Below are 57,671 nucleotides of genomic sequence, written 5' to 3' on the forward strand. Positions count from 1 at the left end.
GGCCGCGCCCGACGTGAGGGATGGAAAACGGCGCGCGAGTGATGTTCCTTCTCCGCTCACGTCCTCTGGAGGGTTCCCGGGCGGCTCGTCCCGCCAGGCCGCCTCTCCGATCCCGTCCACTATTTCAGAGGCGCCCATGCGAGCGCGACCGCAACAACGCGACGCGTCATAACGGGACGCTCTTGCGCTCCTGCGACCTGATCCCACCCCGTGAGCATACGGAAAATTTCACGCGAAGCGCGACGATGCCACGACACGGTGCGCCAAGGATGAGCCCGCCGAGACCCCGTTCCTCGCCGTGACGCGTCGTGCTTTGCCCGACGCGTCAAGATCGAGCTGTCCCTTGACAGACAATCCGTTATAACGGATGATCAGCTCACCGGTTGGAGGTAAAGCGGATGCGCACCCAGAGTGCTCAAGTGATCGACCTAGAGGAGTACCGGCAGCGGCGGGTTGCTCGGAGCGAGCGCCCCCTGGGCGACGACAAGGAGAGGTCGTCGCTCCAGCCGGCAGGTGTTCCGGTCGCCCTCTGGTGGTATCCGATGTGGACGTGGATGCCCATGTGGCAGGTGCGATGAAAGCGGTCCGCCAGAGCACGCCGCGCAACGGGTCAGCGTCGGTCTCCGACGAGGAGCTCGGCCCCGCGTTGGCCGCAGCGGGCCTGGTGAACGGCGCGGCGGCGTCGGCCGAAGCGCCGGGGAGCTCTCCGCCGTCGACCGGACGGAGCTCGCAAGGCAAGCCGGAACGTTCTGGCGGCCCTGTGAGCGCCTACGCGAGCCGCGCGAAGGCGGAGCCGCCGCAGCGGGACGCCGGTGAGATCCCGGATGAAGCGCAGCTCCACGAGATCGCCTCGCAGGATGCCTCGTCGGCGCTCACCGGCATCGTCGGCGCCAACCTGCGCCGGCTCCGGACCAAGCGCGGGCTGTCCCTCGAGCGTCTGGCCAAGGCCTCGAGCGTGAGCCGGGCGATGCTCAGCCAGATCGAGCTCGGCCAGAGCACGCCGACGATCAACGTGCTCTGGAAGATCGCCCGGGCGCTCGGTGTGCCCTTCTCGGCGCTGATCAGCGATCAGTCGATCGGCGGGACGGCGATCATCCCGGCCGCGCGCGCCAAGGTGCTGACCTCCCACGACGGCTCCTTCTCGTCGCGCGCGCTGTTTCCCTTCGATGTGCCGCGGACCGTCGAGTTCTACGAGCTCAGGCTCGCCCCGCTCGCCACGGAGCAAGCGGATCCTCACCCGCCGGGCACCGTCGAGAACCTGGTGGTGACGTCCGGAACGCTGGAGATGATCGTCGGCGTCGAGCGCCATCTGCTCGCGACCGGAGACGCCATCTTGTTCGAGGCCGACGTGCCCCACCAGTACCGAAACCCGACCAAGTCGGAGGTCATCATGTACCTGGTGATGACCTACGTCGAGAAGACAGGCTAACCGCAGCGGGCCACGGCTCGAACCGCAGAGACGCCGAGGGCGCCGGAGGAGAGAACCTCTTGGCGCCCTTTTCGTCTCTGCGGTCTCCATCATCGAGGCGCAGAAGCGAAAGCGGCGCCCAAGGCTCGCGCGCTCACTTGTTCATGCTGGCGACGTTCGAGCCGGCGCCCATGTTGCTCATGCCGCCCGCGCTGGCGCCCATGCCCATCCCCATGCCGGTGCTCATGCCCATCATCATGGGCATGTTGCCGCACATGATCATCATGGGCATGCCCATGCTCATCATCTTCATCATGGCGTCACAGCGCTCGCGCAGCATGTCCATGCCCATGCCTTCCATGGGCATCATCTTGCAGACCATCCCCTCTTTGTCCATCTCACAGGTCATCCGCGCCATCATCGGCATCTGACCCATCTTCATCATCTGGGGCATCATCCCCATCATCTGGGGCATCATCCCCATCATCTGGGGCATCATCCCCATCATCTGGGGCATCATCCCCATCATCTGGGGCATCATCCCCATCGAGCCCATCATCGGATTCATCGAGCCCATCATCGGCATGCTCATCATTGGCATCATGGCGTTTTCCTCCGCAATTCCGTGGTTACGTCTGCGATCTAGGCTAGGCGTCGACGTAGGTACCGGCAAGCAACGCCACCGGGCCCCTCCACTTTTCCTCCGATGGAGCAGATGTACCGACGCCCTCGACGGATGATGCGCCAATCCAGCAGAGAGGCATCTGTCATAACGAGGCGCCCGTACGTCGGACCGCTATCTTTCGCGGACGTCGCGCGTTGCCCAGGAGCGAGCTCATCCGGGCGCGGTCAGCGCGGACCGACGGCCAGAGCGGGGCCGCGGACCGCAGCACACGCAGGGAAGAAGCAGCGGACAGCCATCGTGGCGGTGAAGCACGCCGAGGTGGATACGGACCGCGAGGACATGGCTCCGTCTTCTCCTGAGCATCGACCAGGAATATCCCTCTCCCGCTGTCCCGCTCGCGCCACCTCGGCGCCGGCGATGAGGTCATCGAAGCCGAGGCAGCTGGATTGACCACCTTCCTTCCCAGGGCGGGGCTGCCCTGGGGCAGGCGATTCGCGATGGGCGCATGGGCGCGCGGGTGCGCTCCAGGGGCCGTCGACGCCGCGGCGCCGCTCCGCCGGCCGCGCTATCATCGCGTCGCGTCACCCAGAGGAGCCCGGCCGCCCGCCGCATGTCTCAGCCTGCCCCCGCGCTCGCCGCGTCCGCCTTCGCCGAGATGACCGTCGGCGCCCACCGCCTCGCGCTCCTCAAGGACGGCGCCCAGGCCTACGCGGCCATGCTCGCGGCCATCGCGGGCGCCGAGCGCACCATCTGCCTCGAGACGTACATCCTCCGGGACGATCGCACCGGCCGGCGCTTCGCCGAGGCGCTCGCCGAGCGGGCGGCGGCCGGCGTCGAGGTGAGCCTGATGTTCGACGCCTGGGGCTCCTCCGTCTCGTCGTCCTTCCTCGACGGGCTCCGCCGCGCCGGGGTCAGGGCCCTCGCCTTCCGGCCGATCGAGCTCTTCGTCCCGCTCGGCAAGGTCGCGCGCCGCGACCACCGCAAGGCCCTCATCGTGGACGGCAGGATCGCGTTCACGGGCGGCCTCAACATCTCGGACGACTACGCGGCGCCCGAGGACGGCGGCGCCGGCTGGCGCGACACCCACCTCCGCCTCGAGGGCCCCGCCGCCGCCGAGCTCCAGTACTTCTTCCTGCGCACGTGGCAGCGCGCCGGGGGAGCCCCCGTCGAGGAGCAACGCTACAGCTACGCCGAGCGCAGGCCCGACCCCGCCGTCCAGATCATCAGCAACGACCTCCCCCGCCGGAGGCACCGCCACGGCATCCGCAACGCCTACCGCCACGCGATCGAGCGGGCCCGGCGCCGCATCCTGATCACGAACGCCTACTTCCTGCCGCCGCTCCGGATCATCCACGCGCTCTCCGCCGCGGCCCGCCGGGGCGTCGACGTCAGGATCATGGTCGCCGGCACCACCGACGTGCCCCCCGTGCTGCTCGCGTCCCGCACCATCTACGGCCACCTCCTCGACGCCGGCGTCCGCATGCTCGAGTGGCGCGGCCGCGTCCTGCACGCCAAGACCGCCGTCATCGACGGCCTCTGGTCCACCGTCGGCTCCAGCAACCTCGACAGCCAGTCGCTCCGCATGAACCTCGAGGTGAACGCCGTCGTCATGCACCGCGGGTTCGCCGGCGCGATGGAGCGGATGTTCGCCGACGACCTCGCCTACTGCCGCGAGATCACCGTCGCCCACTGGGCCCGACGCCCCTTCTGGGAGCGGGCCGCCTCATGGACGGCCTACCTCGCGCGCGACTGGCTCTGAGTCTTCAGCGCCCGCGCGCCCGCGCGCGCCCGCGGAGGCCGAGGCGAGGGCCGCCGCGCCCGCGCCGGGCGGCGAGGTGCTACCGTGGGTCATGTCCGATTTCCGCCGCTTCCGCGGCACCGAGCGTTATCTCACGAGCGAGGCGCTCGAGGCCGCCGTCAACTGCGCGCTGGTCCTGGAGCGGCCGCTCCTCGTCAAGGGAGAGCCCGGCACCGGCAAGACGCTGCTCGCCGAGGCCATCGCAGCGAGCCTGTCCGCCGAGCTCATCCCCTGGCACGTCAAGAGCACGACGCGGGCCCAGGACGGGCTCTATGTCTACGACACGGTCCAGCGGCTCTACGACTCGCGCTTCGGCGACGGCGACGTGCGCGACATCCGCCGTTACATCAAGCTCGGCCCCCTCGGACAGGCGTTCAGCGCCGAGAGGCGCGTCGTGCTCCTCATCGACGAGGTCGACAAGGCAGACCTCGAGTTCCCGAACGACCTCCTCCACGAGCTCGATCGGATGCGCTTCCGCATCGCCGAGACCGGGGACGAGATCGCCGCGCGGGAGCGGCCCGTCGTGATCATCACCAGCAACAACGAGAAAGAGCTGCCGGACGCCTTCCTGCGCCGCTGCGTGTTCCACTTCATCGACTTCCCGGATCCGGAGCTCATGCGGGAGATCGTCCGCGTCCACCACCCCGACCTCGATCGGACGCTCGCCGACCAGGCCATGCAGGTCTTCTACGAGATCCGCCAGAGCGCCCGGCTCCGGAAGCGGCCGTCGACGAGCGAGCTCATCGACTGGATCGCCGTGCTGCGGCGGGCGGGCGTGAAGGAGGTGAAGCTCGACAAGACGCTGCCCTTCCTCGGCGCGCTGCTCAAGAAGGAGCAGGACCTCGCGGCGCTCGCCGACCAGCTGGCCGGCGGCAAGCGGTACCGGTCGTAGCCCCATGTTCGTCGAGTTCCTCTACGAGCTCCGGGCCCGCAAGGTCCCGGTCGGCGCCCAGGAGGCCGTCGGCCTCGCGCGGGCGCTCGCCGCGGGGCTCCACGACAGCTCGCTCGACGGCTTCTACCACGTCGCGCGCGCCATGCTGGTCCACTCGGAGGCGCACCTCGACGACTTCGACCTCGCGTTCGCAAAGCACTTCCGCGGCGTGCACGTGGAGGCCAAGGCGATCGCGGAGGAGCTCCTCTCGTGGCTGCGCGACCCGATCAAGCGGCGCGCCCTCTCCGACGAGGAGAAGGCGGCGGTCGAGGCGCTCGATCTCGAGGAGGTGCTCCGGCGGTTCGAGGAGCGCCTGCGCGAGCAGCGGGAGCGCCACGACGGGGGGAGCCGGTGGATCGGGACCGGCGGCACCTCGCCGTTCGGCCGCGGCGGCTTCAATCCGAGCGGGATCCAGGTCGGCGGCCGCGCGGGCGGCAGGAGCGGCGCCGTGGAGAACGCCGACGCGCGCCGCTACCGGCCTTACCGCAGCGATCTCACGCTCGACGTGCGCCAGATCGAGGTGGCGCTGCGCAAGCTGCGCGCCTTCGCGCGCGAGGGCGGCGACCGCGAGCTCGACGTGGAGGAGACGATCGACGCCACCGCGAGGAACGCGGGCGAGATCGAGATCGTCACGAGGCCGCCGCGCCGCCCGAACACGCGCGTGATCCTGATGATGGACGTGGGCGGCTCGATGGACCCCTACGCCGCGCTCGTCTCGCAGCTCTTCAGCGCGGCGCGGCGCGCGACGCACTGGAAGGAGCTCAGGAGCTACTACTTCCACAACTGCGTCTACGGCAGGGTCTTCAAGACCGAGGGGCTCCAGGAGCCGGTCCCGGTGCGCGAGCTCCTCCACGAGTGCGGCAAGCACTACAAGCTCGTGATGGTCGGGGACGCCTCGATGGCGCCGTACGAGCTGCTCGGCTCGTCGAGCTTCGGCGGCGGCGGCGGCGGTGGATCACTCGAGAGCGACGCGCGGGTCCCAGGCGTCGCCTGGCTGATGGCGCTGCGCGAGCATTTCGACCGCGCCGTGTGGCTGAACCCGGACGGGGTCGGCCCCTATCCCCACCCGACCGTGGACGCGATCAAGGGCATCTTCCCGATGTTCGCGCTCACGCTCGAGGGCCTGGGAGAGGCCGTCTCGGAGCTCGTCCGCGGCCGCGGGCGGGCCTGAGCCGCAGGCGGCCGGGTCAGCGGCCCGCGCCGCGCTTGAACACCTCCGCCGCGGACTTCGCGACGAGGGCGCGGTCGAGCCAGCGATCGAGCTCGCGCTCGCTCCTGCACGACGCGATCTTGGCGGTGTCCGCCTTCGTGAGCCGCAGGCCACGCCGGTCGAGCACACGCTGCAGCGCGCCGCGCTTGCCCGCGAGGATGCCCTCCTCGCGCCCCTCCTCGCGCCCTTCCTCGCGCCCCTCCTCGCGCCCCTCCTCGCGCCCCTGCTCGCGCCCGGCCGCGAGCACGGCGTCGAGGTCCTCGTACCCACGCCGCTGCAGCAGGTTCGTCAGGGTGGCCTTCTCCGCCTCGCTGCGGTCGTAGAGCGCCTCGACGCTGATCGAGTTCTTGAGGATGCCGGGCGCGCTCAGCCGCTGTCCGGGAAGCACGACGCGCACCTGCTTGCGGGGCTCGTGCACCTCGACCCGCCGCGGGCCGTTGAGGCGCACCACCCACAGGAGCTTCGTGCCGGCCGCGAGCAGCTCGGCGATCTTGTCCTGGAGCTCCGCCTCGTCCTGCCCCACGTCGGCGTACTCGATGGCGAGCTCCGGCACGCCCTTCACCCAGCCGGGCTTGTCGGGCACGTTCCCCACGGCGACGTCCGGCGCGCGGAGGCAGCCCTCGCCCAGCGAGTACCCGGTGTCCACCCCCGCCTCCTTGACCGCCGGGTCCCACCCCACGACGGAGCTGCCCAGGTGGTTCGGCCCGGAGGCGCGCCCCCCCGTGGGGGCGCAGTAGACGGGGTGACCGTTCGACAGCTCGTACGGATCGCCCGAGCGGAGGTGCTCCACGCGGAACGGGCCACGCTCCGCGGGCCGATGCTTGGCCTTGGCCTGCATGAGAGAACCATAGCACGCAGTCGGCGCGCCCCGGCGGGCCGCCCGCGCCGCGCCGGGGGCGCCCGGGGCTAGGCGCTCGGCAGCCACATGCGGAACGCCGTGCCCCTCCCGCGGCCCGTGGTCGCGGTGATCTCGCCGCCGTGCGCCTCGACGATGACCCGGCTCAGCGCGAGGCCGAGGCCCGTCCCCTTCACCTTCGCGGTCACGAGCGGCTCGAAGAGGCGGTCGATCACGCACGGGTGGACGCCCGGGCCGTTGTCCTCGACCTCGAGGTACGTGCGCTCGTCGCCGCGCCACGCGCGCGTGACGATCGAGCCGCCGGGAGCGCCGTCGAGCGCCTCCACCGCGTTGAGGTAGAGGTTCGAGAAGACCCGCTCGAGCAGGATGGGATCGCAGAGCAGCGTGAGGTCCGCCGGCGCGATCGCGACCTCGAACCGGACCGCCGTGGGCAGGACCAGCGCGTGGCGCGCGCTCTCGATCAGCCGGCCGACGGGCGCCGGCTCGCGCCGCAGCGGCTCGCCGCGCGCGAGGCCGAGGACGCTGCCGATGACCTCGTGCGCCTTGCGGATCTCGGCCGTCACCCGGTCGAGGTGACGCAGCAGGCGGCACCGATCGTCGAGGTCGCGCTGCGCTAGGTAGAGCGACGACTCGGCGACCGCGAGGGCGTTGCGCAGCTCATGAGCGACGCTCGCGCCGACCGCTCCCGCCGCGGCGAGGCGCGCGGCGCAGCATTCGGTCTCAAAACCCTCTTTTCCCATAGTCGAAGCGCCAGCGTAGCCGAAGCCCCGAGCGATGGCCCGCGCGCTCACCCGCGCGCCGCGGCGGATTTTTACGGTGCGATCGCCCCCGCCCGGATCACTCGGCGCCGGCCGTCAGGGCGGCGGAGGGCGCGCGCTCGGGGGCTTGCTTGACGCGGCGCGCCCTGTCGAGATCGAAGAGGGCGAAGCGCTCGGAGGCCGCGGCGCCGATCGCCGCGGTGCGGCCGAACAGCTGGAGCCGCACGGCGCGGTGCGGCGGCGGCACGATCGCGCCCGGCGGCTCGCCGGGCTCGCCCGCGATGACGGCCGCGACCTCGGACGACTTCACCGCGCCCGAGCCGCGGATGTCCACCTCGACGTCGATCGCCACGAGATCGCCGGCGAGCCCGGCGCGCGCGAGCTCCGCGAGCACCTCGGGCCCGCCGACCTCGGCCCGCACGAGGTACTGGCGGACGTCGACCATCTTCGCGAGCCGGTCGATCTCCCGGCGGATCGGGAGCGACGCCGCGGCGAGGGCGGCGCTGCAGCGGGCCGCGAGGGTCGCCTCCGCGTCGCCGCCGATCGCGGAGCGCGCGAACGCGAGCGCGTAACGCGCCCCGGCGATCAGCTTGCTCAGCGCCGGATCGTCCGGGCCGAGCTTCACGGCGCCGCGGAACGCGAGGCCGCGCGGGCTCGCGGCCGTCATCGCCCGGACGAGCGCGTCGAGGCCGGCGGGATCGAGATCGCGCTCGAGGCGGAGGTCGACGTACTCGTCGAGGCTGATCACGCCGAGCGAGAGCGCCGGCGAGAACGTCATGTCGGGCTTCGGGTGGAAGCCCGCGGTGAAGGTCATCGGCGCGCCGACGCGCCGGAGCACGCGGGGCAGCTCGCGCACGACGTCGAGGTGGCCGAGCAGCGCCATCGGCCCGGTCTTCTCGAACTGGAAGCGGTACCGGATGCCGCCGCGCCCCTTGGGGGGCGCGATCCGCTGCGCGCGGGGCGCCCGCTCCTCGCCGGCGGCGCGCGGCGGCTTTTCGGCGGCCTCGCGCGGCGCCGCCTCGCTCGCCTCCCGCGGCGCCGCCTCGCCGGCCTCCCGCGGCGCCGCCGCGCTTGCCTCGCCGGCCTCCCGCGGCGCCGCCTCGCCGGCCTTCACCGGCTCGCCCGCCGCGCCGGAGAGGACCGGCAGCGAGCGCTTGTGGGCGCCGAGCCGGTCGAGGAAGGTCAGCCGCTCCTCGCGCATCTGCGTCATGTCGCAGGCGACGCCGCAGTCGTAACAGACGAGCCGCCGCGCGTCGGCCTTGGCGTCCTCGAGGTTGGTGTGGTGCACGAACATGCCGGCGACCTTGCCGCACGGCGGGCTGAGGCGGTTCTGCAGCGCCTTCCGGTACTCCCTCGCGAGGAAGCCCTCCTCGAGGCCGACGTCGATGTGGTCCCAGGGCAGCCGGGCCGTCACCGGGAGCGTGCCGAGGTACCTGGACCGGTCGACGCCCACGCTCGCGAACGCCTCCTCCCACACGGAGAGCTCGAGCTGGTCGTCCCACGAGTCGAAGCGGGCGCCGCCGCGCCAGGCCCGCTCGAGCACGTCGGCGAGGGGGCGGTCGCCGCGGGCGAAGACGCCCTCGAGCACGCTCGCGTGGGCCTCGTGGGTCTTCAGCGTCACGGCGCGGTACGGCCGCACCGTGTCCTTGAGCAGCTGCTGCTTGCGCGCGACCTCGGCGAGCGTGTCCATCGCCGCCCACTGGAAGGGGGTGTGGGGCTTCGGCACGTGCGTCGAGACGCTGACGGTCACGTCGACCGGCTTGCCCTTGCCCGCCGCCCTCCGCCCCGCGCCGGCCGCGCGGGCGCCCGTCTCGACGATGCCGCGCACGTCCTCGTCGGTCTCGGTCGGGAGGCCGATCATGAAGTAGAGCTTCATCTTGCCCCAGCCGCGGCGGAAGACGCGGTCGGCCGTCTCGAGGAGCTGCTCCTCCGTGACGTTCTTGTTCACGACGTCGCGCATCCGCTGCGTCCCCGCCTCGGGCGCGAAGGTGAGGCCGGTGGCGCGCACGCGCTTGAGCTCGTCGAGGAGCTCGGGCTCGAGCCCGTAGGCGCGCAGCGACGACACGCCGAGCGAGATGCGCTCGGCGGTGAGGCGATCGGTGACCTTCTTGATGAGCGGCGAGATGCAGGACACGTCGGCCGTCGACAGCGCCGTGAGCGAGACCTCGTCCTGGCCGGACTTCTGCACGGCGCGCATCACGGTGTCGACGATCTGCTCGGGATCGCGCTCGCGCACGGGGCGGTAGATCATGCCGGCCTGGCAGAAGCGGCACCCCTCGGTGCAGCCGCGGGCGATCTCGATCGACATGCGGTCGAAGATCGCCTCGGGGCCGCCCGTCGGGCTCTCGTCGGGGAACGGGTACTTGTTGAGGTCGACGAGGGCGCGCTCGATCGGGAACGGGATGCCCTCGGCGAGCGGGCGATCCACGACCTCGAGGCCGGTGTCGGGGTCGAGCCGGGTCGCGTAGAGCGAGGGCACGTAGATCGCGCCGAGGCGCGCGATCGCGACGAGCCGCTCGCGCCGCGGCACGCCCGCGCGCTTCAGGCGGACCCACGCGAGGGCGATCTCCGTCGCCTTCTCCTCGCCGTCGCCGATCACGAGGGCGTCGAGGAACGGGGCGATCGGCTCGGGGTGGGTCGCCGTCGGGCCGCCCGCGATGACGAGCGGGTCGTCCTCGCCGCGATCGGCCGCGCGCAGCGGGACGCGGCCGAGGTGGAGCATCGTGAGGATGTTGGTGTAGGTGAGCTCGAACTGCAGCGAGAAGCCCACGACGTCGAAGTCCCTGAGCGGGCGGGCCGACTCGAGGGAGACGAGCGGCAGGCCGCGCTTCACGAGCTCGGCCTCCATGTCGATCCACGGCGTGTAACAGCGCTCGGCCAGCGTGCGCGGGTCGTCGTTCAGGAGCTTGTAGAGGATCTTGAAGCCAAGGTGGCTCATCCCGATGTCGTAGACGTCCGGGAAGGCGAGGCAGACGCGCGCCTCGACGGCCGCCCAGTCCTTGACGACCGAGCCGACCTCGCCGCCCGCGTACCGCGCGGGCTTCTCGACCCGATCGAGAAAGGAGGCGTACGGGTGACCGGCGAGGAGGGGGACGTTGTCCATGGCGCCACGCGCGTAGCATGGCCGGCGCGTGGCGGCACCCGTGCGGCCCGGGTTCCTCCGGCGGGGGCGCCTGACAGGCTCGGCCATGCGTGGGGCTGCCACCCCCGACGCCCGCGAGGCGGGCCAGCAGGGGCGCAGCCCGGGGCCGCGCGCGGCTCGAGGCGCCGGCCGGCAGGCGGCGGTCTGTGCAGGTCTTTGCGCAACGGCGTTGTGCAACGGCGTTGTGCAACCGCGTTGTGCAACGGCACGGAGGCGCTTGCACCGATCGTGCAGCGCGCGCCCGCCACCCCGCGCGTCCCCGCGGTGACAGGGGCGCGTTTCCCCGCGGTGACAGGGCCTCTCGCCGGCGTCACCGGGCGTGGCACGCAGCCTGCCATGACACCGCCCGAGCCCGTCATCGCTCCTTCTTTCACGCTCCCAGGCTCACGGAGGTCCCTCGATGCTGCGTACATCCATCCGCTCTCTCTTCATCGCCCTCGCCTGTCTGGCTGCCTTCGCGCTCTCGCCGGCGTCCGCTCGGGCCACGTGCCGCATCGAGCCGTTCGGCGACTCGATCACCCGGGGTGTCGGCTCCGCCGTGGGAGGCTATCGCTACACCCTCGTCGAGTGGCCCCCGCTCGTCGGGGGCAGCCCGCTGTCGATCCAGATGGTCGGAGCGCAGATCGACACGACCTTTCCCGGGCTCGTCGCGGAGAACCAGCACTACCACTCCGCGATGTCAGGCTGGCGTAACGACCAGCTCGCCGCGGCGGCCGCGAGCCTGCCCCCCTATCCCGTCTTCCCGGAGTACCTGCCCCCGAACATCGTCCTCGTGCACGCCGGCACCAACGACATCCACCAGGGCGCCAGCGCCAGCAGCGCCGCTTACTGGCTCCAGCAGCTGCTCGTCGCCCTCTCCGTGAAGTACCCGACCGCGAAGATCGTCGTCGCCAAGATCATCCCCTTCGGGCCTCAGCTGGAGCACGTCATCAGGAACCAGGTCGTGCTGCAGTACAACGGCGCCATCCCCGGGATCGTGAATAACCTCAACGCCTTCTATCCGCAGAGCAACCCGAAGTTCTTCATCGCCGACATGCACGCTGGTTTCCCCACGAACCACCTCTGGTCCGACGGGATCCACCCGAACGACTACGGCTATTACGAGATGGGGGTGCGCTGGAGCATGTCGATCCAGGCCATCGCCGGCCTGGCGGGCTGCTGAGCGGGCGCCGCGCGGGGGCGCCCCCGTCGGGGCGCCCCGTCGCCGGACGCCCGGGAAGAGCCTCGCGGCCGTCGCGCCCGGCTCCTCGTTCGAAGGTATGCTCGCCCGGGTGAGCATCGCCCCTCGCTCCCCCCGCCCGAGCGCTCCTCCAGCGCCCCTGCCCAGGGCGGCCGTCCCCCCGCTCACGCTCGCCGTGTTCGCGGGGGACGAGCTCGTCGTCCACGCCCTGCCGCGCGAGGGCCACGTCTCCATCGGCCGCTCCAGCGAGAACGACATCTGGATCAACCACCCGTCCGTGTCGCGCCGCCACGCCGTGCTGCACCTCGATCCGCCGCTCCGGCTCGAAGACCTGGGCGGCGCCAACGGCACCTACGTCCGCAGCGCGCGGGCGACCATCGCCCCCGGGGAGGAGACGCACCCGCTCCAGCCGATCTCGCGGAAGACGGTCGAGGTCGCGGTGGGCGACAGCATCACCCTCGGCACCGCGATGCTCGCCATCCGCCGCGATCCGGGCGAGGCGGCCGCCGGCCAGCCGTCCCCGGCGCGCCGCGCGGGCGCGGAGATCGTCGTGCTCGCCCCCGTCATGCAGGCGCTCCATCAGCAGGTCGACCTGGTCAGCAAGAGCCTGATCAGCGTCCTTTTGCTCGGCGAGACGGGCGTGGGCAAGGAGGTCCTCGCCCGGGCGATCCACGACAGCTCGCCGCGCGCGTCGAGGCCGCTCTTGGCGCTCAACTGCGCGGCGCTCTCGGAGTCGCTGCTCGAGAGCGAGCTCTTCGGGCACGAGAAGGGCGCGTTCACCGGGGCCATCGAGGCCCGGCCGGGGCTGTTCGAGTCGGCCGCCGGCGGCACGGTGTTCCTCGACGAGGTGGGAGAGCTGCCCATGCCCACGCAGGTCAAGCTCCTGCGGGTGATCGAGGCGCGGCAGGTGCTGCGCGTGGGCGGGCGCGCGCCGCGCAGCATCGACGTGCGCTTCGTCTCGGCCACGAACCGGGACCTCGAGGCGGAGGTCGCTCGGGGCACTTTCCGGCAGGACCTGTTCTTCCGCTTGAACGGCGTCGCGCTGACGATCCCGCCGCTCCGCGAGCGCGTCGCGGAGATCGGCCCGCTCGCCGAGGCCTTCGCGGTCAGCGCCTGCCGGCTGATGGACCGCCCGCGGCCACCCCTGCTCTCCGCCGCCGTGCGCGCCGCGCTCGAGCGCTACCCGTGGCCGGGCAACGTCCGGGAGCTGCGCCACGTCATCGAGCGCGCCGTGGTGCTCTGCGCGGGGGAGACGCTGCTCCTCGAGCACCTGCCCGAGAAGCTGAGGGCCGGGGGAGAGCGGAGGCCAGCGCCCGGCGCGACGGGAGCCGGCGGCGCGGCCGTCGCCGGCGCGGCCGTCGCCAGCGCGGCCATCGCCAGCGCGGCCGTCGCCAGCGCGGCCATCGCCGGCGTGGCGCGCGACCGGGAGCGGCTCGACGCAGAGGCGCGCGAGCGCGAGCGGATCATCGCCGCCCTCGAGGCCTGCGGAGGCAACCAGACCCACGCCGCCGCGCAGCTCGGGATCTCGCGGCGCACGCTCATCAACCGGCTCGAGGCCTTCCACCTCCCGCGGCCGAGGAAGAGGAGCTGAGGCCTGTCCCTGAACGCTGACCGGGCACCAGGCAAGCGAGCAGCCGCCATCGGGCTCGGCCGACCTGTGCCGCGGTGGAGGTCGTCACGCCGATGATCGGGTCGGCCGGTGCGGCTCGGGGTCGGCCTGAACCGTCCCCGAGGTCCAGCGATCGCGCTTTCTGGCCGGGCGAACCGGATCGGCGCCTAGTTCCGAGCGCCACAAGTCTGGCCAGGGATCCCGAGAGATTTCAACGCAAAGGCGCAAAGACGCAAACCAGAATTTTCTCTGTATTTTTGCGCCTTTGCGTTGAAATCTCTCTTCTCTCGCCGTGATCCCTGCCAAGTCTTCTAACAGGCGGGACTAGCCGAGGGCGTCGTGGGCCACGCGCTCGGAAGATCGGGTCTGGAGACCGCGATCGGCGGTCTCGAGGTCGCGCGACGGGCTCAGGGCCCACCTCGCGACCCGCGAGGCGAGGTGCACTGGACCCCCTTTGCAGAGGGCCGCTCTCGTGCCACGGTGAGCCGTGGAGGACGAGAGCGCGATGAGCACGGCAGCCAAGCAGAAGATCATCGAGGCGCTTGAGGAGCTCCCTGGGGACAGCCTCGCAGCCGTCGCAGAGTTCGTCGATTTCCTTCGTGCCAAGGCGCTCACCCAGCCCGGCGCCTCAGGTACCGGGCGCCCCGTGACACTTGGGGGACTGTGGAAAGGCTACAGCTTCTCTGAAGAGGGCATTGACGCGGCGCGCACGGAGGCGTGGAGCGGGCTCGGGAAGGGGCTCGAGTGAGCGATTATGTTACCGACACGCACGCGTTCATCTGGCACCTCACCGGAGACGTGCGCTTGTCAGAGCCGTGCAGGCGCATCTTCGAGGCCGCAGATCGTGGTGAGCTAAAGGTCTGGATCCCCGGAATCGTATTGGTCGAGACGGTCTATCTCGTCGAGAAGGCGCGGTTTCCCATGGACCTCCTCCGACGGATGCTTTCACTCCTGGATCCGCCGAGCCTGGGTTATCAGATTGCCCCGCTCGACGCTGGCCTTGGTCGTGAAGGTCGACCGAGCGCTCGTCCCCGATCTTCCGGATCGCATTGTAGCGGCCACGGCGCTTCAGCGCGAAGCGCCCCTGCTCTCGAAGGATTCAAAAATAATCACTGTCCCCGGGCTGACGGTGGTCTGGTAGGAGCGCTGTCACGCCCGTCTCAGGACGCTGGGAGACGATGTAGCCTAAGCCAGGCCCGAGATGAAGCGCAGGTGACGGGCGAACAGCCCGACCTGGAGCCGGTAGGCCCTCGTGGTGAGCCGGCGATCGACGACGAGCGGGGCGGCTAGTCCTCGAAGGCGCCGGCCCGAGCGCGATCGCGGGGGTCAGCAGAGAGTGCGTCAATCGATGGCTCTGAAGGGACAAGCTTCTCGGCCTGGTCACGGCGCCCTGCGACGAGCGCACGCGCCACGCGCGCCAAGGCCTCCCGCGCAACGCGGCGGAGGCGGAGGGACGCCCCGGTGATGAGGCGCGTGCCGCCCTCCGCCGGGTTCTGTTACCTTCGCCCGCGTGCTCCCCCACAAGGGCGTCCTCGCGCAAGCCCTCGCCGCCGCCCTCGTCGCCGCGGCCACAGAAGAGGTCGCGCTCGCCGCGCCGCCCGCGGAGGCGCCCGGCGCCGACGAGGCGCCCGGCGCCGGCGCGGAGGCGGAGAGGGCGCGCGCCCATTTCGAGCGGGGTGTGGCGCTGCTCCAGGCGAACGACTGGGCCGCCGCCCTCGACGAGTTCCTCCTCTCGCGGCGGCTCTATCCGACGCCCAAGGCGACCAACAACGCCGCTGTCTGTCTGCGCGAGCTCGGGCGCTTCGACGAGGCCCTCGAGATGGTCGAGTCGCTGCTCGCCGGCTTCCCGGCGCTCTCGCCCGAGATGCGGAGCGCCGCAGAGAGCGAGGCCGAACGCCTGCGCGACCTGGTCGGAGCCGTCGCCATCGAGGGCGCCGAGCCCGGCGCGGCGCTCCTCGTCGATGGGCGCCGCCGCGGCGAGCTGCCGCTCCGCGCCCCGCTGCGCCTCAACGCGGGCAGCCACCAGATCCGCGTCCTCAAGCAGGGGTTCGAGCCGTTCGAGGCGACGCTCGAGGTGGCGCCGCGGCAGACGGCGCGCCTCGCGCTGCGCCTGCGCCGGGCGGCCCCCCGCGAGGGCGCGCCCGCGGTGGAATGGCGCAGAGGGGCGCCCGCGCCGGAGCGAGAGGCCCACGCGCCGGCCAGGAGCACGTTCCCCCGCCTCGCGCTCGAGCTCGCAGGCGCGGCGCTCGTCGCCCCGACGTTCGGCGGCGCCGTCGCAGGCGGCTGCGGCGAGGGCTGCTCCCGGCCCCCTGGCCTGGGAGGCTACGGCGTCGTCCGCGGCGGCCTGAAGCTCTCCCCGTCGCTCGGCGTCGGCCTCGCGCTCGGCTACCTCGCGGCCCATCAGACGGTGCGCGGGCGCGCCGCCACGATCCAGCCGGTCGGCCTGGCCCCGATGCCCGGCACGGCGAGCGACACGCTCAAGCTCCGCGGCGCGCTCGCGGGCGCCTGGGCGGGCGTCGCGCTCGGCGAGCGGCCCTCGCTTCACCTGCGCCTCGGGGCCGGCGCCCTGGCCGGCTCGATCGGCGATCGCCGGACGGGCACGTTCTCTTCGCGCACCGGGTCGAGCTACGGCGTCGGGCCGGTGGGTGACGCGCCCGCCGCCACGTTCGTCTACGTCGCCCCGGAGGTCAGGATCGGCCTGTGGTCGGGCGAGCATGCCCAGCTCACGGCGGGGCTCGAGGGGCTCCTCCTCGTGGCGCTGTCACGGCCGAGGTGGAAGGCGACGCGCCTGGTCGACGCGGCCGAGGACGGGGCCGCGACCTTCGCCGGGGACGACCTCGCCGGTCGGGTGCTGCTCGGCTTCGCGCCGGGCGTGGGGGCCTCGTATGTGTTCTGAGCCGGATCGACCCCGGGGGAGCGTGACGGAGATCGGCCACCTCTCTCTGGTCACGCGGCGCGCGGCCGCGCTGGTGCTCCTCGGCGGAGCGCTCGCCGGGTGCGTCGCGGAGCCCGACGCCTCGCCGCCTCCGCGGGGCTCCGGGGGCTCCGATCCGGCGGCGGCGCTCGAGGAAGAGCTCTGGCAGCTGACCGGCTCGATGAGCACCCCCCGCGCCGGTCACACGGCCACGTTGCTTCCGGACGGCCGCGTCCTCATCGCCGGCGGCGGCTCGTGGAAGTCTGAGCCGATCGCCGGCGTGGAGATCTACGATCCGGAGAGCGGCGCCTTCTCGCCCGCTGCGCCGTTGCTCGAGGAACGCGGGATACACACCGCGACGCTGCTCCCGAGCGGCGAGGTCCTGGTGGCCGGGGGCAACCAGTGCGACAGGGGCGGTTCCCTGAACACGGCGGAGCTCTACGATCCGGACCGCGATTCCTGGAGGCCCGCCGCGCCGATGACGAGGGCCCGCGTATGGCACACGGCGACGTTGCTGGAGGACGGTCGCGTGCTGGTGACGGGCGGCGGCGACTGCGCGGCGAGCGAGGTGCTCGTCGCCGCGGAGGTCTACGACTGGACGACCGACACGTGGACGCCCGTCGGCGCGATGAGCACGCCGCACGCGATGCACACCGCGACACGGCTCGATGACGGGCGCGTGCTCGTCGCCGGCGGCGGCATCCCGGTGACGAATGCGACGGAGCTGTACGACCCGGAGACGGGCACCTTCTCGCCGGGGCCCGCGCTGAGCGAGCCGCGCTGGTTCCACACCGCCGGGCTGCTCCGGGACAGCCGCGTGCTCCTGGCCGGCGGAGCGTTGACCGGCGGAGATTTTCCGGCGTACTCCGTCAGCGTCGACGTGTACACCCCGGAGGGTCGCCCCGCGCTCGCGCAGACGGGCTCGCTCCTGATCCACCGCGCCACCGCCGCGAACACCCTGCTCGCGAACGGCGAGGTGCTCGTCGCCGGCGGCACGTACCCGGACATCGAGACCCTGGCCGAGGCGTTCGATCCCGAGGCCGACCGCTGGATCCCTGCCGGCTCGCTGCGGGTCGCGCGTTACCTCGGCACCGCGACGCTGCTCGACGACGGCGCGGTGCTGGTCGCCGGAGGCTTCCCGGCCGCGCCGTTCTGGGTCCCGGAAGATCCCTCCACCTGGGATATGAACGCGAGCGCGGAGCTGTTCCGCCCTCGGAGCGGCGGCGCCTCGTGTGATGGAGCGTTCGTGTGCCGGAGCGGCTCCTGCGTGGACGGCGTCTGCGCCTGCGCCTCCGTCGACGACTGCGCCGCGGGCTCTGTCTGCGACCTCTCGGGGCGGTGCGTCCCGCGGGTGGACGACCAGGATCTGAGCGGCTGCACGTTGCCCTCGGGCGCGCCGCCCGGCGGCGCCGCGGCGTCATGGCCGGCGGCGCTGCTCGCGGCGCTGCTCGCGGCGCGCCGGCGCAGCGCGCGCCGCGCTACCACGTCGTCTCCACATCCAGCGCCGGGCGCGGCGGCTCCGGCGCCGGGCGCGGCGGATCGCTCGCCCGGGCGGGCGGATCGCTCTCTTTCCAGTCCGTCTCCACCCTGAGCCGGGCCGGCGCGCCGGCCGCCGGCGCAGCGCCGGACGGATCGGCCTGGGCTGCCGGCGGAGGCGGCGCGATCGGCGCCCGCGGCGCCCGCATCGGCGCGGGCGGCGCCGCGTCCAGGGGAGCGCCCCGGCCCTGCCGGATCTGCTCCTCCAGCGCGAGCACGGCCTCCTTCGTCGGCGAGTCGGCCAGCTCCCGGAGGAGCTGCGCGATCCTGTCCTGCGCCTGCTGCACGTTCCGGGTCTGCTCCTCGGCGAGCTCCCGGCTCGCCTGCTCCTTGCGCAGCGCCGAGCGGACCTCGGCCTCGCGCGCCCGCACCTCGCGCAGGTACACGAGGCCGAAGCCGGCGACGGCGAGCACGGCCGCGGCGACCGCGCCGGCCCCGAGCAGCGCGGCGCGGCGCTCCGCGCGCCGGCTGGCCTCGAGGAACGCGGCGGCGCGCGGCGGCATGGGGAGGCCTACGCGGCCTCGCAGGGCCTCGCCGAACGCGAGGCGGCGGCCGCGCCAGAGCGGCGCCTCGCGCGGCGCCGCGTGCCATCGCGCCGCGTCCCGGTCGAGCTCCTCGGCGAGCAGCCGATCCTCCCTGGCCTCCGCGACCCAGGCGCGCAGCCTCTCCCACTGGGAGATCAGCGCGTCGTGCGCGAGCGTCACGCCGCCCTCGCCGGCGACGATCAGGCGGGCGCGCTCGAACGCCTCGAGCGCCTCCTCGCCGGCCGGCCCGGCGCTGCGCGCGAGCTCCTCGCGCGCCCGCGTCGCCCGGGTGCCCTGGGGCGTGGTCAGCGAGAGGAGGACCGCCCGCGCCGCCTCCGCCGCGCCGGGGCGCTCCGCGGCGAGCGCGCGCAGCGTCGCGTCGGCGTGCCGCTCCAGCGCGCCGGCGATCCCGCCGATGGCGCGGAGGCCGGCGCGGGTCACCTTCCTGTTCCGCGCGTCGCGCTTGTCCCAGAGCTCGGTGAGCGCGAACTGGACGAGCGGCATGGCGCCCGCGGCCTCCTTCAGCGACGCGGTGAGCTCCTCCTTCAGCGCGTCGTCCTCGAACGAGTACCCGTAGGCGGCGAGCGCCTGCTCGAGGACGGCGACCCAGGTCAGCTCGGAGATCGGCTCGATCAGCACGGAGCCCCGCACGAGCACGTTGCCGAGCGGCCCGAGCGCGAGGAGCGGATCGAGCCAGTCGCGCCGGGCGGTGACCACGGCGCGCACGCCCGGGATCGGGTGCTCGGCGAGGCGGCAGAGGAGCGCGACCGTGAACTCCCGGCCTTCAGGCGAGGCGACGGTCGCGAGCTCCTCGAGCTGATCGAGGAGCAGGACGAGGCCGCGCTCCTCGGCCTGGACCCGCGCGGTGAGCGCCGCGACGATCTCCTCGGGCAGGAGCTCGGGCGCGCGCGGGACGAAGGGCGAGAGCGCGGCGATCACCGCGGCGCGGGGGTCCGCCCCCGGCTCGGCGACGGCGCGGTCCCACCGCGGCGGCCAGGCGCCGAGCGCGCCGTCGCCGACGGCGGGCAGGACGCCGGCGCGGGCGAGGCTGCTCTTGCCGCTGCCCGAGGGGCCCACGAGCGCCACGACGCCCCGGCAGCGCAGCATCTCGACGGCGGCGGCGACCTCGCTCCGCCGGCCGAAGTACACGTCGCGATCGGCCTCGTTGAACCGCCCGAGGCCGCGGAAGGGCCCGACGTCCTCCGGGGGCAGCCTCCGCTCGTCGCCGGCGAGCTCGCCGCGGATCTGCTCGAGCGCGATGGCCACGGGCTCGGCCGAGGCCGGGCGATCGCGGGGGTCCGGCGAGAGCAGCGCGTCGATGAGGCGGGCGAGGGAGCGCGGCGCGTCGGGCGCGACCTCGAGCAGCGGGGGAGGCGGCGCCCGCCCATCGAGGATCTCGCCCGAGAGCGCCGTGCCCTCGGCGGTGGAGATGGCGGCGGGCACGCGGCCGGTGAGGCACTCGAAGAGCATGGCCCCGAGGGCGTAGAGATCGCTCGCGGGCGTCGCGGGCGTGTGCGTGGCGAGGACGACCGGATCCATGTAGCCGAGCGTCCCGCAGATCGGCCCGACGGCCTCGGTCGGCGCGGAGGTCGAGCCAGCGCCCGCGGCGAGGGACGCGGCGAGGGACGCGGCGAGGGCGGTGGAGCCCGCGCCCGCGTCGAGCGTCGCGGCGAGGGCGGTGGAGCCCGCGCCCGCGTCGAGCGTCGCGGCAAGGGCGGTGGAGCCCGCCCCCGCGTCGAGCGTCGCGGCGAGGGCGGCGTCGCTCGGGCGCGCGAGCGCGTAGGGCAGGTCGGCGAGGCGGGCGCGCTCCGCCTTCAGGAGGACCACGGGCGCGCGGCGGATCGGCGCGTCCGCGGCGGCGATCCCGAAGTCGATCAGCTTGTGGACGCCCGCGGCCTCGACGACGTTGGCCGGCTTGACGTCGCGGTGGACGAGTCCGGCGCGGTGGACCGCGGCGAGCGCCGAGGCGATCGCGATCCCGACGGAGAGCGTCTCGGCCACGGAGAGGGGCCCGCGCGCGGCGAGCGTGTGGTCCAGCGAGACGCCGGCGATGTGCTCCATCGCGAGCCCGATCACGCCGAGCTCCTCGTCGACGGGCAGCGCGTAGAAGCGCACGACGCTGGGGTGCTCGACCTGGCAGAGGAGCCGCGCCTCCTCGATGACGGCGCGGCGCCGCTCGGCCGCGGCGGAGCGCGCGGAGCGCGGGCCTGCGCCGTCGGCGTCCGGGCCGGGCGCGTCGAGGGCGAAGAGCTTGACCGCGGCGGTGCGGAGCTCCGTCCCGCCGTAGCGCTCCCTGGCCAGCCAGACGGGCGCGAAGCCGCCGCGGCCGAGCGGCTTGATGAGGAGGAAGGGTCCCAGGCGGCGCTCGGACTCCGGGCGCTGGAGCAGACGGGCGATCGGGGGTGCGACGGGGCTCATCGGGCTCACGTCTCCGGCGGCGGCTCCACCCAGGAGATACGAGGAGCCGCCCGGTTGCACGCGCTTCGAACCGCCCGGGGCCCCGGGCGCTGGTCTGCCGTCGCGCTCGGCGAGGGCGCCGAGCGCGTCGATCGAGCCCGGGCGGCGCGGAGGCCCGCGTGGGCTATGCTCAGGCTGTGCGCGAGCGAGACCCCCACCATGTAGAAATCGACCGGCAGCGGCACGTCGAGTACCGCGATCCGAGCGAGTTCGACCGCATCGCCTTCGCCATGCGCGCGCTGGACCGCCTGCGGCCGAAGCGGATGACGGTGGCCGTCTACCCGGCGACGTCCGCCATGCGCGTCGAGCGCGGGCAGAACCTCCACCACGGCGAAGGGGGCTCGTGGGCGATCGTCGGCATCCCGCCGCACGCGAGCCGCGAGCACATCGCCTACGCCCTCGCCGAGCTCGCCGGCGTCGCGTCGGTGCCCTACGCGGTGCAGAGCCTCCTCGCCGCCGAGCGGAACACCGAGATCTAGGCGCGCCACGCCGCCGTCACGCCGCCGTCACCTCGGCCTTGCGGAGCGCGCTCCGCGCGGTTCACGCCGCACGCCGCACGCCACACGCCGCGCCACACGCCGCCCCCCCGGGGTCGGCGGAACCAGGAACCCGCGGCGGATGGTATTGCGCCCCGCGCGAGAGGGAGCGACGCTGCTCCCGTGACCGCCCAGATCCGGCGACATATCGAGCGCCACCGCGCCGCCAGGGCGGTGTGGAGCGTCATCGTCAGCCTGGATCGCCACAACGCGCCGCGCGCCGCGAGCGCCATGGCCTTCGACGCGTTCCTCAGCCTGATCCCCCTCGCCGCCTTCGCCGGCTACGTGCTCAGCCGGAGCCACGAGTGGTCGGACGTCGTGGTGCGCCCGCTCCTCCAGGCGGCCCCCCCGGACGTCGCGCAGCTCGTGTCGGAGGAGCTCATCCGGCTGTCGCAGTCGTCGGCGGTCGCCCCGATCAGCATCACCGGCTTCCTCTGGATCACGTCCTCCGGGCTCTCGACCGCCATGGGCGTGTTCGACACCATCTACAACATCCGCGAGCGCCCCTGGTACGTGCGCCGCGCCATCGCGGCCGCGTGTGTGATGGCCAGCCTGGCGGTCGTGCCCGTCGTGGCCGGCCTCGGCGTGCTGATCGGCTCGCTCTCGGGCTCGATCGGCGCCCGCATCGTCGCCTTCGCCCTCCCCGCGGGGCTCGTCATCTGCATGGTCGCCGCGTTCTTCCGGATCTCGATCCAGCGGCCGAACGTCGAGCGGCGCCGGATCTTCCCGGGCGCGGTGCTCACCGTGGTGCTCTGGGCGATCGTGTCGACCCTCTTCTCGCTCTACGTGGCCACGCTCGGCCGCTACGCCACGTTCTACGGGAGCCTCGCGACCGTCGCGATCTTCCTCTTCTGGCTGTGGCTGCAGGCGCTCGCGCTGCTCATCGGGGGCGAGCTGAACGCGCGCCTGGAGCGCGAGCGCGCCGGCGTGACGTCGATCCCGCCCCCCGGCAAATGGAGCCCGCTCGCCCTCTCCGAGCTCGCCCAGAGCTCCGAGCTCCCCCAGAGCTCCACGTTGCCCCGCGGCGCCGCGGCGCTGCCCGGCAACGACGCGGGCGGCGAGAACGACGAGGACGACGAGGCGCGCGGCGCCCCGAGCTCGCCGCCGCGGCAGCGCGCCGCAGGGTAACCCCGGCGCCCGGGTCACGGACAGCCCGCTGAAGGACGGACGGTCGACGCCCGACGGCTCGGCTCGGCACGGGCGGTGAAAGCGCCGTCGATCGTTCGCCGCTCGGCGCTCACCGGACGCTCACTCGCACGGTGGGTGCGCGCAGTTCGCGCAGGGGGATGTCGAGGGCGGGCGTCAGGGGGAGCGGTCGAGCGTGCACGCGCACCACGGAGCAGCGGATGACGGGGGCGGCAGCCGGCGCTCCGCGCCTCCGCCGAGAGACGCCGGGCTGTACTTCCTCGGACCGCTGTACGAGCTCGTCGCCGTCGGCCTGCACCGCCCGGCGCTCGAGGCGCTCTGCGCCGGGCAGCGCGAGCTCGCGGATCCGCCGATCGACCACGCCTACCTGCTCAAGATCCTCGACGAGGAGATCTCCCGGCAGTTCGGGCACCCGCTCCGGCCGATCGTCGAGCTCGTGCTCAACGCCGCCGACGCGGCCCGCGCGCCCCAGCCGCTCGTCGACGTCGCCGTCGCCGACGGGCGGGTCGAGGTGTGCGACACGGGCGCGGGCATGGGGCTCAAGGCGATCCTCTCGCGGCTGCTCATCCCGTTTGCGACAGACAAGCGGCCCGGGATCGATCTCGGCCGGTTCGGGGTCGGGTTCTTCTCGGTGCTCGGGTTCGGCCTCGCGCACCCGGAGAGCTTCAGCCTGCACCTCACCACCGGCGACGGCATCGAGGGGTGGGCGATCCGGGTCGTGGCCTGGCCCGGCGCAGGCGAGGCGTATGACGGGGCGGAGCCCGCGCCGGAGGACCGCCCCCGCGGGCGCGGGCGCGCGTCGCCCGAGCTCACCGCCGGCCTGATGTGCTCGGTGCGCCGGATCGCGCCGCTGCTCGGCACGCGCGTGCGCGTCGCGTCGGCGCTGCTCGAGGCGTGCGCCGTCCGCGCGTACCTGCGCGACGCCCTCCACTTCTTCCCCGCGAGCCGCGCCCTCGTGCTGCTCGACGGCGCGGCCGTGAACGACGGCCGGTGGATCTCGGGCGGTCAGCTCCTCGAGGAGCGGGTCGCGCGCCCCGCCGCCGAGGAGCGGGTCGCGCGCCCCGCCGCCGAGGAGCGGGTCGCGCGCCCTCACGGCGGCGCGGCGGACGACGAGGGCGCGCTCCTCGCGCGGTTCCACCTCGGCGGGCGAGGGCTGCTCCCGAGCATCTCGGCGGCCACGTTCCACGCGGGGGTCAAGGTCGACGCGTGCCTCGCCCTCGCGGAGCTCGCGCTCGTCGACTTCCCGGCGGCGGTGGAGCTGACCGAGGGGCGCGACGCGATGAAGGTCGGGCCGGAGTTCACCGCGGTCGCGATCGCGTTCTACCGGCGGCTGATCCAGCGCGCCGCGGCGAGCGGCGAGGGCCGGCGCGCGCGCGATCGGCTCGCCGAGACGGCCGCTCAGATCAGCGCGCTCATGCTGCACTCGGCGGGCTGGGACGAGGTGGCCCTGGACCTCGCGCGCGCCCTGCTCGGCCCGGATCGCTGCATGGTGCCCCCCGAGCGGCGCGAGCCGCTGCTCGGCTTCCTCGGGGCGGGCGTGGCCGAGCGGCTGTTCGTGCCGGAGAGCTTCTGGGCGGAGCGCGAGTGGCAGCCCCACCTGCCCGGCGAGCGCGAGCTCCTCGAGGAGGAGCTCGACTTCGATCCGCCGGAGACGCTCTCGAGCGTCGCGCGGCGCCGGGGCGACCTCGCCGGCCTCCGGCTGCTGCTCGCCCGCGCGGCGAGCCCGCACACGACCATGGTCGCCCTCTGCCGCAGCCGGCCCTCGCCTGGTCGCGGCGCGGGCGAGGGCGCCGCGGCGTCCCCGGGAGCTCCGGGCGCTCCCCCGCCCTCCTGGGCGGCGGGGCCGCGGCCGGCGGGGCCGCTGCCGTGCCTCGGGACGCGCCGGCTCCTGCTCATCCGCGACGACAGCGCGGCCGTCCGGCGGCCCGCGGGCTGGAGCGACTGGTACGCGCTGCGCGCCGCCTTCGACCGGGCCTCCGGCGTGCGCGAGGCCGACCTCGAGCGCGATCTCATCGTCGGCGAGCCGGTCGACGGGGACGCAGGCCCCGCGTCGCACGTCGGCGAAAGGACGTCCGGAGGCGAGCCATGACGCAGATCTCGTACGGTCTCTTCTCGGAGCTGCTCCTCGTGCGCATCCACGGGCGCGCCGAGGTGTACCTCCAGGCGAGCGGCGCGGAGCGGAGCGCGCTCGTCGCCGCCTGCCGCAGCGAGGCCACGGTGCCCGACCTCGCGCAGCGCATCCTCTCGCGCACCATCTACGCGCAGGCGTCGTCGCGGATCGGCCCGCTCCGCGAGCTCCTCCAGAACGCGCTGGACGCCTCGCCGCCCGGCGCCCGCATCGACGTCCGGTCGAGCGAGGACGGCCGCGAGCTCTCGGTCACCGACCACGGCCGCGGGATGACCCGGACCGAGCTCCTCACCGACCTGCTCGTCCCCTTCCGGAGCGGGAAGCAGGGCGATCCCGAGGCGATCGGCGAGCACGGGATCGGCTTCTTCTCGGCGCTCGAGATCGCCCCCTGGATCGAGGTCGTCACGGCGACGCCCGCGGGCGGGCACCGGCTGCTCATCGCGCCGCTCGGCAAGGGGCCGCGCTACGAGGATTTCTCGTGGACGCTCCTGCCCTTGCCGTCCCTCCCGCCGGAGCCGCCGCCCGGCAGCGCGGGCGCGCAGCTGCCGCCGCGCCCGCCGCGCCCGCCGCGCCCGCCGCGCCACAGCCCGACGGGCACCTCGGTGCGGCTCTCGCTCGCGCAGCGGCTCTCGCGGCCGGCGCTCGCCGCGGAGGTGGCGGCGGCGGCGGCGCTCGTCGATCCGACCGCGGCGCGGATCTACGTGGACGGCGCGCTCGTCAACACGGCGCGGGGGCGCCTCCGCCGCGTGGCGGAGGTGCCGCTCCGGCTGCCGCCGTCGGGCGAGCCGGTGGGGGCGCTCGAGCTCCTCGTGGGCCGGGGCGAGGGCATCGCGCCGCAGCTCACGATCACGCAGCGCGGGCTGACCGTGGCGGCGCAGCTCGACCCCTTCCCCGGGCCGGAGCTCGGGCTGCACCGCGAGCTCGCGCGGGCGATCACGGCGGCCGGGTTCGGGCTGGTCGCGGAGCTGCCGCTCGGCGTGCCGCTGAACAAGGGGCGCTCGGCGGTCGCGGCGTCCGCGTCCGAGGCGGTCGCGGCGGCGCTGCTCGCGGCGTTCGAGCGCTTCATCCTGCGCGACGCGCTGTACGACCGCGAGCTCCTGCGCGCGGTGGATCACCGGCTCGCGTCGGTGCTCGATCGGCTCGTGGGCGCGGCGCTGCTCGGCGAGAACATCGCGATCGCCTCGGCCCAGCGGCTCGACGAGCGCGACCCCGCCGCGCGCACGCCCACGGTTGCGGCGCCCGAGCAGGTCATCCGCTTCGCGAACGGGCTGCTCGACGCGCCGCTCTTCCGGTCGCTCGTGGCGCGCGCCGAGGAGGCGCCCGAGGGGGCCGCGGGCGCGGCGGGGGCGGCGACGGGAACGGCGCCGCGCCGCGGCCGGCTCCGCTGGGAGAGCGCGCCGCTCACGCTGCGCGAGCTGCTGGAGGCGCACCGGGCGGGCGTGCTCCGGCCGATGGAGAGCGCCCCGCGCGAGGAGGCGCGGCGCACCGCCCGCTGGCCCGCGGGCGCGGCGCGGGAGGCGGCCGGCGCGCCGCCCGAGGAGCTCGTGTACCTCGCGGTCGACGAGCCGCTCGCGCAGGCGTTCTGGCGGCGCCTCGCGACGCTCGACGGGGGCGGCGCGGCGGCGCAGCAGGCCGCGCCGGGCGCGGCGGCGGCGGCGGCGCGGGCGCCGGGCGCCGGGCCGTGCCCGATGCCCCGGACGTCGCGCGACGTGCTCCTTTCGACGGCCGGCGGCGTGCCCGGTGTCGGCGCCGCCGCGGCGGCCATGGGGATCCTCGAGCGGATCGACGCGGCGATCTCCGCGTCGGCGGACCTGCCGGCGTCGCCGATCTGGGTGCACCAGGACCTCTACGGGCCGGACGAGATGGCGCACACGGACGGCAGCGGCATCAGCGTGAACCTCGCCTCCGGCCGGGTGCGGGCGCTGCTCACGGCGGTGCTCGTGCGCGACGACGCCATCGCCTTCAGCGCGCTCGTCGATCTGCTGCTCCACGAGAAGACGCACGTGTCGCTGGCGAGCTACGTGCCGCGGCCCGCGGCCGAGCACGGCACGAGCTTCTACCGCCGCAAGGACTGGATGCGGCGCCGGCTGCTCGCGGGCATCGCGAGCGGCGCCGTCGCCGATCCGATGCGGTGGCTCACGAGCGCGCGGCGGGGGGTGTCGAGCGCGGCGCTGCCGGCGCCGGCGGAGCTCGCGCGGGCGTTCGAGGGGGCGGCGGCGGCGGCGTGAGGCGCTCGGCTCGCCGGTATCGGTGAGCGAGACCACACTGGCCGCGGTGTTCAGCTCAACCCAGAGGCTGTACGGAGGCGCCGGGCTGAATTGAAATTCAAACCGGAGGCTGTCCGGAGGCCCCGGGCTGAATTGAAATTCAAGCCGGAGGCCCTCCGGAGGCCCGGGCTGAATTGAAATTCAAGCCGGAGGCTGTCCGGAGACGCGGGGTTGAATTGAAATTCAACCGGAGGTTGTCCGGAGGCTCGGGGCTGAATTGAAAGGCGCGCTCGCGATGCTCGGCCGGACCGCGAGTACAATTGACGCGCTTGCGTGGTGAGATTACGGCGCATCCGGCAGAGACGTGCGCACGGCGTTATCAGCGCCACCACGAAGGGGCCCACGGAGGCGGACGCAGCCATGGTTCAACCAGCGTCCGAATTTCGGGCAGGAGTTCCAGCACGCCGCGCACGAGCAACGCATCTTCATCCGTCGGCGGCTTCAGTAAGTACTCTCGAACGGGCCCAAGCCATGCGCGGGTTCCGTTCAGGAGCACGCGGAGCGTATTCACGGTCTCGGCATTCTTCGCATCGTCGTCCACAATGGCGCTCAGGATTGTGCGAAGCACCAAAATTCGATCACGTCTCTCATTGCGGAAACGGTGAAGTCCGCACATGATTCGGAGATCCTCGACCATTTTCGTGTGCGCGGGCGCTGGCGCAAGATCCCCATATTCGTCCCACCCGAAGTAGTCCAGGGGCTCGACCTCGCTAGGATCCATGGGTGCCGCTGAGACACCGCTGTTTTCGCGGGTACGATTGCAAGTGTCACACGCTGCGAGAAGGTTATTCCAGTCGAACGCCCTAGCCGGTGCCTTGGATTTCTCTTCAAGATGCTCCGCCGTGCCCGGTGACGGCGTCTCGCAGAATGCGCACTTCTCGAAGCTCATGTTGCAGAGCTCACGCCACAGCTCTACAAATGTGCCTTTACTGGTTTTCCCCGCGCGGAAATTGTCCCATTGGCCGCCGATGCGACTGCTCTTCTGCACGCTCGTTAGCGTAACGTCTGCGGCGAGCTTCTGTGCCGATTTGACCCGATTTTTGAGCGACTGCTGGTGTTCAATGTCAAGGAATTCAGCGACTGGACGTCGGACCAGCTTTAGCATCCAGCATCCTCCGCACTTTGTCGGCCGCGAGCTTGACCGCCGCGTCCACATCCTCTTTCCGCAGTTCACCCGGTGCGGTCAGCCGCTCCGCAAGCGCTTGCTCGATTTCAATAAGCCGCTTATGATCTGCAGCGTCAAGCTTTTCGAATTTGGCTTTCCCGCGCAGCATCGCGTGCTCTTTTAACAGGACTTCGGTTGCTGGGTCGCGCGTGTCGGTAAGACCAAAGAGGGGGCTCAGTAGGATCTGATCCGCTGTCCACCCGGAAACTGCAGGAGCCGGCCGGATTACATGAACTGGCGCGTTCGTGGAGCCGGCATGGAGCACGAACAACCCGTCCCGCGTGGCTGCCTGGGCGATGAACGGGCTGTGGCTGGACACAATGAATTGAAGGCGCGGAAACACCTGTTGCAACCGTGGACCAATCTCGCGCTGCCAGGTTGGGTGCAGGTGTAGATCCACCTCGTCGACAAGCACCACACCGTCTGCGCGTACGGAGAGCGCGCCGCCCTCCCCCTCCTTGACGAGGCCGGCCACCCCCTCGAAGACGTCAGTCATCTGGCGCAGCAGGTCCATCACGAGCGCGAGGAAGCTTCGATAGCCGTCGGAGAGTTCCAAGAGATCCACGCGCGTGGCGCCAGGGGCAGAGAAGTATACCTTCTGGGTGTCTACGTCCGAGATTTGAACGGGCGACGGAAGGAGTTGATCGAGCAGCTTTCGCACGATCTGATACTCTTGCTGCGCACGCGACGCGTCCGGGGCATGTGTATCGAGTGATCGCGCATAAAGCCTGGGCAGCCAGTCAAGGTCGCGCTTCAGCGCTACCGACTCACGGAACAGCGATGCAATGCGTCCGGCGCGACCCGGCTCGTAGGTTAGATCGTCCTCCGCGCCGCCGGTGAAACGGCGAAATGCGCCATAGGCACAAACCAGCCATCCAGTCTTGTTCGCCGCATAAGGACCCCTGAGAAGGCCGCGGTGTTCCTTGTCCTTGGGATTCCCCCGGAGCACGATCTGCGGCGCGGCGAACTCGAGTCCATCGAGTGTCGTAGGCTGATCGCCGACAACTGCAAACGACGCGCGATAAGGATCCTTGCGCGGAGCGCCGTCGGCCACATCGTTCTCACCGCGGAGAAAGCTCGCCTCGAGTGCTCCGTAGGGCTCGTCCCGTCGAACCCAGGCCGTCGGTGATACGAGGCGCATGGCCGGCGACGGGCCGACGAGCGCAACGGCTATTGCCTGGAGCAGGGTCGTTTTCCCGGTTGCATTGGCGCCCAAAATCACGTTCCATCCCGCGTAGCTCTCTTCGCTGCTGGACGGAAAATCGAATCTCACGTCCGCGAAGCACTTGATGCTCCGAGCCGTGAACGACCTCAGGTACACGGTGACCTCCGCATGATGCTGCAGTGTACGCCTAACGGTCGCGGGCAGGCAACCGCATCGCTTGCAGGGGCTGGAAAGCGCAGCCCGGATCGTTACGGGGGCGGCGGGATCGCGTGCTGCTCCTTCGGCAGGAGTGGTCGCACCTGCGGACGCTTGAGGATGTGCGTAGGGACCCGCCGGAACGAATCGATGCCGATACCGCCGGCCTGCCCAGGCGGGCGCCGCCGGACGAGCACGACATCATATTCTAGAGACTGTTGCCTTCTCCGCCATGATCTGCCGGACGAACTCCCGGATGGCCTGCGCAAACGCGGAGTAGGGGACGTTCCGGTCGAGCTGGTCGAACTTGCCCGCGACGAAGTACCCGGCGCGCCGGCGCGCGATGGCGTGATGATCTCCTTGACCAGTCCGTGAGGGCGTAGTCGGAGAGGCTGACCATGTGCGCTCCTGGACCCTTGCTCGCCCGGACTCCCCCTGAGACGGGCAGCAAACGGCAGAGTCCGCCAAGGTATCGCAGATTTCTTCTCGGAAGCGCAATGGCGACGAGCGCGTGAAGGCTTGTCGAGCGCGCTCGACGGGTCTGCCCGGCAAACTGTGATCGCACGGACGTGCTGGCGCGTCGTCCGGCACAGCACGGCACAGATTCCAACGAGGCTACATCGTGCCGGAGCGCGCCCTGGGCGGCGAGCTCACGCGGAGGCGAGCTCGGGGGCTGCGCGATCAGCGGGCCACGAGATCCTGCATCCAGGGGACGTCGCCGGGGGTCGCCTCCCGGATCGCGCCGGCCCACTGCTCGTCGGTCATGCGCTCGAAGCCCTCGGTGATCTGCTCGAAGTACGAGGAGGCGAGGCCCACGAACGCGCTGGGGGTGCCGCAGGGGTCGGCGGTCACGACCATCAGGCGGGGGAAGCCGGTGCCGACGTGCAGCACGCGGCCGACCGGCGCGCCGCCCTCGTCGGTGGGCTGCGTGTGCACGTCCGCGATCGTGGGATCCTCGGTCACGCTCTCCATGACGTCGAAGAAGAGCTGGACGTACCAGCCCTCGGCGCCGGCGGGGGAGCCGCATCCTTGCTGGATCTTGACGGCCTGGTTGATGAAATCGAGGTGCGCGGCGGTGAGGGGCAGGCCGGCGCGCTCGTTCTCCGCCATCTCGCCGAGCGTCTTCGCGACGGTGTGCAGGCGCGAGAAGTAGGCGGGCACCGCCTCGGCGAGCCACGGGGCGCTCGACAGGTCGAGGGCCTCGACGACCTTGCCGCCGTGCTCGGCCAGCTCGGCGATGCGGGCGTAGAACGCCGGGTACGGGTCCACGTACGCGTCGGGGAACTCGCACGTGGCGCCGCCCGTGTACGACTGCTTCGCGTAGAGCAGCGTGTCGTGCCGGAGCTCGGCCCAGGAGGCGAGCTGCGTGTTGAGCAGGCGCCGGCCCCAGGCCTCGGTCTTCGCCACCTCGGGCAGGCCGGAGGCGTCGGCGGCGGCCCGCGCCGGCGACAGCTCCCGCAGCGCGGAGAGCCAGCGGTTGTAGAGGTTCTTGCTCCAGAAGTCGGCCGGGTGGGCGTCGACGAGCACGCGCATCATGTGCAGGTCGGGCGCGTAGGGGAACTGGCCGAGCTCGGGCGCGAGCAGCTGGCCCGCCTGGTCGTTGCCGAGCGCGGCGAAGCCCACGTCGAGCGGGTTCGGCATCATGCGCTTCACGGTGCCGCTCCGGACGCGGTCGTAGACCACGTTCGAGAAGACGTGGGAGTCGACCACGTACCGCTGGCCGAGCAGCGCGAAGCTCGACGAGAGCGGCAACGTGCCCTTGTCGAGGCCGTTGATCATGATGTGGCTCGAGATCCGCTGCGTCCCGTGGCCCTTCTCGACCAGGACCGCGGAGATCCGCTCGTCCGGGACGCCGGCGAGGCCGGCCGCGCCGCCGAGGCCGAGGTCCGCGAGCAGGGCGTCGAGCTCCGGCAGCATCATATAGTCGCTCTCGCCGACGAAGGCCTGGATGGTGTCGTCGATGCGCTGGTAACGGCCGAGGGTCTTCTCGTCGGCGAGCGCGCGCAGCACGTACGCGCCCTCGAGCTGCCGCCGCTGGAAGACCTGCGTGCCGTCGGACTGCGTCTCGAGGAAGCGGAAGTCGACGCGGCCGAGCCACATCATGCTGCGGAAGTAGCGCTCGAGCTCGGGCTGGTCGGTGTAGTGGCCGCGCGGCTCGAACTGCGAGAAGTCCATGATCCGGTCGGAGCCGAAGAGGCGCACCGCGGCGCTGCCCTGGTGGGACTTGGCTCCGGCGACGAGCTCGTCGATCGTCGCGGCGCTGGCGCCCGCGACGGGCGCGACGGGGGCATCGGTGAGCAGCGCGAGCGCCACGGCGGTGAACAGGTCGGCGTCGGCGCGCGCCTCCGCGCCGAGCTCGCCGCCGGCGCCCGACGCCAGGCTGCCGCGCATCTCCTCGAGCATCGTCCCGAGCTCGGTCGAGAGCGAGGCGAGCTCCACGGCCTTCAAGATCGCGTCGTACGAGCGGTGGACCGCGTACAGGATGGAGTCGGCGGACACGTAGAGCGGCAGGTCGAGCGCATAGAGGCTCTCGTAGCCGTAGACGAACGTCGGGAAGTGATGCCGCTCCGAGATGACGAAGCCGTTCTTCGAGAGCTTCGCGAGCTCGCCCTCGTCGAGCGCGAGCGCGGTGCCCTGGATCATCGGCATGTGCTCCGCGTCCTCGGGCGCGTAGGGCAGGCCTCTCGCGAAGGAGACGGCGTACTTCCGGGCGAAGTCCTCGGCGGTCATGCTCTCCGAGGCCTCCCTCTCGGCGAGCAGCGCCTCGAGCTCCGCCTTCTGCTCGGACCCGAGCTGCGCGGGCGGCTGCTCCGTGCCCCCGCCGCCGGGCGGCGGGGTACTCGGCTCCCCCGAGCAGCCGGCGAGGGCGAGGAGGAGCGGGACGACGTGGACGTGACGAAGGATCTTGCGCATCGTGTTCCCCTTCCAGCGCGCGCCCCCTTGACCCCGGGGCGCGGCGGCCCCGGTGTGAGCAAGGACGGTGCCGCGGGCCGCCACGGGGGTGGGCTTCGCGGGAGGCGGAGGCGGGACGGCATTCATCCAGGTGAATGGCGGTGATCCCTGACGCGGGGGATCCCATGCCGCCTGGGCCAGGCACAACCGCGCTGCGCGCCGAAAAGGACAAGGCGCGATTCACCAGGGCGATTCCATCGCTGAGGCAATCGTGCAGGAAGCCAATCCGCGCCGCGCGTTCCGTACCTGTCGAAGGTGCTGCCTGCGACAACGTGCCGCATGTTCGGGGCGCGGCATCCCTGGTTATAAGTCCTGCCTCGGGAAGCCGGCAGGCGCGCGCAGCGCGGCCCTTCCGAGAGGGGACGATCATGACGAACTCGCCGGGATCCACTTTGTTCGCGCTGGCCCTGGCCGGCTTTGCCGCCTTCACGCCGGCCTGCGGCGACGACGATGGCTCGCCCTCCGGCGCCGAGCCGACCACTGGAGCCGACGGCTCCGGCGCGGGGGGCGCCGGCGGCGATAGGGATGGCGGTGGCGTCGGCGGCGGCGGGGATGAGGGGGGCGCTGGCGGCGCCGGCGCGGGTGGCCAGCCCGTCGGCGACGAGGACAGCGATCACGACAGGGACGGCTTCACCCCACGTGATGGCGACTGCGACGATTTCAACAACACCGTCCACCCCGGCGCCGAGGAGCAGAACCTCGATGACGTCGACGCGGACTGCGATGGGTCGGACGCGCCGACCAAGACGCTGGTGTGGAGCGGCGACGAGGACGCCGATCTGGTGGACGCGGTGGCCCTCATGGACGCGGACGGTGACGGCGAGATCTCCCTCGACGAGTTCTCCGCGAAGTGCGCCGAGTCCGCCATGCTGATGGGCACCGCGCGCCCCGGGGTGGTCCAGGTTCACGCGGCCTGCGCCGGCACGAACAGCTGCCGCGGCATGGTCTATCAGACATGGAACGAGATCCACGAGCACTCGTGCCGCGCCGTGAACTCCTGCGCGGGCTGGAGCTGCGTGGAGACCGCCGAGGACCAGGGTCGAGACGGGCCAGCGTCGTTACAGGCTGGGGCGTGCAGCCATTGCCACTCCGGCCCGGTCGGCACGTTCACCGTGCAGGTGCCGCCCGGCGAGGACGTGAGCGAATTCGTCGCCGATTTCTGGGACCGTCGCTCGGATCCGTACCTGCAGTCGGTCATCGCGTTCGGGATCCGCGGCGTGACGGCGGAGGGCTACGCCTACTCGAACATGCCCGGCTCCTACCACCTGCTGTCGCGCGCCGAGATGGACCGGCTCATCGCCTACCTGCGCACCCTCACGCCGGAGGGCGACCCCTTCGATCAGCTGCCGCCGGCAGAGCCGATCGAGCCGGGCGACTAGCTCCGCTTGTCAGGAATCTTGGCAGGGATCAGCCAGACTCTGTGACGCTCGGAGCTAGCCCGCCGATGGTCGCACCGCAACGCCCCGCCGGCAGTCCGCCGCCCGATGCGCGCGCGCCCGAGCGAGACGCGCTCGGCCTCGGCCTGCGTCCGCAGCACTACGACGAGATCGAGCGGCTCCAGCCCGAGCTGGGCTTCTTCGAGATCATCGCGGAGAACTACCTCGGCGCTTCTCCGCTACCCCGGGAGCGGCTCCGGCGCATCGCCGAGCGCTACCCGATCGTGGCCCACGGCGTCTCCCTGAACCTGCTGGGGGAAGCTCCGCTCGATAGAGATTATCTGTCCCGGCTGAAGGACCTGATTGAGGAGCTCCGCATTCCCTACTTCACGGATCACCTCTGCTGGACGGCGTTCGAGGGCGTGACGCACCACGACCTGCTGCCCGCGCCCTATGATCCGGAGCTGATCCCGTACGCGGCCGGCCGGGCGTTCGAGGTCCAGGAGGCGCTCGGCGTACCCTTCGGGATCGAGAACCTGTCTTCCTACGTGGCCTGGGAGCGCGACACGGTGCCGGAGTGGGTGTTCTACCGCCGCGTGGTGGAGGAGTCCGGCTGCTGGTGCATGCTGGACCTCAACAACGTGTTCGTCTCCAGCCGGAATCACGGGTTCGATCCGCGCGAGTACCTCGACAGCGTGCCTTGGCGCCGGGTCTTGCAGGTCCACCTGGCCGGCCACCAGACGTTGCCCTCGGGCCTTCGGCACGACACACATGACCGTCCGGTCGACGACGAGGTGTGGTCTCTGTACGAGGAGGCGTGGCGCCGGGGCGGCCCTTTCCCGACGCTGCTCGAGTGGGACGCGGAGATCCCGCCCTTGCCCGTGGCCCTGTCGGAGCTCGACAAGGCGCGGCGGGTGCGGCCTGCATGAGCCCGAGGGGTGGAGATCCTCCGGGCTGGCTGCGAGAGCTCCAGCGCGACTTCAGCGCAGTCCTTCGCGCGCCGCTCGACTCGGGCTCGGGCACCTTCCGGGAGCGCCAGGAGCGGTATCCGGAGCGGCTCGTGGCGCAGCTGAAGAGCGGCCCCGGGAGCCTCGCCCCGGCGGAGCGGCTCGCGCTCTATCACCGCCAGTACTGGATGCGGCTGTTCACCGCGCTGCAGACGGGCTTCCCCCGCGCCTCGCGGGCGGTGGGCTACTGGCACTTCAACCACCTGGCCGCGCTGCACCTCGCCGCGCGCCCGCCGCAGCACGTCGACATCGACGAAGCGACCCGCGGGTTCGCCGCGCGGCTCGGCGGCGCGCTGCAGCGCCTCGACGAGGCAGAACGCGGCCGCGGATCGAAGCCCCCCGCGCACGAGGACGAATGGTGCCGGCGGATCGAGCTCTCCAGGGCTCCGCGCGCGATGGTCCGCCAGGCGCTGCGCATGGACGAGGCCGAGCGGCACGCCTACGAATCGCCGTTCGAGGGGCTCTGGCGACCGACGCCGGCGGAGCTCGGCAAGCTGGCCGAGGGGCGGCTGCGCTTCGCGGTCTCCTGCACGCTGACCCACGAGGACTGGGACCTCGCGCGCTTCTCGCGGCTCACGGGGGTCGACCGGGACGAGGGCGCGCCGGGCGCGGTACGTCGCCACCTGTCGAGGCGGTGCTGGGTCTTCGCCCGGAGCGCCACCGGGACGGCCACGACCTGCGTGGATCCGCTGTTCGCCCGCCTGCTCCGGCGCTGCCGCGAGCTGCCGTTCGGGCAGGCCCTCGCCGCCGTCGAGCACGGCTGTACGGCGGCGGAGGCAGCGCGACTGCGGGCGAAGCTGCAGGGCTGGATCCTGCTCGCGCTCGCGAGCGGCTGGTGGACGGGCCTCGAGGCCGAGCCGCGCGCGCAGGAGAGCCCGACCGACGGTCCGAGCCGGACGTGAGCCCCTGAGTGTGCGCTCAGCCTGCGCCTTCCGGCGTTGCGGGCCCTCGGGCGCGGGAGTCGGAGGAGTCCGGGTTGTCGTCGGCTCGCTCGGGGATGGCCACGGCCTCCTGCCTCCCGGCCATGGGAGCAGGCGGATCCGGGTCTCCTCCGCCGGCGACGGCTCTGAGCTCGCGGACGAAGGACGCGAACCGCTGCGCGCAGCCCGCCTCGGTCGACTGGAGGGACGCGCGCTCCAGGATCCAGACGGCATCGACCGTATCGATGTAGTCCGGCTTCCTGCGGTACTGGCGGAAGAGCTCCTCGACGATCCGCTTCGGTGGTCTGTCGTCGTTCTGATCTTCCACCGGATTGCGCCAGCGGCCCTTCAGCGCGTCCTTCGTCCTCAAGCGCTCGCGGAGCTTGTCCGGCGCGGCGAGGAGGAGCGCTTCGAGGTCGTGCTTCAGGCAGTGGACACGGAAACGGCGGCGCGTGTCCGCCGGAAGGCCGATCTTGTCCGCTCTCGAGGTGAAACGATCCTGCAGCAGCCTCCAGAGCGCGGCGAACGAGCGGTGCTCGTTCGGGGTACCATCGTAGTAGGCCATGGGATAGAGGTCGGGCAAGGCGAACACCCAGTCGCCCGGGTTCTGCTTCAGGTGCTCGGCCGCCTTTCGCGGCACGTCGTTCAAGATCGGAGCCTTGCCGCCCTGAGGGGAGAAGCTGATGCCGATCCCGCGGCCTCGGCCGTCGTCGATGATGCCTTTGAGCAGCGCCTGGAGAGCTTTTTGGTCGGAAGGGCCCTCGACGTAGACGATCACCTTCACGGAAGCACCTCGAGCTCCTCCGTGAGAAAGAGCCTGGCGAGGGCCTCGCCGCCGATCTCTTCCACCTCGTGCCGAAGGGCCTGGCTCGTCGCCGGACGCACGAGCACGGCGCGCCCCTCCTCCTTACGCATCACCGCGATCTCCTCGAGGGCGAATTGCGCCAGGAAATGCGGCGAGTGGGTGGCGATGAGGATCTGCGAGCGGGCGGCGGCGAGCCTCAGGGCGCCGGCCAGCACCGGCAAGACCCGGGGATGCAGGCCGATCTCGGGCTCATCAATGCAGATGAGCGGCGGCAGCGAGGGCGAGACGGCCAGCGCAAGCCAGCAGAGCAGCCGCAAGGTGCCGTCGGACAGCTCGGCGAGGGTGAGCTCCTCGTTGACGCCGCGCTCACGCAGCACGGCGATGGTCATCCCCTTGGCGCGAGGCTTCACGCCGAGGGAAAGGAAGCCGGGGAGCGTCGCTCCGAGGTGGGTCTCGAGCTCCTCCCACGCCTCTCGGTGCTCCAGCACGAGCGCATGGAGGACCGCGCTCAGGTTCCCGCCGTCCTCGGCGAGCACCGGGTTCTCCTCGACCTGCGCTGGACGGCGGAGGGGAGAGACAGGTGAGACGTCGAAGCCCGAGTAGAACCTCCACGACGCCACGAAGCTCTGGAACCGCGACAGCGTGGGCAGATTGGGAGCGATGGCCCGACGGAGTGCGAGCTCATTCGGCGGCACGGTCCAGGACGTCTGGCTTTGACGGGGCGCCAGATCACGCACAAAACCGTGGCCACCACGGAAATCGAGCAGAGAAGATGTCTCGTCACCCTGCGCATGTCCCTCGAGGGCAAGGCGCTCGCGGACAACCCTGGGCGCGCCGACCGGACCGTGGACTTCTGCCTCGTAACGAAGGGACGCCGGGGCCTCCACCTCCCTCCGCCCGACGTTCAACTCGAAGGACAATCGGTCTGCTTCACCGGCGTGGAAGAGTAGCTTCCCGGCGTTGCGGGGGTCGACCTCGGGCGGCAGTGGGCTCTGCGCCGCGAAGCTGACGAAGCGCAGGAAGTCGAACAGGCTCGATTTGCCGGTCGCGTTGGCGCCGATGATCACCGTCAGGTCGCGCAGATCGACAGAGAAGCGTTTGAACGGGCGGTACCCGGCGATCTCGACGTGGAGAAGAGTGGCACCGGCAAGATCGATCGACGGCGGAAGCTTCTCCGAGCTCTTGAGCACGCCGAGATCGTCAATATATAGGATACCCTCGAGGTCGATGTCCTCGTCGGGCAGACCGGTGCTGTCCGAAACATTGGCTGAGATCAGCCCAGAGGCCATCAAAAAGCCGAGGACGATACCGTAAGAGCTGTCAGTCGTATAACCTGGCGGAAAGTTGTCACAAAGATCGCTGTAGTAACGATAGCTTCCGCGCTTCTTGCGCCAGAGTCTCTTCAGTTCCGGCAGAAGCTCCTGGCACTTCACAAGCTGCTCATTTGCTTCCTCAGTGTCGCACGCGCGAAGCCCTGCCAGGGTTGGATAGTACCGACCCTGGATGTCCTTCAATAGCCCTAGGGAGATGAGATCCATGAGCTTCGCCTCATCGGAGGCATGCCTGCGCTGGAACCCCTCCACGGAAGGGAAGGCCTCGTTCTTGAGCACATGGTCGAGAACGGCGCGCAAGAGCTCGCGGTCGGCTTCGTTCGTCATTGTTGCTCCTCGCGCATCCTCGTTGACCACAGCATCCTCATGAACCGCTTCCTGCGCAGCGTCAGTCCCGCGCACCGGCGGGGGACCAGGGAGAGATCTAACAATCTGTACCTCCGCGGGAAAGCACAAGGCGCCGCTCTGGCGATCCGTTTGCTCCGGCCTCCTGGCCCCGCTCGGACCGCCCCCGCTCCGCGGCGGCGCCTCCCCGGCCGCCGTCTCGGCCCCTCCCCGCCCCTGCGCGGTCTCCGCTTTGCTCCTGCGCCGCCCCGGCCGCCTCCTGGGCCGTCTCCGCCCCGGCTCCTGCGTCGCCCCGGCCGCCTCCTGGGCCGTCTCCGCCCGGCTCCTGCGTCGCCCCGGCCGCCTCCTGCGTCGCCCCGGCCATCCCCTGCGCCGTCTCCGCCGGGCTCCTGCGTCGCCCCGGCCGTCTCCTGCGCCGTCTCCGCTCCGGTCCTGCGCCCCCCGGCCTCTGCCGACGACAGCAAGCTGAGCGCCTCGTCCCTTAGCGCACCACGCCGGGGCCTGTGCGCCCCATCACGCGCCGCTCGCGGAAGCCAACGAATCGTTACGGCAGAGTCACGGGTGGATCACACCTTCACCCCCCCAACATACCGCGTCGGAATCCTGCTCGGCATGGCAAAACTGACGCTTACTGCCTCCCAGCGAAATCGCCGACAACCCCGCGTCCCCCTGCACGCCGCGCGTGACATCGAGGCTCCAGATCCACTACAAGGGGCCGCCGGAGGCCAACAACCATGTCCATCACGTTCTATTACACCCCTCAGAGCAACGCGACGCGCATCCGCTGGACCCTCGCCGAGCTCGGCGTCCCGTGTGAGACCGTCCGGGTCGATCTGCGCGCAGGCGAGCAGAAGAAGCCGGAGTTCCTGGCCCTCAATCCCAACGGCAAGGTGCCGACCCTCGTCATCGACGGCACCCCGATCTTTGAATCGGTGGCGATCCAGATCGCCCTCGGCGAACGGTACGGCGTCGAGAAGGGCCTGTGGCCGGCCCCTGGCTCGCCCGAGCGCCTCACGGCCCTGAGCTGGCTCGTCTGGGGCCAGGTCACCTTGGCCGCCACCCTGTTCCGCTACATGGCCAACACGAGCGAGTATTTCCCCGAGGAGCAGCGCAGCGCGAAGCAGGCCGAGATCGCCCTCGGCGAGCTGCACAACCTGCTCCGCATCCTCGACGCCCGCCTCGACGGCCGCCCGTACATCGCCGGCGAGACCTTCACCCTCGTCGACCTCGACCTCGCCGCGGTGCTCGGCTGGGGCCTCAGCTGGGCCAAGATCGACGTCTCGAACCTGCCGAACCTCCAGGGCTGGCTCGGCCGCACGACGGGGCGCCCGGCCGCCAAGACGGCGCTCGCCGAGTCCTGAGCCCCGCCGCTCGCCCTCACGGCCCACCACGCGCCGACCCCCCGCCCCGGGCGCACTTGCGCGCGCCCGACGCATGCTAGAACTCGGCCGCAATGACGGTCCTCCAGGTCGCCGACCTCAGCTTCGGTTACGGCGCCGACAAGCTGTTCCAGGGCATCACCTTTTCCCTGGAGCTCGGCCAGCGCGCCGCGCTCGTCGCCCCCAACGGCGCCGGCAAATCCACCCTGCTCCGCCTGATCGCCCGGGAGCTCACCCCGGACACGGGCTCGGTCGTGATCCGCAAAGGGATCCGGATCGCCTACTTCCGGCAGTCACACGAGCTCCACGCCGAGGGCACCGTGCTCGACGCCTTCCTCTCCGGGTTCTCCGAGGTGCTCGAGCTGCGCCACGCCCTCACCGCGGCGCAGCTCGACGCCGCGAGCGGCAGCGAGGCCGACCTCGCCCGGCTCAGCGACCTCACCGACCGCTACCACATCGCCGGCGGCGACGACCTCGAGCGCCGCGTCGAGATCATCGCGGCCCACCTCGGGTTCAGGCCCGCCGACATGGACCGCCCCGTCGCCAGCCTGTCCGGCGGCGAGCGCGGCCGCCTGCAGCTCGGCGTCGTGCTCGCGATCGAGCCCGACCTGCTGCTGCTCGACGAGCCGACGAACCACCTCGACATCGAGACCATCACCTGGCTCGAGAAGCACCTCGCGGGGCTCGGCGGCGCGCTGCTCTGCATCTCGCACGACCGCGCCTTCCTCGACGCGGTCTGCCCGAACACCATGGAGCTCGGACAGCGCAGCTTCCGGGTCTACCCGCTCAAGTACAGCGACTACGCGGTCGCCCGCGAGGAGGACCTCGCCCGCGAGCGGGAGCTCGCCGAGCGGCAGGAGGCGTTCGTCGCCAAGACCGAGGAGTTCATCCGGCGCAACATCGCCGGCCAGAAGACCAAGCAGGCGCAGAGCCGGCGCAAGATGCTCGACAAGCTCGAGACCATCGACCGGCCCGAGGACGTCTGGGCGACCGCCGAGAAGGTCCGCTTCCGGTTCGCGCCCGCCCCGCGCAGCGGGGACATCGTGCTCGACGCGCGCGGCCTCGGCGCCGCCCGCGGCGGCCGCACCCTCTTCTCCGGCGTCGACCTCCTCATCCGCCGCGGCGACCGGGTGGGCATCGTCGGGCCGAACGGGACCGGCAAATCGACGCTGCTCAAGCTGCTCGCAGGCGTGGGCGCGCCCGAGGACGCCGGCGAGGTGAAGCGCGGCACGAACCTCGGCCAGGGCTACTTCGACCAGCACCTCGGCACGCTCGACCCGAACCGGACCGCCGTCGAGGAGATCCGCAGCGTCCGCGCGGACATGAACGTCGACGCCACGCGGCAGTACCTGTCGCGGTTCCGGTTCTACGGGGACGACGCGCTCCGGAAGGTGCAGGGGTTCTCGGGCGGCGAGCGGAGCCGGCTGGCGCTCGGCAAGCTGCTGCTCGAGCCGCGCAACCTGCTCTTCCTCGACGAGCCGACGAACCACCTGGACATCCCCGCGGCCGAGATCCTCGAGGAGGCGCTCACGGGGTTCGAGGGGACGGTGGTGCTCGTGTCGCACGACCGGCGGTTCCTGGAGCGGGTGACCACGCGCATCGTGGCGGTGCGCGAGGGGCAGGTGGACGTGTATCCCGGCGGCTTCCGCGACTACCGGGACAACCTCGAGAAGCTCGCGGCCGAGGAGGCGGCGCGCGAGGCGGAGGAGCGGGGCGCGGCGCAGCGCGGGCCGGCGCGAGGGGCGCGGCAGAACGGCGCGGCCGCGGCGCGCGACGAGGCGAGGCCCGCGGCGGACGACCGGGGCGGGGGCGCGAAGCCCGCGCGGGCGGTGCGGCGGAGCGGCGCGACGATGCCGCCGCCGGACGGCGGGGGCGCGGACGACGCGGCGGCGCGCCGGCGGGCGTTCGAGAGCGACAAGGCCGCGGCGCGGGCCGCGGAGCGCAAGCGCAAGCGGGTGAAGGAGCTCGAGGCGGAGATCGCCGCGGGCGAGTCGCAGCTCGCGGCGATGCGCGAGGAGCTGAAGAAGGACCCGGGCGGCGACTGGGCGAAGCTCGCCGAGGCGGCGCGCAAGGAGCAGGCGCTCGCGAAGCGCGTCGACGCGGCGATGGCCGAGTGGATGGCGCTGAGCGAGGAGCTCGGCGCCGCGGCGGCGGGAGGCGGGGCGTGACGCGGGCGGCGCGCGCCACGCCGGGGGGCCTCGCCCGCGCCGCCGCGGTCGTGCTCGTGCTCGCCGCGGCCGCGCCGGCCTGCAACGAGAAGCGCGACGACGGCACCACGCCGGCGGCGGCCGCGGCCGAGCTGCCGCCGCTCGAGCTGCGCGACGACACGGCGAACCTGATGCTCACGTGGATCGACGCGCAGGGCGACACCCACGTCGAGCTCCGCCCGGCCGACGTCCCCGCCGAGGGCCGCGCGCTCGTACGCGCCATGCTGTCGGACCGGACCGAGGGCACACGCGACGTGTTCTACGTCGCGGACCTGACGCAGAAGCGCCCGGACGGGGCGTACGTGGTCCGGAGCATGCCGCGGCGGGAATGGGAGGCGCTGCTGGAGAAGCGACGCGCCGATCACCTCGCGAAGACGGCGCCACCGCCCGCGGAGGCGCCGGGCCCCGCCGGATCCGCTGGCGCTGGCGCGCCCGCAGCCCCGAGCAGCCTGAGCGGCGTCACGGTGATCATCTACGGCGCCTCGTGGTGCAAGCCGTGCCACCAGGCGGCGGACTACCTGCGGGCCAAGGGCGTCGCCGCGATCGTCAAGGACATCGAGGAAGATCCGGCCGCGGCCGCCGAGATGCAGGACAAGCTCGCGAAGAGCCACCAGCGCGGGGGCAGCATCCCGATCATCGATGTCCGCGGGCAGATCCTCGTCGGGTTCAGCCCGGGAGCGCTGGACAAGGCGCTCGCGCGGGCGGCGGGCGGCGTGACGCTCTGACGCGCGGGCGGCGGGCGGCGGACGCAGAGAGGGACCAGCGCGGCGGGGTGCGGAGCTGGAGCTGCGCCGTTCGGAGCGGCGGACACGGCTCGCTGGCCGGGATCCAGGAAGCAGTGTTACAACGACATCGCGAGCCGCCCTCGATCAGGAAGGCGCCGGGAGGGCTCCTCTCCCGCAGATCATCACGCCAAGCGCAGGAAATCACAGAAAGGAATGAACTGTGGGCATCCAGAAGCTGAGCATCGCTGGATTCCGCTCCTTGCGTGATGTGACATGGCAGCCTGGCCGGCTGAACGTGGTCATCGGCCCCAACGGTTCTGGCAAGTCGAACCTGCTCCGGGCGCTCGCGCTGCTCCAGAAGAGCGCGCTGGGCGAGCTGCCTCAGGAGATACTGCGATGGGGCGGCATCGCTCCCCTGCTCTGGGACGGTGCGGTGCAGGAAATCTCCTGGACGGTGAAGACGGATCCGGGCGGTCGAGGGAGGGCCCCTGTAACGGAGGCGCTGACGTACGAGCTGCGCCTCCGGCAGCTCGGGGGGACGAGCGCGTACAGGATCGAGCATGAGCAGCTGGCGAGCCATCACCTCGAGGAGAACGGCCAGAAGCCCGAACCGAAGAAGCTTCTCGAGAGGCGCCCTGGCCACGCGGTGACGTTCGACTCTCAGGAGCGCAGGCTGGCGGCGCACGAAGGGAGCGTGCTGGACGAGCAGTCGCTGCTGTCGCTGACGGCAGGGCCGTTCGGGAACGCGCAGGTGCTCGGATTCCGTGACGTGGTATCGGGCTGGTCCATCTACCATGACGTGCACGTCGATCAGCAGGCGCCGCTCAGGCAGGCAGCCGTGGCGAGGATGGATCGCCGTATCGCCGTGGATGGGCAGAACCTCATCCCGGTCCTCCACACGCTCTACACGGGGAGCCGCGACTTCAAGAGGGTCGTTGACGAAGCGATGCGCGCTGCGTTCAGCGACGACTACGAGGAGCTCGTCTTCCCCCCGGCGGCGGACCAGCGGGTGCAGCTCCGCGTCCGCTGGAGGTCCCTGCGGACGGAGCAAGCGGCCGCCGATCTGTCGGACGGCACGGTCCGATTCCTCCTTCTGCTCGCGATCCTCGCCAGCCCGAGCCCCGCAGATCTCATCGCGATCGACGAGCCGGAGGCGGGCCTCCACCCGAGCATGCTGCCCATCGTGGCGGAGCTCGCCGCCGACGCCGCCGAGCGCTCCCAGGTCGTCCTGACCACGCACTCCGATCAGCTCCTGGACGCCTTCACCGCAGAGCCTCCGGTGACCACGGTGACGCGCTGGCAGGACGGCGAGACGCGCCTGTCGATCGTGGACGGGGAGGAGCTCCGCAGGTGGCTCAAGGAGTACACGCTCGGCGCGCTGTTCCGCTCGAGGGAGCTCGAGGGGATGGTATGAAGATCGTCCTCTTTGTCGAGGGCCACACCGAGAAGGCGTTGCCCGAGCTCCTGAAGCGATGGCTCGACCCGCGGCTCCCTCAGCCCATCGGCATCAAGGTTGTTCGCTTCGAGGGCTGGCCTGATTTCTATGACGAGATCGCCAAGAAGGTGACGCTGCACCTGACGGGCAAAGCGAGCATGGGTGTCGTAGGGGCCGTCGGCCTGCTCGACCTGTACGGACCGACCATCTATCCTGCCGACAGGACAACAGCGAGCGAGCGATACGCATGGTTCAAGAACGACATAGAAGCCAAGGTGGGGCACCCGCGGTACCGCCAGCACTCTGCGGTGCACGAGACAGAGGCATGGTTGCTGGCCAATCCTTCCATCCTCCCGGCGGAGGTGCGCGCCGCGCTCCCGGGCAAGTGCGCGCATCCGGAGACCGTGAACTTCGACACGCCGCCCGCGAAGCTCCTCGAGCGCCTCTATCGCGATAAGCTGAAGAGAGGTTACAGGAAGGTCATCGACGGCACCAACCTGTTCCGGGCGCTGGATCCCGACGTCGCTTACGGAAAGTGCCCCTACCTGAAGCTCCTCCTGGACGACATGCTGGCCCTGGCGACCAGCGGCTGAACGGCGCTGGATCCGGCGGGCGTGGCGCCGCAGCCCGGACGGCGAAGCGCAGCCTCGTTTGACGCGCTCGCCAGCAAAACCATCGCGCAGAGCGTCAAGTCGTCCAGGTCACACGCCGGCGACATCTTGCGTCCGTCGCGGCATCTCTTGGCCAGGAGTGCAGTTCTTCGACTAGAATAGAGGGTCCCCTTTCGCGAGGGCCTATGCGCCGCGTGCCCGTTGCTGTTCCCGTCCTCCTCGCTGCCGCGGTCGCCGCGTGCGAGCAGACCGCTCCGCCGTCGGAGTCGCCGCTCGCTCAGGCAGCCGCCCTGTCGGCGGCCGCGGCGGCGCCGCCGGTGCCCGCCCATGTCGCATGGCCTCCGGCCGCGTCGCTCGACCGGGGCGCGCTCGCGGCCCTGCCGAAGAGGGCGGCCCACGCCGCCGGGACGTCGCGGGTGCCGGTGCTCGTGCCGTCCCGGCGCGAGCTGCTCGCGGCGCCCGTCATCGTGGCCAAGGAGCACTGGACCTCGTTCTGGGCAAGGACGGAGGAGATCACCGTCTCCATCACGATGACCCGGCTCTCTCGGAAGGTTCCCGGCATTCCGCCCCTCCGCGGGGCCCACATCGTGCGCGGGGAGCCCGCGTTCATCACGGCGAACGAGGGGATCTGGAGCGCCTCCTGGGTCGAGAGCGGCGTCTCGTATGCGCTGGACGTCGAGTGCGCGTCGCCCGAGGCGCCGGCCTGCGCCTCGGACGCGCTCGTCCGCGAGATCGCCGCGGAGCTCGTGTACGTGGGCGGCGCCGGCGCCCGGGCCGCGGGAGGCAAGCCGTGACCGCGCCGCGCCGACACCACCGCCGCGGCCAGCGCCCCCACGCCGGCCAGCGCCCTCACCCCGGCCAGCGCCCCCACCGCAGCCCCCTCCCCCGCGCCGCGGCGGCGACGGCAGCGCTCGCCGCGACCGCCGCGCTCGCGCTCCTGCCGGCGGAGGCCGCGGCCGATCCGTTCTCTTACCACCCGGCCGGGGACCTCGTTCCCGGCTCGGGCTCGGGGCGCGACGACACGTTCGTCTACGCGCCCGCCATGCGTTTCCCGCTCGAAGAGGGCCCCGCGTTCGCCAACTCCCAGGTCTACAGCAAAGGCGGGGTCAGCGGACCGAGGGGGAGCCAGTGCGACGCGGACAACTACACCTATCCGTGGCGCGACAACTACTGCGAGTCGCGATCGTGGGAGATGCCGCTCTGCCCCTCCGGAGCGGGACACCAGGGGCAGGACGTCCGGCCGCCGACCTGCGAGGCCGGGAAGTACTGGGTCGTCGCGGTCGTGGACGGCACCATCACCAGCGTCGGCGGCTACTCGGTGTACCTGACCGGCGAGGACGGGACCCGTTACGACTACCTCCACATGTCCAACGTCCAGGTCTCGCCCGGTCAGACCGTGTCGCGGGGACAGCGCATCGGGCGGGTGTCCAACGTCTTCGGCGACACGCCCACGACGATCCACCTGCACTTCAACCTGCGGCAGGCGCTGAGCGGCGTCGGCATGGTCTATGTCCCGCCCTACACGTCGCTCGTGACCTCGTACCAGGCGCTGATCAACACGCCGCCCGAGGGAGCCCTGGAGACGGCCGACTGCCGCGGGATCCGCGGCTGGGCCCGCGACCCGGACGCCGAGGGCGCGCCGGCCGACGCGCGGCTCTTCTTCGACAGCGCGGCGACCGACGAGGGCGCAGAGGGGTACACGCTCGCCGCGGACCGGCACCGGGACGACCTCTGCGCGCCGCTCGGCTCGTGCGCCCACGGCTTCGAGGCGCCGATGCCGCTCAGCCTGCTCGGCGGCGAGCACGTGGTCCACGCGTACGGGGTCGACGCGCTGAGCGGCGCCGACGCCGAGCTCGAGGGGAGCCCGAAGGAGCTCTCGTGCCCGCTCGCGCTGCCGGACGGGGTGCGGCGGCCGATCGGCGACGACGCGGCGCTCGGCGCCTGGGGCTTCTCGCGGTTCTGGGACGTCGCCAGCGCCCCCGACGCGGCGCTCGCGGCGCTGCCCGAGGGCGGCGTGTTCCCCGCGGCGCCGCGGCTCGCGCGCGGCGACGACGGCGCGCCCGACCTCTGGCTGCTCGACGGCGCCGGGCGGCGGGCCGTGCCGGACGCCGAGGTCGCGGCCGCATGGAAGCTCGATCCGGAGGCGGCCGACGTGTGGCCGGCGGGGCGGCTCGCGGCGCTGCCGCTCGGGCCGGCGCTCCCGGCGCGCCCGTTCCTGGTGCAGGGCTCCCGGCCGGCGCTCTACGTCATCGACACGCCGCCGCTGCGCGCCGAGGGAGGCGGCGGCGCAGGCGGAGGGGCCGGGGGCGCTGGGGGCGCCGGGGGCGCGGGAGAGGAGCCGGTCCACATGGATGGCCGCATCGAGGGGCAGGTGCGCTGCGAGTGCGGCGCGGCCGGCGCGGGCGCGCCGGTCGACGCCGGCGCGGCCGGATGGCAGATCGGCCTGCTGGCGACCGCGGCGGCGCTCGGCGCGGCGCGGAGGCGGCGCGCGGCCAGGTAAGGAACGCCGCCGGGGGGAGCGGCACGGCGCTGGCAATGCGCTCTCGTCGTGGAGCATTTGACCCCATCCGCCCTGTCGAACCAGCCTGTCGAGGTGCCGTGCGCCGCGCGGATCGCCGCGGAGGACGAGCCCGTCGTCCTCGGGCGCGCCGCCGGCCTCGGGCGTGCACGGTTTGCGCTGGCGCGCGAGGCGTTCGCCGCGCGGGCGGCGCGCATCCTCGGGGGGTGGGTCCTCGTGCTGCACGGGCTCGCCCACGCCGTGCTCCCGATGCGCGGCGCCGGCGCCCTCGAGGCCTCAGGCCTCCTGCGCGGGCTCATCCACGTCGCCTGGTCCGTCGCGCTCGTCGGGTTCGTCGGCGCCGGCCTCGGCCTGCTCGGCGCCTCGCCGTTCCGTCGGCGCTGGCGGGAGCTCGCCCTCGCGGCGGCGGCCGCATCGGTGTTCGCGCTGATCGCGTTCCAGCGGCCGGATCTCGCCCCCGGGCTCTTTCTCGACGCGGCGATCGTGCTCCTCGTCCCGCCGGGCGTCGTCGACGGCGCCTCTCCCGTCGGCGCGGGCTCTCGCCTCCGGCGCGCCGCGCGGCGGGCGCGCGACGCGGTCGCCTGCGGGTTCGTCCTCTTCCTCGCGGTCGCCGCGGCGTCGCGGCCGTGGCACCGGCGCTGGGGCGCGACCGACGCCGAGCTGCGCGCGCCGCTCCCCGGCGACCAGCCCGGGCGCGACCCCGCCTACGAGGCGAACCACGCGATCACCATCCACGCGCCGCCAGAGGCCGTATGGCCATGGCTCGCGCAGATCGGGCAGGACCGGGCAGGGTTCTACAGCCACGACTGGCTCGAGAACCTCTTCCTCCTGGACATCCACAACGCCGACGCGATTCACCCCGAATGGCAGGATCGCCGCCCCGGCGACCTCGTGCGCGCCGCGCCCGCAGGCTGGCTGGCCGGCCTCGCCGGCGACGCGATCGGCTGGAGGATCGCCGAGATCCAGCCGAACCGCGCGCTCGTCCTGACGTGGTGGGGCGCCTTCGTCCTCTCGCCCGCGCCGGGAGGCGCGACGCGCCTCGTGGTCCGCACGAAGATGGGTGATCCCAGCTTCCCCGTGGTCGGCTCCGCCATCACCTTTCTCACCCTCGATCTGGAGCACTTCATCATGGAGCACCGCATGCTCCAAGGGATCAAGGAGCGCGCCGAGGCGCACCGCCGCACGCGCTGACCCCGCAAGCGCTCGGTCCAGACCGCTTCTCCTCCGTCTCCGTTACAGCACCACAGAGCGGCGGTCACCCGCACAGGAGACGGGCCCAGCTCGGCGTTTTCGGCGCGCAAGCGCACTCCAGTGCGCTGAGCACCGAAAACGTCGAGATGGGCCCGTATCCGAAGCGGGTGACCACCGCTCTAGCTCTCGTGGATTTTGATGCCGGGGATGGCGCGGAGCGGGCTCGCGTCGTCGACCCGGGATCCTTCGATGTACACGTTCTTCAGGCTCTTGAGGTCCCTGAGCGGGGACACGTCGCTCACCCGCGTCCGTTTCATCTGGAGCATCTCGAGCTTCTTCAGGCTGGCCAGCGGGCTCAGATCCGTCACCTCCGTCTCGTCGATCTGGAGCTCGGTGAGGTTCGTCAGGGCGGAGAGCGGGGAGAGGTCGCTGACGGGCGTGCGGCCGATGTCGAGCCGGTCGAGCTTCGCGAGGCCGGAGAGCGGGGAGAGGTCCTTCACCAGGGTGGCCGAGACGCGCAGCGACTCGATCCGGGTGAGGCCCTTGATGGGGCTCAGATCGTCGATCTTGCCCGGCGGCAGGTAGAGCCCTTTGAGGCCGGTGAGCTCGGGGAAGATGCACGGATCGAGCTCGTCGAGCCCCTGGGCGTCGGACAGGAGCAGCGTCTTGACCTTCTTGAGCTCGGCGCGCGCGATCGGCCCCTCCGGCTTCTGGAGCTGCTGCCGCACGCGGGCCTCGAGCGCCGGGTGCGTGAAGGTCACCGGGTCGCTCTTGGTGCACACGACCTCTCGCCGCTTCGGCGGGGCGCTGGCCGCCGGCGCGGGGCTCGCGGCAGGCGGCGCGGCGGAGGGCGCCTGGGCGGCCGGCGCGACCGCGGCGGAGGCCGCCGGGGCGGCGGGCTTCGGCGGCTCGTCGCAGCCCGGCAGGCAGAGGACGAGGACAAGGGAGGCAAAGATCAGGGCGCGATTCATCGCGGCGATACTACACGAGGCGGCGCGGGGCGGGACCTCCGCCGGGCTCCGGTGCCCGGCCGTGTCAGGGTCCGGCGACGCCGCGGTGCCGTGACGGCGGCAAAAAACCGTGTCCAGCGACACCCCACGTCTTTGCCGGGAATCGACTGGGGTTCAACGGAGCAAGCCCCACCGAGAGCCGTACCTGAAGACCATGGAGAAGCTGGGGCTCCACGCGGCAGCCCTCACCGCGGAGGCGCGCGCACGCGCCTTGTCGACCCTGGATCCCGGCGCTAGAGGGGCAGCAGCATCAGCCCTTGTCGGGCGTCCAGCTGCTCCACGAACCAGTCCCGGTGACGCCGCTCCACCGCGAGCGCCTGCCTCAGGGCGTCGCGCGCGCGGTCGGAGAGGCCCTCGCGCGACAGCAGCGTCCGCTCGTAGGCCGCGCAGGCTTCCTCCTCGTGACACCTCATCGCCTCCAGGATCGCGCGGTCGCCGACGATCCCGTTCGTGAGCGCTTTGCTCTTCAGCTTGGGTCGGGTGGGGGTGTCCAGGGGGGGTGAGCCGAGCTCGTGGGCGATGGCGGCGAGCTCGTCGATGTGGCGTTCGTGATCTGTCAGGAAGCTCAAGAGCCGGCTCCTGTCGCCCGGGCGGCTCATCCGCGGCAGCGCCGCCGCGAAGGCGTCCACCGCGGACCAATTGAGCTCGATCAGTTCGGTCAAGGACCCGATGAACGCGGCCTCGCCGCCGATCACGGACGCCATGGATTCTCGCTCCTCTCGATCCCGGAAGCGCTGCCGTCCGCGCGTGGGCGGCGGGCGGACGCTTGTCCAGATCTCCGACCTTCGCACGCTCGCAAGCCCGATGCCGGAGCCGGCCTGTGCAGCGGTTATCCATCCCGGCGCGCGCGCCGTCCGGAAAACTCGCGTCTTTCCGCGCTCGCCGCGCTCCGCGGCGACGCCGGGTGGAGCCCGCGCGCACGGATGGCGTCACGGCGCGACGCGGACCGGGGCCGCGGTCGTCCAGCACGCGCCGGCGCGCCCGTCCACGAAGGGCGCCTTGGAACGTCGGCCGCACGGGAGACCCGTCCACGTCGCGCGCGCGCCGCGAGGCCTGCTGCGCGTCCATGACGTGAGCGCCTGCTCGCGAGGACCGGAGACCTCGGCGCGAGGCCGGCAGCATCGAGAGGTCGCCGGGAACAAGGATGCCGCCGGCATTCCAGAGGTCGCCAGGAACAGGGATGCCGCCGGCATTCCAGAGGTCGCCAGGAACAGGGATGTCGCCGGCAATCCAGAGGTCGCCGGGAATAGGGATGTCGCCGGCATCCCAGAGGTCGCCGGGAACAGGGATGTCGCCGGCAATCCAGAGGGTCGCCGGGAAGGAGCACACAGGCCGCGAAGGCGCCGCTACTTCTTGCCGAACAGGCCGCCGAGCGAGCCCGCGAGGCTGCCCACGTCCAGGTTGGCGATGGCGGGGGCCGCCGCGCCGAGCGCGGTGTCGACGTGGGCGGCGAGCGGCGCAGGGAGCTTCTCCTTCAGGAAATTGACCACCGTCTCCACCGCCACGCGGGCCTTGTCCTCCGAGATGCCAACCTTCGCTGCGACCTGTCGTACCAGCTCGTCCATGGCCTCCACGCACATCCTTTCTGCGCAATCCGCGCTTCGCGCGAGAGGATCCACGCGCCGATCGGCGCGGGCAAGGGAATTCAGCGCCGCGGTGGAGACGCTCGACGAGCCGCCGTCGCCCAGCTCGCCGCCTTCGGCTCGGTGCCCGGCGGGAGTTGCCGCCTCGATCGATCCTCAGCGCACCGGAACGACCGCGGGAGCGTACCCGAAGTGCTCGGCATAGGCCGCTTCGAGCGCCGGGCGGTCGAGCTGCCGCTCGGCCCGCGTGCCGTCCGGCGCCGTCATGACCAGGGCCGAACCGGAGAGGGTGACGCGCCCTCCGTCGGAGAGCAGCCGGGTGCACAGCGGCTTCTTGGTGAAGTGCGACTCGGGCGAGGTCTGATGGTAAAGGCACATGGCCTCGAACTCGTCGAGCTTCCGGGTGCGGCCATCCAGCCGGTAGACGGCGCGCCCGTCGCGGTGCAGCTCCCAGGTCTCGTCGGCGTCGGCGCCGACGCTCTCCGCTGGGACTCGGCGCAGCTCGAAGACGCCGCCCGGGTCGGATTGCGGGCCCGCCGCGTCGAGGCGCAGGGGGTACCACGCGCTGGCGCCGAAGCCCACGTCGGCCAGGAACCGCTCGCCGCCGAGCGTCACCCGCAGCGCGAGGTGGTCGAACGGCAGCCCCAGCGAGCCGTCGGCCCCGTACACGCGGGCCTGGAGCAGCTCGGCGCGCAGGCCGCACCGCCCGAGCAGCCAGGCGAACGCGCTGTTGAGCTCGTAGCAGAAGCCCCCGCGCCCCTGCGTCACGATCTTGCCGAGCACCGCCTGGGGAGCGAGATCGATGGGGCGCCCGAGGTGGATGTCGAAGTTCTCGAACGGGACGTGCAGGAGGTGGGCGAGGTGCAGGTCACGCAGCCCGCGCTCGGTCGGCGGCGGCGGCGCGGCGAGGCGCAAGCGCGAGAGGTAGCGTTCGAAGAGGTCGCTTTCTTCCATGTCACCCGGCGTGGTTCGCCGTCGCTCGGCGGCGCGGTATCACGGCTCGCGCTCCAGCGCGCGCACCATGAGCGGCGCCACCGAGCTCAGGAGCCCAGGTGTACCGGCGAGCTGCTGGCTGCCAGGGTGCGAGTCGGTGCCGAGCAGCGTGGTGAACACGCCGGCCTGCCGGATCTTCGCGAGCGAGTCGCCCGGCAGGACAAGGTGGCTCGCGACGGCGTGCACCTTCGACGCCCCCGCGGCGAGGTACGCGCGCCCCGCCTGGACGAGCGATGAGCCGGTGCGCACCATGTCGTCATAGATGACGACCTCGCGGCCGGAGACATCGGCGTTGATGCCCGTCACGCTGACGCCGTCGCCCCGCCGCTCCTTGTAGACGAACGCCGGCTCCACGCCGAGCGTGCGCGCGAGGCTCTGCACCCACTTGGCCCGGCCGGCGTCCGTCGCCGCGAGCACGTAGGGACGATCGCCCATCAAATCGCGGATCGCCTGCGTGATCAGGGGAGCCCCGTAGAGGTGGCGGGTCACGTGCGAGTCGCTGAAATAGAACTCGATGCCGTCGGTGTGCAGATCGAAGAGGAAGATGCGCGTGCCCGCGTCGCACGGCGGGATCGCCGAGATGAGCCGCGCCCGCGTCTTCGCGGTCACCACCTCGCCCGGCTTCACGGCCCGCTCCATGGTCGCATAGCCGAAATACGGCATCACGATGGAGAGCGACCGGGCGCCGGCGCGGGAGATGGCGCAGCCGAGGTCGTAGATCTCGAGCCAGTCGAGGTCCTGCGGGGCGCCGCCGAGCAGGACCACGTCGCGGCTCCAGCAGTCGACCGCGACGCGCAGGTAACGCTCGCCGTCGGGGAAGCTCTTGCGCTCGACCATGCCGCGCTCGAAGTCGCCCGCCGCGAGGAAGGCCGGCTCGAGGTAGGCGTACGAGCCGATCGTGATGAGCAGGCGGCGCTGGCTCATCGCGCACCTCGGCGGCGCGCCCGGGCCGGCGCGGCGGGCCCGCGGCGGGCCGGTCCGGCCGACGCGGGCGGCGTGGCCGACGCGGGCGGCGTGGCCGACGCGGACGGCGCCGCCGACGCGGCGCTCGCGCCCACGCTGGCGAGGACGCTCTTCAAGTGGGGCTCTCGGCCCGGGTCGCTCGGGAAATCGACGGGGTCGGGGAGATCTTTCATCTGCACGACGTCGCATCCTGCTTCACGCGCGGCCTCGTGCAAATGGCGTCGGAACCTGGCGCGCGCGATGCCGCGGTGGTTCGTGCAGGCGAGCATCCGGCCGCCCGGCGCGAGCAGGCGGAAGGCGAGCGCGGCGAGCGCGCCGAAGTCGCTCTCCGCGCTGAAGCGGCTCTTCTTCGTGGTCGCGAAGCTCGGCGGATCGAGCACGATGAGGTCGAAGCGCCGGCCGGCCTGCGCGGCCGCCTTGAGCCACGGGAACACGTCGGCTTCGACCACGACGTGCGCCGCCGGGTCCGCCCCGACCGCGTCGAGGTTCTCGCGCGCCCAGGCGATCGCGCCCCGGGAGACGTCGACCGTGACGCTCTCGCGCGCGCCGCCCGCCACGGCGGCGACGGTGAACGCGCCCGTGTAGGCGAAGAGGTTCAGCACCCGCGCGCCCCCGGCGAGCTCGCGCACGCGCCGCCGGTTCTCGCGCTGGTCGAGGAAGATCCCGGTCGAGAGCCCGTCGCCGAGCCGCACCTTGAACGGCAGGCCGTTCTCGAGGACGGTGAACTCCTCCGGCGCGCTCTCGCCGCGCACCGCATGCCGCGGCGCGAACTCCTCGCGCCGCGCGTCGACGATGACGCTCGCGTGCTTCGGGCGCGCCTTGAGGTAGACGCCCTTCGCCCCGAGCCGGTCGGCCGCGTCGAGCACGACGTCCCGCGGGGGCGCGCCCGGCTCGCCCTCGCCCGCGCCGAACAGCGACACGACGAGGTGCTCGCCGTAGAGGTCGACCGAGACGAACGGCAGGCCGTCGCCCGCGCCGTGCACGAGCCGGAACGCGGTGGTGTCGCCCGCGCGCGCGACGCCGTAGCGCCGCTCGGCGGCCTCGCGCATCGCGCGCTCGACGGCCGCGACGCCGCCCGCGTACGGGTCCACGGGCGCGCCCGCGAGCCACGCCTCGAAGACCGCCGGCGGCCGCGACCGGAAGACCACGGGCGCGCCCGTGCCGGGGTGCTCGAGGCCGAGCTCCGCCGCGTGCAGCAAGAGCCGCGGGGCCTCGGGGCCGCCATAGAGAGGATCGCCGGCGATGGGCAGGCCGATCGCGGCGAGCTGCACCCGGATCTGGTGGGTGCGGCCGGTCTCGGGCCGGAGCTCGAGCAGCGCGCGGTCGCCGCGGCGCTCGAGCAGCCGGTAATGGGTGATCGCCAGGGCGCCGCTCGCAGAGGATTTTTCCGCTGCACCTGCGGCCTTCTCAACGCCCCGTGCCGGCTTGCTCGCGCCGCCGCGGGGCGAACCCCGCCTCGCGCCGCCCGCCGCCTTCTTCGCGCCGCCGGCGCCCCTCGCCGCGTCGGCCCCGCCCCTGTCCGCCCGCGCCGCCCGCGCGTCGCGCGCATCCCGCGCATCGTTGGCTGACAGCGCGCGCATGGCGCCGCCCGGCGCCGGGACGAGCCGGTGCCGCAGGGTGCCGCGCGGCGCGCGGTCGCCGAAGCCGGACACGGCGGCGACGTAGGTCTTCTGCACGGCGCGCCCCTCGAACTGGCGCGCGACGGCGGGGTTCGCCTCGCGGCGGCGCGTGAACAGCAGCACGCCGGAGGTGTCGCGATCGAGCCGCTGGTGGATCCCGAGGTAGGCCTCGGCGTCGCCGCGGGCGCGGAGGAAGGCGCGGAGGCGCGTCACCACGTCGTCGAGCCGGTCCGGCTCGGGCGCGTGCGTCGACATGCCGGCCGGCTTGTCGACCACGATGAGGTCCTCGTCCTCGCCGAGGATCCACGCCGGGTGGAAGTCGGGGAAGAGCTCGGAGAGCGGGAGTCGCGGGATCATCAATTCTGCTTGATGTCGGTGCCGGGCGGCGGCGAGAACTGGAACTCCGCGGGATCGATCGAGGCGGGCTGCGACGCGTTCTCGAAATCGAACCGGTTCCGGTTGCCCTGCGCGTCGAGGATGAGGACGCGGCGCACGACGCCCGGGTCCTTCTTCGCGAGCAGCGCCCTGTCGATGTAGAACATCACGGTCTCGTAATGGGGAGTCGGCGCGCGCGGCTTGCCGACGAGCACGGGGCCGCCCGCGAAATTCGCCTTCTCGTTGAAGGTGAACGTGAACGAGGGGCGGAGCCCGTGGCCCATGAGGAACGAGAGGGCGCCGGGGTACTCCGAGCGGCTCACCGGCGTGACGAACATCTGCTTGTCCTCGGCGACGTAGACCTTGAGCGTCGCGCCGTCGGACACGATGCGGTTCAGGCTCGGCGGGTCGTAGCGGAACGAGAGCCGATCCGGCTTCTCGACCGCGAGCGTGCCGCTCTGCTTCTTGACGGCCCCGGAGATCTTCTGCGTGTGCTCCTGCTTGAAGCGGGCGAAGTAGGTCTTCTTCCCGACGAAGATCGCGTCGACCTCGGCCGCGACGGCGTCCGCGGAGCCGGGCTCGGGGGGCGGGAGGCCCGGCGCGCCCGGCGCCGCTGCGGCGGGCGCGCCCGCGTCGGCGACGGGCGCAGGGCCGCCGGCCGCCGGGGCGGAGCTCGCCGCCGGCGCCTCGGCGCGGCCGCCGCCCGCGTCGGCGCCGGGCGCGCCGGCGTCCCGCGGCTTCGGGCCGGCGTCGGCCAGCGCGGCGGCGCCCGCGTCGGCGGCCGCGCCGGTGTCGGCGGGCGCGGCCGCAGCCGCGTCCGCCGGGGCTCCTGCATCGGCCGGCGCAGCGGGATCACTCGCCGGCGGCGCGGCGGCCGAGGGCGACGCGGGCGCGCCGGTCGACGCGGGCGCGGCCCCCGAGGCGTCGGGCGCCGCGCCGCCCGGCGCGGGCGGTGCGTCGCAGGCCGCCGCGACGAGGGCGGCGGGCAGGGCGAGGGCGGCGAGGCGGAGGCGGTTCATGGAGGAGCTCGCTTTCAAGGAGTGTGCGCCGGGTGTTCTAGGACAGGCAGGGCCAGGGTGGTAGCGCCAAGCCCGACCGGCAGACCCGCGGGCGCTCCTCCGCGCCGCCAGCGCGTCGCCCGTCACGCACGGTGCTGCGCGGGCTCCCTCGACGGAGGCCAGCGCGCGTCTCCAGCGACACGACATCCCCGGCGCGGGCACGTTGTTATCGAGCGCCGCGGCCCGACTCATGGCCTCTGGCCGAGGAGGCTTGCTCTCGGCGAGATCGCGTGAAGCCTCGCGCGCCGCAAATCCGGCGAGCCGCTTTCGTCCGGAGCGCCTGCGCCGCAGCATTTCCGCGTGTCGCGAACCTCACCCCGGGCGCGCTGCGTCAGACGCCCCCGGGAGCGCCCGTCCGCGGGCGCCACGCCGCCGCGCGGCGCAGCGCAGCGCCGCAGCGGCGGCCGAGGCCGCAGCGCGCGCAGCGGCCACGGCCGCGTCAGGCCGGCGGGCTCCGCGCACCCTCCTGCCGCGCGGCTTGTCCACAGCGCCTTACGCCGGCGTCCGCTCGTGGGCGAACCCTCCCGCGCCGATGACCATGTCTTGACCCCTATTTCCACGTAGCCCAAACTCTCCGGCCGCATGCGCGCGGGCACTCCCTCCTTGATCGACGCGTCGTCCCTGATCCTGATCCTGGACGTCTCGCGCAAGCTCGCGGCGCCTTGCGACCTCACCGAGCTGCTCGGGCTCATCATCATGACGGGGCGCGAGGTGATAGGCGCCGACCGCGGCAGCGTCTTCCTGTACGACGAGGAGGCCAAAGAGCTCTACTCGCGCGTCGCCACCGGCGAGACGCAGATCCGCGTCAGCATCGACAAGGGCATCGCCGGGGAGTGCGCGCGCAGGCGCCAGACCATCGTCGTCGACGACTGTTATAAGGACCCGCGGTTCAACCCGGAGATCGACCGCCGGACAGGATACCACACGAAATCGCTGATCACGGTCCCCCTCATCGGGCTCGACGACAAGCTCGTCGGGGTGCTGCAGATGCTGAATTCCCAGGCCGGCAGCTTCGGCCCGGACGAGCGCGACGTCGCCGAGCTGCTCGCGGCGCAGGCGGCCGTCGCCGTGCAGCGCACGCTCCTGCTCGAGGAGCGCATGATCAAGATCAAGCTCGAGCACGACCTCACCATCGCGCGCGAGATCCAGCAGAACGTCCTGCTCCGGCGGCTGCCGCGCTGCCCCGGATACTCGCTGTCGGTGTTCAGCAAGCCCGCCGACGACACCGGCGGCGACATCTACGACGTCATCCGGCTCGACGAGCGCGCCGACATGTCGCCGCTGCTCCTCCTGCTCGCCGACGCGGCGGGCCACGGGATCGGCCCCGCGCTGAGCGTCACGCAGTTCCGCGCGATGCTGCGGATCGGCCTCCGCCTGTCGGCCGACATGGAGGCGCTGCTCCACCACATCAACCAGCAGCTCATCGACGACCTGCCGGGCGACCGCTTCATCACCGCCTTCCTCGGGATCCTCGACCCGGCGACGCACCAGCTCCGGTACCACGCGGCCGGCCAGGGGCCGATCCTCCACTACCGGGCGGCCGAGGGCCAGGTCGTGTGGCGCGACCCCTCGACCACGCCGCTCGGGATGTTCATGGACCTCGACCTCGCCCCCACGCCGCCCCTCGTGATGGCGCCGGGCGACCTCCTCGTGCTGCTCACCGACGGCTTCTACGAGTACCAGGACGCCGCCGGGCAGGTGTTCGGCAAGGAGCGCGT

At 72.4% G+C, this 57,671-nt stretch carries 43 protein-coding genes (1 of these 43 running past the window's edge); 26 read left to right on the forward strand and 17 right to left on the reverse strand.

From position 1 onward, the window contains the following. Nucleotides 1-419 precede the first annotated feature (419 nt). Entirely contained in the window at nucleotides 420-578 is a 159-nt protein-coding gene (locus WMF43_RS36390; RefSeq protein ID WP_437671858.1) for a hypothetical protein, read from the forward strand. Then, a complete protein-coding gene (locus tag WMF43_RS36395; protein WP_437671859.1) occupies nucleotides 575-1,429 on the forward strand; it encodes a helix-turn-helix domain-containing protein in 855 nt (284 codons plus the stop codon). The genes WMF43_RS36390 and WMF43_RS36395 overlap by 4 nt, the downstream gene beginning before the upstream one ends. A gap of 133 nt (nucleotides 1,430-1,562) precedes the next feature. On the opposite strand, the gene WMF43_RS36400 is transcribed toward WMF43_RS36395, so the two are convergent. Further along, entirely contained in the window at nucleotides 1,563-2,012 is a 450-nt protein-coding gene (locus WMF43_RS36400) for a hypothetical protein (RefSeq protein ID WP_437671861.1), read from the reverse strand. 631 nt (nucleotides 2,013-2,643) lie between these two features. Here WMF43_RS36400 and WMF43_RS36405 point away from each other — a divergent pair. From WMF43_RS36405 to WMF43_RS36415, 3 genes are all read left to right on the forward strand, one after another. Beyond that, the gene (locus WMF43_RS36405) at nucleotides 2,644-3,792 is read left to right on the forward strand and encodes a phospholipase D-like domain-containing protein (RefSeq protein WP_437671863.1); all 1,149 of its coding nucleotides are present in this window, start codon (nucleotides 2,644-2,646) and stop codon (nucleotides 3,790-3,792) included. A 91-nt stretch (nucleotides 3,793-3,883) separates the two neighbouring features. Next, a complete protein-coding gene (locus tag WMF43_RS36410; protein WP_437671865.1) occupies nucleotides 3,884-4,723 on the forward strand; it encodes an AAA family ATPase in 840 nt (279 codons plus the stop codon). 4 nt (nucleotides 4,724-4,727) lie between these two features. After that, nucleotides 4,728-5,933, forward strand: a complete 1,206-nt coding sequence (locus tag WMF43_RS36415) for a vWA domain-containing protein (protein WP_437671867.1) — start codon at nucleotides 4,728-4,730, stop codon at nucleotides 5,931-5,933. A 16-nt stretch (nucleotides 5,934-5,949) separates the two neighbouring features. On the opposite strand, the gene WMF43_RS36420 is transcribed toward WMF43_RS36415, so the two are convergent. From WMF43_RS36420 to WMF43_RS36430, 3 genes are all read right to left on the reverse strand, one after another. Continuing rightward, entirely contained in the window at nucleotides 5,950-6,810 is an 861-nt protein-coding gene (locus WMF43_RS36420; RefSeq protein WP_437671868.1) for a Uma2 family endonuclease, read from the reverse strand. A gap of 68 nt (nucleotides 6,811-6,878) precedes the next feature. After that, entirely contained in the window at nucleotides 6,879-7,568 is a 690-nt protein-coding gene (locus tag WMF43_RS36425; RefSeq protein WP_437671870.1) for a sensor histidine kinase, read from the reverse strand. Between the two features lie 97 nt (nucleotides 7,569-7,665). Then, a complete protein-coding gene (locus WMF43_RS36430) occupies nucleotides 7,666-10,689 on the reverse strand; it encodes a TIGR03960 family B12-binding radical SAM protein (RefSeq protein ID WP_437671872.1) in 3,024 nt (1,007 codons plus the stop codon). A gap of 439 nt (nucleotides 10,690-11,128) precedes the next feature. Here WMF43_RS36430 and WMF43_RS36435 point away from each other — a divergent pair, with 439 nt between their 5' ends. From WMF43_RS36435 to WMF43_RS36455, 5 genes are all read left to right on the forward strand, one after another. Beyond that, entirely contained in the window at nucleotides 11,129-11,890 is a 762-nt protein-coding gene (locus tag WMF43_RS36435; protein ID WP_437671874.1) for a GDSL-type esterase/lipase family protein, read from the forward strand. 109 nt (nucleotides 11,891-11,999) lie between these two features. Then, complete coding sequence (locus tag WMF43_RS36440; protein WP_437671876.1) at nucleotides 12,000-13,499, forward strand: sigma 54-interacting transcriptional regulator; 1,500 nt, start codon at nucleotides 12,000-12,002, stop codon at nucleotides 13,497-13,499. Between the two features lie 523 nt (nucleotides 13,500-14,022). Then, nucleotides 14,023-14,265, forward strand: a complete 243-nt coding sequence (locus WMF43_RS36445; RefSeq protein WP_437671878.1) for a hypothetical protein — start codon at nucleotides 14,023-14,025, stop codon at nucleotides 14,263-14,265. A 762-nt stretch (nucleotides 14,266-15,027) separates the two neighbouring features. Beyond that, nucleotides 15,028-16,413: a PEGA domain-containing protein gene (locus WMF43_RS36450; RefSeq protein ID WP_437671880.1), complete on the forward strand. Its 1,386-nt coding sequence runs from the start codon at nucleotides 15,028-15,030 to the stop codon at nucleotides 16,411-16,413. Next, a complete protein-coding gene (locus WMF43_RS36455) occupies nucleotides 16,403-18,022 on the forward strand; it encodes a Kelch repeat-containing protein (protein ID WP_437671881.1) in 1,620 nt (539 codons plus the stop codon). Before WMF43_RS36450 ends, WMF43_RS36455 begins: the two co-directional genes overlap by 11 nt. Here the strand turns inward: WMF43_RS36455 and WMF43_RS36460 are convergent. Continuing rightward, nucleotides 17,910-20,909: an nSTAND1 domain-containing NTPase gene (locus WMF43_RS36460; RefSeq protein WP_437671883.1), complete on the reverse strand. Its 3,000-nt coding sequence runs from the start codon at nucleotides 20,907-20,909 to the stop codon at nucleotides 17,910-17,912. The two genes, WMF43_RS36455 and WMF43_RS36460, sit on opposite strands and share 113 nt — an antisense overlap. Before the next feature lie 176 nt (nucleotides 20,910-21,085). Here WMF43_RS36460 and WMF43_RS36465 point away from each other — a divergent pair, with 176 nt between their 5' ends. The 4 genes from WMF43_RS36465 to WMF43_RS36480 all read left to right on the forward strand — a co-directional run bounded on the left by WMF43_RS36465 (nucleotide 21,086) and on the right by WMF43_RS36480 (nucleotide 26,986). Continuing rightward, nucleotides 21,086-21,427: a hypothetical protein gene (locus tag WMF43_RS36465; RefSeq protein ID WP_437671885.1), complete on the forward strand. Its 342-nt coding sequence runs from the start codon at nucleotides 21,086-21,088 to the stop codon at nucleotides 21,425-21,427. Between the two features lie 180 nt (nucleotides 21,428-21,607). Then, nucleotides 21,608-22,612 (forward strand): YihY/virulence factor BrkB family protein, encoded by a 1,005-nt coding sequence (locus tag WMF43_RS36470; RefSeq protein ID WP_437671887.1) that lies wholly within the window; start codon nucleotides 21,608-21,610, stop codon nucleotides 22,610-22,612. 193 nt (nucleotides 22,613-22,805) lie between these two features. Continuing rightward, entirely contained in the window at nucleotides 22,806-24,719 is a 1,914-nt protein-coding gene (locus WMF43_RS36475; protein WP_437671889.1) for an ATP-binding protein, read from the forward strand. Then, nucleotides 24,716-26,986, forward strand: a complete 2,271-nt coding sequence (locus WMF43_RS36480) for an ATP-binding protein (protein ID WP_437671891.1) — start codon at nucleotides 24,716-24,718, stop codon at nucleotides 26,984-26,986. Before WMF43_RS36475 ends, WMF43_RS36480 begins: the two co-directional genes overlap by 4 nt. A 358-nt stretch (nucleotides 26,987-27,344) precedes the next feature. Here the strand turns inward: WMF43_RS36480 and WMF43_RS36485 are convergent, their stop codons facing one another. The 3 genes from WMF43_RS36485 to WMF43_RS36495 all read right to left on the reverse strand — a co-directional run bounded on the left by WMF43_RS36485 (nucleotide 27,345) and on the right by WMF43_RS36495 (nucleotide 32,463). Further along, nucleotides 27,345-28,130, reverse strand: a complete 786-nt coding sequence (locus WMF43_RS36485) for a hypothetical protein (RefSeq protein WP_437671892.1) — start codon at nucleotides 28,128-28,130, stop codon at nucleotides 27,345-27,347. After that, nucleotides 28,099-29,511 carry an AAA family ATPase gene (locus tag WMF43_RS36490; protein ID WP_437671896.1) on the reverse strand — a complete coding sequence of 471 codons (1,413 nt, stop codon included), beginning with the start codon at nucleotides 29,509-29,511 and terminating at the stop codon, nucleotides 28,099-28,101. The genes WMF43_RS36485 and WMF43_RS36490 overlap by 32 nt, the downstream gene beginning before the upstream one ends. Before the next feature lie 720 nt (nucleotides 29,512-30,231). Next, nucleotides 30,232-32,463, reverse strand: coding sequence for a DUF3160 domain-containing protein (locus WMF43_RS36495; RefSeq protein WP_437671898.1), 2,232 nt, complete (start codon nucleotides 32,461-32,463; stop codon nucleotides 30,232-30,234). Between the two features lie 407 nt (nucleotides 32,464-32,870). Here WMF43_RS36495 and WMF43_RS36500 point away from each other — a divergent pair, with 407 nt between their 5' ends. From WMF43_RS36500 to WMF43_RS36510, 3 genes are all read left to right on the forward strand, one after another. Further along, entirely contained in the window at nucleotides 32,871-33,881 is a 1,011-nt protein-coding gene (locus WMF43_RS36500; RefSeq protein WP_437671900.1) for a c-type cytochrome, read from the forward strand. 65 nt (nucleotides 33,882-33,946) lie between these two features. Next, nucleotides 33,947-34,807 (forward strand): DUF692 domain-containing protein, encoded by an 861-nt coding sequence (locus WMF43_RS36505; protein ID WP_437671901.1) that lies wholly within the window; start codon nucleotides 33,947-33,949, stop codon nucleotides 34,805-34,807. Beyond that, the gene (locus tag WMF43_RS36510) at nucleotides 34,804-35,787 is read left to right on the forward strand and encodes an HvfC/BufC N-terminal domain-containing protein (protein ID WP_437671903.1); all 984 of its coding nucleotides are present in this window, start codon (nucleotides 34,804-34,806) and stop codon (nucleotides 35,785-35,787) included. The genes WMF43_RS36505 and WMF43_RS36510 overlap by 4 nt, the downstream gene beginning before the upstream one ends. A gap of 16 nt (nucleotides 35,788-35,803) precedes the next feature. Here the strand turns inward: WMF43_RS36510 and WMF43_RS36515 are convergent, their stop codons facing one another. Beyond that, nucleotides 35,804-36,589, reverse strand: a complete 786-nt coding sequence (locus WMF43_RS36515; protein WP_437671904.1) for a DUF4276 family protein — start codon at nucleotides 36,587-36,589, stop codon at nucleotides 35,804-35,806. Beyond that, nucleotides 36,586-38,268 (reverse strand): AAA family ATPase, encoded by a 1,683-nt coding sequence (locus WMF43_RS36520; protein WP_437671906.1) that lies wholly within the window; start codon nucleotides 38,266-38,268, stop codon nucleotides 36,586-36,588. The genes WMF43_RS36515 and WMF43_RS36520 overlap by 4 nt, the downstream gene beginning before the upstream one ends. Nucleotides 38,269-39,020: 752 nt before the next feature. Here WMF43_RS36520 and WMF43_RS36525 point away from each other — a divergent pair. From WMF43_RS36525 to WMF43_RS36560, 8 genes are all read left to right on the forward strand, one after another. Further along, nucleotides 39,021-39,647, forward strand: a complete 627-nt coding sequence (locus tag WMF43_RS36525) for a glutathione S-transferase family protein (RefSeq protein WP_437671908.1) — start codon at nucleotides 39,021-39,023, stop codon at nucleotides 39,645-39,647. 92 nt (nucleotides 39,648-39,739) lie between these two features. After that, a complete protein-coding gene (locus WMF43_RS36530) occupies nucleotides 39,740-41,833 on the forward strand; it encodes an ABC-F family ATP-binding cassette domain-containing protein (protein ID WP_437671910.1) in 2,094 nt (697 codons plus the stop codon). Continuing rightward, nucleotides 41,830-42,597, forward strand: coding sequence for a glutaredoxin domain-containing protein (locus tag WMF43_RS36535; RefSeq protein ID WP_437671912.1), 768 nt, complete (start codon nucleotides 41,830-41,832; stop codon nucleotides 42,595-42,597). The genes WMF43_RS36530 and WMF43_RS36535 overlap by 4 nt, the downstream gene beginning before the upstream one ends. A gap of 220 nt (nucleotides 42,598-42,817) precedes the next feature. Continuing rightward, nucleotides 42,818-44,011 carry an AAA family ATPase gene (locus WMF43_RS36540; RefSeq protein WP_437671914.1) on the forward strand — a complete coding sequence of 398 codons (1,194 nt, stop codon included), beginning with the start codon at nucleotides 42,818-42,820 and terminating at the stop codon, nucleotides 44,009-44,011. Then, nucleotides 44,008-44,625, forward strand: a complete 618-nt coding sequence (locus tag WMF43_RS36545) for a DUF4276 family protein (protein WP_437671916.1) — start codon at nucleotides 44,008-44,010, stop codon at nucleotides 44,623-44,625. Before WMF43_RS36540 ends, WMF43_RS36545 begins: the two co-directional genes overlap by 4 nt. Nucleotides 44,626-44,828: 203 nt before the next feature. Continuing rightward, entirely contained in the window at nucleotides 44,829-45,437 is a 609-nt protein-coding gene (locus WMF43_RS36550) for a hypothetical protein (protein ID WP_437671918.1), read from the forward strand. Continuing rightward, nucleotides 45,434-47,143: a M23 family metallopeptidase gene (locus WMF43_RS36555; protein ID WP_437671920.1), complete on the forward strand. Its 1,710-nt coding sequence runs from the start codon at nucleotides 45,434-45,436 to the stop codon at nucleotides 47,141-47,143. The genes WMF43_RS36550 and WMF43_RS36555 overlap by 4 nt, the downstream gene beginning before the upstream one ends. 48 nt (nucleotides 47,144-47,191) lie before the next feature. After that, complete coding sequence (locus WMF43_RS36560) at nucleotides 47,192-48,352, forward strand: hypothetical protein (RefSeq protein WP_437671922.1); 1,161 nt, start codon at nucleotides 47,192-47,194, stop codon at nucleotides 48,350-48,352. Between the two features lie 179 nt (nucleotides 48,353-48,531). Here the strand turns inward: WMF43_RS36560 and WMF43_RS36565 are convergent, their stop codons facing one another. The 7 genes from WMF43_RS36565 to WMF43_RS36595 form a co-directional block, all read right to left on the reverse strand. After that, nucleotides 48,532-49,323: a leucine-rich repeat domain-containing protein gene (locus WMF43_RS36565; protein ID WP_437671924.1), complete on the reverse strand. Its 792-nt coding sequence runs from the start codon at nucleotides 49,321-49,323 to the stop codon at nucleotides 48,532-48,534. Nucleotides 49,324-49,595: 272 nt separating this feature from the next. Beyond that, entirely contained in the window at nucleotides 49,596-50,066 is a 471-nt protein-coding gene (locus WMF43_RS36570) for a ferritin-like domain-containing protein (protein ID WP_437671926.1), read from the reverse strand. Nucleotides 50,067-50,708: 642 nt separating this feature from the next. Further along, the gene (locus WMF43_RS36575; RefSeq protein ID WP_234022839.1) at nucleotides 50,709-50,927 is read right to left on the reverse strand and encodes a hypothetical protein; all 219 of its coding nucleotides are present in this window, start codon (nucleotides 50,925-50,927) and stop codon (nucleotides 50,709-50,711) included. A 174-nt stretch (nucleotides 50,928-51,101) separates the two neighbouring features. Next, nucleotides 51,102-51,899 (reverse strand): arylamine N-acetyltransferase family protein, encoded by a 798-nt coding sequence (locus WMF43_RS36580; protein ID WP_437671928.1) that lies wholly within the window; start codon nucleotides 51,897-51,899, stop codon nucleotides 51,102-51,104. Between the two features lie 39 nt (nucleotides 51,900-51,938). Then, entirely contained in the window at nucleotides 51,939-52,862 is a 924-nt protein-coding gene (prs, locus tag WMF43_RS36585) for a ribose-phosphate diphosphokinase (RefSeq protein ID WP_437671930.1), read from the reverse strand. After that, nucleotides 52,859-54,877: a class I SAM-dependent methyltransferase gene (locus tag WMF43_RS36590; RefSeq protein WP_437671932.1), complete on the reverse strand. Its 2,019-nt coding sequence runs from the start codon at nucleotides 54,875-54,877 to the stop codon at nucleotides 52,859-52,861. The genes prs and WMF43_RS36590 overlap by 4 nt, the downstream gene beginning before the upstream one ends. Then, nucleotides 54,877-55,914, reverse strand: a complete 1,038-nt coding sequence (locus tag WMF43_RS36595) for a LolA family protein (RefSeq protein ID WP_437671934.1) — start codon at nucleotides 55,912-55,914, stop codon at nucleotides 54,877-54,879. The genes WMF43_RS36590 and WMF43_RS36595 overlap by 1 nt, the downstream gene beginning before the upstream one ends. A gap of 621 nt (nucleotides 55,915-56,535) precedes the next feature. Between WMF43_RS36595 and WMF43_RS36600 the strand changes: the two genes are divergently transcribed. Beyond that, nucleotides 56,536-57,671, forward strand: the 5' portion of a protein-coding gene (locus WMF43_RS36600; RefSeq protein WP_437671936.1) for a SpoIIE family protein phosphatase. It continues 139 nt past the right edge of the window; 1,136 of the gene's 1,275 nt are visible here — the first part of the coding sequence; its start codon is at nucleotides 56,536-56,538; its stop codon lies off the right edge, out of view.

It is taken from the genome of Sorangium sp. So ce131, assembly GCF_051519095.1.
Lineage (GTDB): Bacteria > Myxococcota_A > Polyangia > Polyangiales > Polyangiaceae > Sorangium.

Bases quoted from the DNA above. Each gene is read 5' to 3' on its own strand.
- WMF43_RS36395 (WP_437671859.1), top strand. From the start codon at position 575: ATGAAAGCGGTCCGCCAGAGCACGCCGCGCAACGGGTCAGCGTCGGTC.
- WMF43_RS36400 (WP_437671861.1), bottom strand. From the start codon at position 2,012: ATGATGCCAATGATGAGCATGCCGATGATGGGCTCGATGAATCCGATG.
- WMF43_RS36405 (WP_437671863.1), top strand. From the start codon at position 2,644: ATGTCTCAGCCTGCCCCCGCGCTCGCCGCGTCCGCCTTCGCCGAGATG.
- WMF43_RS36410 (WP_437671865.1), top strand. From the start codon at position 3,884: ATGTCCGATTTCCGCCGCTTCCGCGGCACCGAGCGTTATCTCACGAGC.
- WMF43_RS36415 (WP_437671867.1), top strand. From the start codon at position 4,728: ATGTTCGTCGAGTTCCTCTACGAGCTCCGGGCCCGCAAGGTCCCGGTC.
- WMF43_RS36420 (WP_437671868.1), bottom strand. From the start codon at position 6,810: ATGCAGGCCAAGGCCAAGCATCGGCCCGCGGAGCGTGGCCCGTTCCGC.
- WMF43_RS36425 (WP_437671870.1), bottom strand. From the start codon at position 7,568: ATGGGAAAAGAGGGTTTTGAGACCGAATGCTGCGCCGCGCGCCTCGCC.
- WMF43_RS36430 (WP_437671872.1), bottom strand. From the start codon at position 10,689: ATGGACAACGTCCCCCTCCTCGCCGGTCACCCGTACGCCTCCTTTCTC.
- WMF43_RS36435 (WP_437671874.1), top strand. From the start codon at position 11,129: ATGCTGCGTACATCCATCCGCTCTCTCTTCATCGCCCTCGCCTGTCTG.
- WMF43_RS36445 (WP_437671878.1), top strand. From the start codon at position 14,023: ATGAGCACGGCAGCCAAGCAGAAGATCATCGAGGCGCTTGAGGAGCTC.
- WMF43_RS36455 (WP_437671881.1), top strand. From the start codon at position 16,403: ATGTGTTCTGAGCCGGATCGACCCCGGGGGAGCGTGACGGAGATCGGC.
- WMF43_RS36460 (WP_437671883.1), bottom strand. From the start codon at position 20,909: ATGAGCCCCGTCGCACCCCCGATCGCCCGTCTGCTCCAGCGCCCGGAG.
- WMF43_RS36480 (WP_437671891.1), top strand. From the start codon at position 24,716: ATGACGCAGATCTCGTACGGTCTCTTCTCGGAGCTGCTCCTCGTGCGC.
- WMF43_RS36485 (WP_437671892.1), bottom strand. From the start codon at position 28,130: ATGCTAAAGCTGGTCCGACGTCCAGTCGCTGAATTCCTTGACATTGAA.
- WMF43_RS36495 (WP_437671898.1), bottom strand. From the start codon at position 32,463: ATGCGCAAGATCCTTCGTCACGTCCACGTCGTCCCGCTCCTCCTCGCC.
- WMF43_RS36500 (WP_437671900.1), top strand. From the start codon at position 32,871: ATGACGAACTCGCCGGGATCCACTTTGTTCGCGCTGGCCCTGGCCGGC.
- WMF43_RS36505 (WP_437671901.1), top strand. From the start codon at position 33,947: ATGGTCGCACCGCAACGCCCCGCCGGCAGTCCGCCGCCCGATGCGCGC.
- WMF43_RS36510 (WP_437671903.1), top strand. From the start codon at position 34,804: ATGAGCCCGAGGGGTGGAGATCCTCCGGGCTGGCTGCGAGAGCTCCAG.
- WMF43_RS36520 (WP_437671906.1), bottom strand. From the start codon at position 38,268: ATGACGAACGAAGCCGACCGCGAGCTCTTGCGCGCCGTTCTCGACCAT.
- WMF43_RS36525 (WP_437671908.1), top strand. From the start codon at position 39,021: ATGTCCATCACGTTCTATTACACCCCTCAGAGCAACGCGACGCGCATC.
- WMF43_RS36530 (WP_437671910.1), top strand. From the start codon at position 39,740: ATGACGGTCCTCCAGGTCGCCGACCTCAGCTTCGGTTACGGCGCCGAC.
- WMF43_RS36545 (WP_437671916.1), top strand. From the start codon at position 44,008: ATGAAGATCGTCCTCTTTGTCGAGGGCCACACCGAGAAGGCGTTGCCC.
- WMF43_RS36550 (WP_437671918.1), top strand. From the start codon at position 44,829: ATGCGCCGCGTGCCCGTTGCTGTTCCCGTCCTCCTCGCTGCCGCGGTC.
- WMF43_RS36565 (WP_437671924.1), bottom strand. From the start codon at position 49,323: ATGAATCGCGCCCTGATCTTTGCCTCCCTTGTCCTCGTCCTCTGCCTG.
- WMF43_RS36570 (WP_437671926.1), bottom strand. From the start codon at position 50,066: ATGGCGTCCGTGATCGGCGGCGAGGCCGCGTTCATCGGGTCCTTGACC.
- WMF43_RS36575 (WP_234022839.1), bottom strand. From the start codon at position 50,927: ATGGACGAGCTGGTACGACAGGTCGCAGCGAAGGTTGGCATCTCGGAG.
- WMF43_RS36580 (WP_437671928.1), bottom strand. From the start codon at position 51,899: ATGGAAGAAAGCGACCTCTTCGAACGCTACCTCTCGCGCTTGCGCCTC.
- prs (WP_437671930.1), bottom strand. From the start codon at position 52,862: ATGAGCCAGCGCCGCCTGCTCATCACGATCGGCTCGTACGCCTACCTC.
- WMF43_RS36590 (WP_437671932.1), bottom strand. From the start codon at position 54,877: ATGATCCCGCGACTCCCGCTCTCCGAGCTCTTCCCCGACTTCCACCCG.
- WMF43_RS36595 (WP_437671934.1), bottom strand. From the start codon at position 55,914: ATGAACCGCCTCCGCCTCGCCGCCCTCGCCCTGCCCGCCGCCCTCGTC.